The following is a 57671-nucleotide window of genomic DNA, read 5'->3' as shown; positions in this document are numbered from 1 at the left end:
AGCGACGCCACGCTCTGGTCGTATTGCACGCCAAATCCATGGGTAAACCGATTGAGGTGGCCGCTGTGGGCCATACGCTGCATCACCTGTTCGGCGTTGTGCCGCGCCAGGGCCTGGTTGCCGGCAAAATGTTGCGCCAGCACCCGCAGGCGCTGTGCGCTCAAGGCCAGCAGCGGTTGGGCGTTGGGGTCCAGGCGGTCGAAATGCAGGCTTTGGCGCAGGGCCTGGCGGTAGTTGCCGTTGCACAGGTTGACCGCCATATGGCCGGACACGGCCCTGAGTTGGCCGGCGACATTGTGGCTGCCTTCGGCCAGTTGCCGTGCCTGCACGAACGCGTTGATGGTCTGTGGGGTTGCGCCCTGGGTGTGATAGGAAAAACTGCCCAGGGCCAATTGCAGTTGCAGGTGCAAGTGCGCGCAGGGAGCAGCCGATTGCTGAAGCAGGGCCAGGGCTTTGCCTACGTACAAACCATGCTCGGTGAGCAGCGACAACTCCTGCCACAGCGGCATCGCGCTGACCGTCAAACGGATGGCCAGCAGCGGCGCGCCGTTCTGGCTCAACCCCCAGTCGAGGGCGGCACGCACATCTTCGCGACAGCCTGCATAACGGTCGAGCCACTGCCGGGTGGACACTTGTTCCCAGTCGGCTTGCGCCTGATTCATCAGTGTCAGGCACCGGGCGGCGTGTCGCTCACGGCTGGACTCCAGCTCGCAGGCAGCGCTGAGTTTCTCCAGGGCGTAGGTCCGGGTGATGTCCAGCAGCCGATAGGCCACCGCTTCATCGCCCACCTCAACGTTGAGCAAGGACTTGGCCACCAACTGCGTGATTGAACCCAGCACCTCGGTCGGCGCAATGTGCTCACCGCCTATCACCGCCGCCGCTGATTCCAGGGTGAAGCCACCCCGGAACACTGCGAGGCGCCGCAGGCATACCTGCTCGCAAGCGGTCAGCAGGTCGAAGCTCCACTCCAGGGTGGCGCGCAGGGTCTGGTGCCGGGGCAGGGCGCTGCGTCGGCCGCGGGTCAACAGGCGAAAGTTATCCTCCATCTGCACCCGCAAGCCCTGCAGGCCAAAGCGTTTTATTTGCGCCGCCACCAGCTCGATCGCCAAGGGAATGCCGTCCAGGCGTCGGCAGATATCGATGGCCAGGGGCAGCTCGCTGTCACTCAGTTCAAAGCCGTCCCAGCACGACAGCGCCCGTTCTACCAGCAATTGCAGCGCGGGATACGCCATGGCTGCGGCGCGGTCGCCAGTGGCCGGTGGGCATGCCAAAGGCTCCAGGCGTTGTACGAACTCGCCTTCTGCGCGCAGGGCTTCGCGGCTGGTGGTCAAAATGTGCAGATGGGGGCATTGCGCAGCAGGGTTTCACTGATCAGCGCAATATCGTCGAGCAGGTGCTCGCAGTTGTCGATCACCAACAGCATCTGGCGCTCGCGCAGCAGGCCGGCCAGACTGGCCAGCGGCTCGTGACTCGGTGGCGGGAGCTCCAGCAGGGCTGCCAGGTTGGGCACGATCATCGAAGGCTGGCTCAGGGGGCGAGGTCCAGCAGGCGAATGCCGTCGCGGTAACGCCCGATCAGCAATTCTGCCACTCGCAGGGCGACGGTGGTCTTGCCGATACCGCCTGCACCCGTGAGGGTGATGAAGCGGTGCCGAGGCAACTGGTGCACCAGGCTTTCGATCAGGGCCTGGCGTCCCAGCATCCGCGTGCGGCGCAGCGGCAAGTTATGCCCGGGATGGCCCCCGCGCTATCGCCTTCCAACGCGGTGGGTTCGATACTCAGGGGTGCCACAAAACTGTAGCCGCGCTGGGCCACGGTGACGATATAGCGCTGCCCGGCCTGGCCGTCGCCCAGGGCCTTGCGCAGGGCCGCCATGTGCACCCGCAGGTTGCCGTCCTCCACCACGGTCTTGGGCCAGACCCGGGCGATCAGCTCCTGTTTGCTCACCACCTGGCCGGCGTGCTCCAGCAAAACCAGCAGGATATCGACCGCCCGACGGCCCAGGCGCAATGGCTGGCCACCTTCCAGCACCACGCGCTGGCGCGGGTGAATCCGGTAGGGGCCGAAATGCATGGCCTGGTCGTTGAGGTTGCTCATGCGCGGTCTCTGGAGCGAGGTCTGTGGTGCATATTCCAGAGGTTTGCGCCGGGGTGCAATCACCACTAGGCGGCGATCACGCGAAGCTGGTGGTTACGCCAGGTTATCGGGTTCACGCCTTCGCTGCGGCTGAATATGTGGCAGAAGTGTGCCTGGTCGCAAAATCCGCATTCCTGGCTGATTTGGGTCAGGCTCAAGCCAGAGCTGATGATCAGTTCCTTGGCCCGCTGGATACGTTGTTGCCGAATCCATTCCTGGGGAGAGAGGCCCGTGGTGCATTTAAAGGCGCGAGAGAAGTGGCTGCGGGACAGGGCGCAGGCGCGGGCCAGCTCGGTGACCTCCAGGCTTTCCCCAAGGTTCGCCAGGATCAGCTGTTTGACCATGCGTTCGCGGCGGGTACACAGGCCGCCGGTAGCGGGGGAGTGCGCGTGCCGGTCAGGTGCGATTTGCTCAAGTCGGGCCATGACAGATTCCGTGGTCGATGGGAGCGTTCCCGGTGAGTGAAAGTCCAGTGTAGACGGCCGTATTCTTGGCGCCGGGCTGTCTGGCTGGCGAGTTAATCGTTGTTAATTTCGCCAGGTGACTGCGGAAAAAGACAGCACAGGCATGCAATTGCACATGCCTTGAACGTGGTTAGCTGATGGGGTCCTCACCTCCCGGGAAACCCTATGAATCGCAACGACTTGCGCCGTGTCGACATGAACCTGCTGGTGATTTTCGAGGCCCTGATGTTTGAAAAGAACCTGACCCGGGTGGCCGAAAAACTCTTCATGGGCCAGCCGGCGGTGAGTGCGGCCCTGGGCCGGTTGCGCGACCTGTTCGATGACCCGCTGCTGCTGCGCAATGGGCGCGGCATGGAGCCCACGCCACGGGCCGTGGCGATCCTCAAGGAGTTGCAACCGGCCATGGACATCATTTCCGGCGCGGTCAGTCGCGCCAAGGACTTCGACCCTTCCACCAGTTGCGCGGTGTTTCGCATAGGGCTGTCGGATGACGCCGAGTTCGGGTTGTTTCCCCTGTTGCTCAGCCAGCTGCGCGAAGAGGCACCGGGGATCATCGTGGTCGTGCGGCGTGCGAACTACTTGCTGATGTCGGCGTTGTTGGCCAGTGGCGAGATCTCCGTGGGGGTCAGCTACACCACCGAGCTGCCGGCCAACGCCAAGCGCAAGAAGCTGCGGGATATTCCGTGCAAGGTCCTGCGGGGCGACGATCGGCCTGAGCCGTTGACCCTGGATGACTACTGTTCACGGCCCCATGCCATGGTTTCGTTTTCCGGTGACCTGAGCGGCAATATCGACCTGGACCTGGCACGGATCGGCCGGGCCCGGCGAGTGGTGTTGGCGGTGCCGCAATTCAGTGGGTTGCGGGCCCTGCTGGCCGGCAGCGAGATGATTGCGACGGTGCCCGATTATGCCGCGTGCGCATTGACGCAAGGCAGTGCATTAAGGGCCGAGGACCCGCCATTCACCATCGATGCCGCAGAGCTGTCGATGGTGTGGAGTGGGGTGCACGACAACGATCCGGCGGAGCGCTGGTTGCGATCACGCATTGGCGAACACATGTCCCGGGCGCTTTAACAGAGCACGTACATCCAATTTTTACCCAGCGCCACACCCCACACTGCGCCCATCGCTCACGTATTCAGGGGAGGAGCACGATGGACTCAGCAACGCAGCAAGGCGGGCCGGACGAGGTGGTCACCCTGGTGGTCAAACACCGCATCAAACCCGGCCGCGAAGCCGATTATGAAGCCTGGCTACGGCGCATCGTGCGTATCGCCGGCGAGCGCCCGGGCCACCTCGGCGTCGACGTGGTGCGCAGCAAGCAGGGCGGCCTCGCCCTGTTCACCTGCGTGCTGCGTTACCGCTCCACCGATGACCTGGAGCGCTGGCTCGATTCGCCGCAGCGCCTGGCGTTGATCAACGAAGCCGCACCGATGTTGGCCGATGGCGACCAGACCGAAGTCGGCGCGGTGAACGAGTTCTGGTTCTCGCCCCAGGCCGATACCGCTGCCAAGCCGCCGCGCTGGAAACAGGCGGTGGTCACGCTGCTGGTGATCCTGCCGCTGACCTTGCTGGTGCCGATCATCTGGGGCCCGGTCCTGCGGCTGCATCCGTTCCTGTCCAACTACATCGTTGCCACCTTTCTGGTCACCGTGACCATCGTCGTACTGGTGGTGTACCTGCTGATGCCGGCGGCCACCCGCCTGTTCGCTCCCTGGCTTGAAGCCTCTGTAAAGGAAACCCTATGAACGCTGATCTGATTCTGTTCAATGGCCAGTTCCACACCGTGGACCGTGAAAACCCCGCGCCACCGCAGTCGCTATCCACCAGGGGCGCTTTGTCGCGGTGGGCACCGACGGCGAAGCCATGGCCCTGCGGGGCAGTGGCACCCAGGTCATCGACCTCAAGGGCCGCACCGTCATCCCCGGCCTCAACGACTCGCACCTGCACCTGATCCGTGGCGGCCTGAACTACAACCTTGAACTGCGCTGGGAAGGCGTGCCGTCCCTGGCCGATGCCCTGCGTATGCTCAAGGACCAGGCCGACCGCACGCCCACGCCGCAGTGGGTGAGGGTGGTGGGCGGCTGGAACGAATTCCAGTTCGCCGAAAAACGCATGCCCACCCTCGACGAGCTCAACCAGGCCGCCCCCGATACGCCGGTGTTCGTGTTGCACCTGTATGACCGGGCCTTGCTCAACCGCGCCGCCCTGCGCGTGGCCGGCTACACCAAGGACACACCGAACCCGCCCGGCGGCGAGATCGTACGCGACAGCAACGGCAACCCCACCGGCATGCTGGTGGCGCGGCCCAACGCGATGATTCTCTACGCGACCCTGGCCAAGGGCCCGAAACTGCCCCTGGAATACCAGGTGAACTCCACCCGCCAGTTCATGCGTGAACTCAACCGCCTGGGGCTGACCAGCGCCATCGACGCCGGCGGCGGTTTCCAGAATTACCCCGATGACTACGCGGTGATCGAGCAGTTGGCCAAGGACGAGCAACTGACCGTGCGCATCGCCTACAACCTGTTCACCCAGAAGCCCAAGGAAGAACTCAGCGACTTCAAGAACTGGACCGGCAGCGTGACCCTGCACCAGGGCGACGACTACCTGCGCCACAACGGCGCCGGCGAGATGCTGGTGTTCTCGGCGGCCGACTTCGAAGACTTCCTTGAACCGCGCCCGGACCTGCCGCTGACTATGGAGCAGGAACTGGAACCGGTGGTGCGCCACCTGGTGGAACAGCGCTGGCCGTTCCGCCTGCACGCCACCTACAACGAATCGATCTCGCGCATGCTCGACGTGTTCGAGAAGGTCAACCGCGACATCCCGTTCAACGGCCTGCCGTGGTTCTTCGATCACGCCGAAACCATCACCCCGCAGAACATCGAGCGGGTGCGGGCGCTGGGCGGCGGCATCGCGATCCAGGACCGCATGGCGTTCCAGGGTGAGTACTTTGTGGAGCGCTACGGCGCCAAGGCGGCCGAGGCCACGCCGCCGATCAAGCGCATGCTCGCCGAGGGCGTGCCGGTGGGCGCCGGTACCGACGCCACCCGGGTGTCGAGCTACAACCCCTGGACCTCGCTGTACTGGATGGTCAGCGGCCGCACCGTCGGCGGCCTGGAGCTGCACGCCGAAGGCTTGCCCCGCCTGACCGCCCTGGAACTGTTCACCCACGGCAGCGCCTGGTTCTCGTCCGAGCAGGGCAAGAAGGGCCAGATCAAGGTCGGCCAGCTGGCGGACGTGGCGGCCCTGTCGGCGGACTTCTTCAGCGTCGACGAAGAAGCCATCAAGTGGATCGAATCGGTATTGACCGTGGTCGGCGGCAAGGTGGTGTACGGCGCCGGCGACTTTGAACATTTTGCGCCCCCAGTGTGCCGGTGCTGCCGGACTGGTCGCCGGTGGTCAAGGTACCGGGCCACTGGCGCCCGACCTCAACGCTGCAGGCCCAGGTGCACCAGTGCAGCGGCCCGTGTGGCGTGCATTCCCATAGCCATGAACGGGCGCGTCTCTCGAGCGTACCGGTCAGCGACTTCCAGGGTTTCTGGGGCGCGTTTGGCTGCTCGTGTTTTGCCTTCTGAATCAACCCCCAAAGGAGTGTTCCCATGACTTACAAACGCCTGAACAAAGATGACGCCGTGGTGCTGCTGGTGGACCACCAGACCGGCCTGATTTCGCTGGTGCAGGATTTCTCGCCCAACGAGTTCAAGAACAACGTGCTGGCCCTGGCGGACCTGGCCAAGTTCTTCAAGCTGCCGACCATCCTCACCACCAGCTTCGAAAGCGGCCCCAACGGCCCGATGGTGCCGGAGCTGAAAGAGCTGTTCCCGGACGTGCCGTACATCCCTCGCCCTGGCCAGATCAACGCGTGGGACAACGAAGACTTCGTCAAGGCAGTGAAAGCCACCGGCCGCAAGCAACTGATCATCGCCGGGGTCGTGACCGACGTGTGCGTGACCTTCCCGACGTTGTCGGCCCTGGCTGAAGGGTTTGAAGTGTTTGTGGTCACCGACGCGTCGGGGACCTTCAACGAAACCGTGCAACAGGCGGCGTGGGCACGCATGACGGCGGCCGGTGCACAGCTGGTGAACTGGTTCTCGGTGGCCTGCGAGCTGCAGGTGGACTGGCGCAACGACATGGAAGGCCTGGCCAACCTGCTGTCGCCGCGCATTCCCAACTATCGCAACCTGATGAACAGCTACTCGGCACTGGCGGCCAAGTAACCTCAGGGCCGAAGCAACCTCCTTGTGGCGAGGGAGCTTGCTGTGGCGAGGGAGCTCCCTCGCCACAGGGGTATCGATATTTGATTGGTGGTGATGCGACAACCCGGTTATAAAGAGCTTCAGCGTCCACCGAGAAGCGACAATGAACCCCTTCGAAGACATGCGCCTGTTTTGCCAGGTCATGGAATCCGGCAGCTTTACCGCCGCCGCCGAACACCTTGGGCTGTCCAAGCAATTTGTCAGCCGTCGCCTGATCCAGCTGGAAGAGCGCCTGGGCGTACGCCTGCTCAACCGCTCCACCCGCCGCCTGGACGTCACGCCCCTGGGCCAGAGTTACTACGAATCCGCCTTGCGCCTGCTCAGTGAAGTCGAGCAAGTGGAGCAGGGTATCGCCGGGCAAAACACCGACCCCCGTGGCACCATTCGCCTGAGCGCGCCGCTGTCGTTCGCCATGGCACACCTGGGCAGCCTGTTGCCGCTGTTCCTGCAACGCCACCCTCACGTCACCGTGGAAGTGGACCTCAGCGACCGCCCGGTAGACCTGATCAGCGAAGGCTACGACCTGGTGCTGCGCATCGGCATCCTCGAAGACTCGACCCTGATCGCCCGGCGCATCGCCAGCGTGCAACGCGTGTACTGCGCCAGCCCGGATTACCTGGCGCACCACGGTATACCGCAACGCCCCGACGACCTGGCCGACCACGAATGCCTGCCTTACGGCCATGGCCGCCAGGTGCAATGGCACTTCAAGGTTGACGGCAAACCCCACACCCGCAACGTCAGCGGGCGTATGCGGGTCAACAACGGCGAGTTGCTGTGCGAAGCCGCGATAGCAGGATTGGGCATCACCTACCTGCCGAACTTTATCGTCGCCCAAGCCCTGCAGGACGGCCGGCTGGTGACACTGCTGGAAGACTTCGCGCCCGAGTCCCTGACCCTTTCCGCCGTGTACCCCCAGCACCGCCAGAGCTCGCGCCCGGTGCAGGCGTTGATCGAGTTTCTGCGTGAACGCCTGGCCGGCGGTTGCTAAATCAGAACGCGTACTGCACCCGGCTGTAGTAATACCCGCCGGTAAACCCGAACGGCGAATAACTGCCCCAGTTGTCGCCGAAAGAAGAGTTCTTCACGCCGATGTGATCCGGGTATTTGTCGAACAGGTTCTGCGCACCCACCGCTACGGTCAGTTGCCGGGTGATGGCGTAGGCCACGTCGAGGTCGGTGATCCACTTGGCCGAATAAGTGCGGTCCAGGCTCGGATCGCTGGAGCTGTTGACCTCGGTGTAGGTGCCGTAGCGGGTCAGGCGCAGGTTGACGTCGAAGTCGTGGATCGCCCAGTCGGCAGAGAAGATCATCTTGCTGCTGGGTGAGGTCTTGGTGATCAGCGCCCGCGACTGGCGGCCCATCAACTGAAAGTTGCCCAGGGCGGCGAGCTGCGCCGGAGTGTCGTTGACGCTGAGGATTTGCGTGTGGTTGTAGTTCAGCGCCGCCGTCCATTTCACCGAGCCGTAGCGGTCGAGGTTTTGCCGGTAGTTGCCCACCACGTCCACGCCGGAGGTGCGGGTGTTGGCGCCATTGGTAAAGTACTGTGCGCCCGCCGTGGCCGGTACGCCGATGCCGTCCAGCAGCGCCGCAATGCCCGGGCCCTGGAAGCGTTCGCTGAGCACCAGGCGGTCCCGCAGGTTGATCACGTAACCGTCCACCGTCAGGCTCAGGTCGTCGCTTGGAGTCACGGCGAAACCGAGGCTGAAGTTGGTCGAACGCTCCGGCTTCAGTGACTTGGCGCCGAGTGCCTGGGCGCCGGCGGAATCCACCGGCAGGATCACGTAGTTATACGACTGGTACACCCCGTTGATGGTGTCGAACCCGGTGGAGCGCGCGGTGAAGATCTCGTTGGCCAGTGACGGCGCGCGAAAGCCGTTGCTCACGGTGCCGCGCAGGGCGAACACCGGGTTGAACGCATACCGGGTGCTGAGCTTGCCACTGCGGGTGCCGCCGACGCCTTCGTTGTAATGCTCGTAGCGCCCGGCCACGCCGACGTACCACTGTTCGGTGGGGTAGAAACCCAGGTCCACATAGCTGGCGAGGCTGTTGCGGCTGATCTTTTGCGCGTCTTCCGGGCGGATACCGTTGGTGACCTGAGCCCCCGGATCGGGGCGCTGCCCGGCCCGCGGATGGCCCGCCGGGAACACGTAGCCGCCATCGATATACGAGGCCTCGGAGCCGGCGCGGGTCTCGTAGCTTTCGCGCCGGTGCTCCAGGCCGAACGCCACGTCCAACGGCTTGGCCAGGCCGATCTCGTAGTTGTTTTTCAGGTCCAGGTTGGTGGTGAGCTGATCGGCAATGTAGATGCCGGAGGTAAACGTGTTCGGCGTGCTTTCACCCAGGGACGGGTTCTGGTTGTCGTAGGTGCGCTGCTTGGCGTAGTTGCGCCCGTAGGTGCTGCTCAAGTCCCAGGCCCAGCCGCCGCCGAGGTCGTTGCCCTTGGCACCGAAGGCCGATTGAAAGTCGGTCTCGTTGACCAGCCAGTACGGGCTGTAGCCGTCGGGGTAACCATTGGGCCCGGTAGTGATGGTGTTGCGGCCATTGGGCAGGCGGAAGTTCTGGCCGTCGTTGTTCTCCCGGGTGGCCAGGGTGGAGAACGAGTACAGCGTCAGGTCATCGTTCAGCGGCAGGTCGAGGTTGTACGCCACATCGGCCAGTTGGCTGCGGGGCGAACCATAGCCTTTGTAGGTATGGTGACTGGAGGTGGCTTCGCGCGGGTCGGGGGAGCCATCGGCCAGCGGGTAGTAATGGCTGCTGTAGCCGTTGCTGCCGGCCTTGTTGTCGCGCTCCTGGTAGCGGGTGTCGAGGGACACGTTGAGCACCCCGGCTTCGCCCACCTGGAAGCCATAATTCAGCGCCTCCTGGCCGGTGCCGCGCTTGCCGTCGTAGTTCTGGCCCAGGGTGGTGTCGGAACTGCCGCCGGTGGTCTGCTTGAGGATGATATTGATCACCCCGGAAATCGCATCCGAACCGTACTGGGCGGCGGCGCCGTCGCGCAGCACTTCCACATGGTCGATGGCAGCCACCGGGATCAGGTCCAGGTCGCTGGGGGCGGCGCCGCTGTTGATGCCGTTGATGTTCAGGGTGGCGCTGGTGTGCCGGCGTTTGCCGTTGACCAGCACCAGCACGTGGGAGGCGGTGAGGCCGCGCAGCGTGGCTGAACGCACCACGCCACTGGCATCCCAGCCGGCGCGGTCCGGCAGGTTGAAGGACGGAATGAGCTTGCCCAATGCCTCCAGCAGACTCGGCTTGCCCACCGCCCGCAGCTGCTCGCCGCTGATCACATCAATCGGTGTAGGGCTGGTGGTGACCGTGCGTTGTTCGGCGCCACGGTTGCCGGTGACCACCACGGTGTCGAGGGTGGGGGAGCGGTCTTCGGCGGATTCGACGCCGAAGGACGCCAGGCCGCACGCCAGCGAGAGCGGCAGCAATAAGGGACGGCTATGCATGAGAGTGAAGCTCCTTGGTCTCAGATGTTGCTTGCCCTGTGGAAGGAGAGGGCTTGTCCTGTGGCGAGGGGGCTTGTCCCCGTTGGGCTGCGAAGCGGCCCCAATAAGCGCACCGAGTTCTACCAGGCAAACGTGGGCGCCTGGTTTGGGGCTGCTTCGCAGCCCAACGGGGACAAGCCCCCTCACCACAGAAAGCACCTCGCCACAGAGATACCCAAGCCGAACAGGTTATTTGCGATGCCCGGGGGATCAGCGTTTGCGCGCGGCAACCGCTTCGATTTCTACCAGCCCGCCGGGCAACGGCAACGCGACGACTTGCACGGCAGTGCGCGCCGGCTTTTTCGGTTGCTCGGCACTGCCGAAGAACGGCGTGTAGCCTTCCTGCAAACCGGCGAAGTCCAGCTTGCCGCCCTTGGCCGGATCACCTACCAGGAACACCCGCAACTGCACCACATCCCCCAGATCCAGACCCTGGCTTTGCAGTACGCCCTTGAGCTTGTTGAGGATCGACGTGGTCTGGATCGCCGTGTCGCCATAGGCCGCAAACGAGTCTTTCGGTGCCTTGGGGTCGTGCACATCAGCCAGCAATCCACTGACAAACAGCAGCTCGGTTTGCGGTGGCACCGACACCGCCAGCGAGATCGGGAAGTTCGAGTTGGGCAGCGGCACGCGCTTGATCTCATCGGCGTGGGCGGCGAGGGTGGTGGCGGTCATCAGCAGTCCTGCAAAAAGAGTTTTCATCAGTTCATTCCTTGAGTGAGAAGGTTCAGGCGGCAACGCCCGGTTGCTGGCGTTCGGCATGGCGGCCGATCAGCGAGACGATGCGCCGTGCGGAGTCGGCGGCGCTGTTCTGCCAGATGCCGACACCGCCGTGGGCGAGGGCGTCGCTGGCCAGGTAAGTACGGCCCTGGGGCTCGTTGAGCAGGCGATAGGCACTCTCGCCAACCTCGTCGTTGACGATCCACGGGCCCTTGCTGTAGCTGACTTTCGACCAGTTGATCGCCACCGGTTTTTGCAGTTTGGCGCTGTGGCCGGGGTGCAACAGCTCCACCGCCTGGCGTGAAGAAGCGAACTGTTCGGCCAGGGATTTTTTGCTGAAAGCCTGGGCCGACTCGCTGGTGTTGTAGGCCGCCACCAGAATCCCCTGGGCGCTGTTGAGACGGTCGCTGGGGTACCACAACCCTTTGACTTCATGGTCGAGGTACGACAGGCCGCCGTAGATGTTGAAGTCGGTTTCCCAGAAACGCGGTGCCTGCCACGCCACCTTGTTGGCCTGGTCGCTTTGCGCGGTCTGGATCGCCTGCTTGAACGGCGCGGTGAAGTTGCTCGGCAGCTTGGCCAGCAGTGGCAACGGCACGGTGACGATGGCGTAGTCGGCGCTCAGGGTCTGGGTCTTGCCGCTGAGGCGGTCGCGGTAGCTGATGCGGCTGCCTTGCTCTGAGGTCTGGATATCACTGACTTCAGCGTTGAAGCGCACCGCATCCTTGAGGTGCTCGTAGAAGGCATACGGAATGCGGTCCATGCCACCCACCGGCTGGAACATGGTGGAGGAAAACTCCGGTATTTCGTCGAACACCAGCGCGCCCCACAGATTGGGATTGAGCAGGGTTTGCAGCTCCAGCGGGGCGCGGGTCACGCCGGTTTGATCACCGGCACCGGGCACCCGGGTGTAGCCGGAACGCACCGAGCCCTTGTATTGCAGGTCGCCGTTGAGGTCGCCGTACACCTTGAGGAAACTCAGCAGGGCCTTGCGGTCGTCCACGCTCAGGTCCTGGTCCAGGGCCTTGCGGCTGACGGTACGGGCCAGCAGTTCCGAGAGCTGGCCACGGGTGTCGTTGACCGCCTGGCGCAGTTGAAACGCTGGTTGCTGGGTATCGGGGCGGGCCAGGGCGTTGCGGCTGCTGTTGACCAGCACTTGCAGCTCCACCCCCAGCTCGCGGCAGTAGCCGAGAATCGTCTGGTGGTGGCTGGGAATCCGCGCCGGGCCGGCATTGAAAAACTGCCCGGCGTCAAAGTCGACGGTCTGGCTGACACCGTCGTCGAAGTCGACTTTGGTGCCACGGCGCAGCGTCCAGTTGCGCCCGCCCACCCGGTCGCGGGCCTCCAGGATCGTCACGTTGAAACCGGCCTTGCGCAGCTCGTAGGCGCTGACCAGCCCGGAGATCCCGGCGCCGACCACCACCACGTTCTTGCCCTTGCCGGTGCTGCCCAATTGCAGCGGGGTAAAGCTCGATGCCACTGCCTGAGGCGTCAGCCCCAGTGCGCCCAGTGCGCTGACAGCGGCGGAATAACCGCCCACGGCGGCAATACGGGAAATCAGTTCCCTGCGGGTAAAAGCCATGATTCGCTCCTTGAGATAGCGGTGCTTTTGGAGGGGTAGCGTCAGAGGTCGTAGCGCACGGTCAGCAACAGGGTTCGCGGGTCGTTGACCGAGTAGTAGCGGGCGCCGCTTGAGGGCACGTAGCCCACCGACTGCGGGTAGGCGCGGTCCAGCAGGTTTTTCACCGCGAGGGTGGTGGTCCAGTGACCGTCGCCGCTGATGTAGCGGGTGTTGGCGTTCCAGAAGGTCTGTTGCGGGATTTCCTGGATGTCGTCGTTCAGCGCGTTGGCATAGGACTTGGTCTGGAACTGCGCATCGGTGCCCGCCAGCCAGGTGCCGGGCAACCCGGCAGGAATGGTGTAGTTCAGGCCCAGGCTGGCGTTCCAGCGCGGCGAGAACACCAGTTGCTTGCCGTTGGCATCCACCCCGGCACCGCTGGCGTTCTGGAAGTCGTCGTACTTGCTTTGCAGGTAGCCGACGTTGGCGGTCAATTGCAGGTCGCGGCTCAGGGCGGTGAGGGTTTCCAGCTCCACGCCGTAGGTGTGGGCGCGGCCAACGTTGGTGCGCAGGCTCACGCCCAGCGCCGGGTCATAGGCGTTGGTTTGCAGGTCCTTGTAGTCGTTGTAGAACACCGCGACGTTGGCCCGCAGGCGCTGGTCGAAGAAGTCGCCCTTGACCCCGGTTTCCCAGGTGGTCACGTCTTCCGGGGAGAACGCCTGTTCGGCGGCGGCCTGGGTCGGTGCGCGGTTGTCGTAACCGCCGGCCTTGAAGCCTTTGGCGACGTAGGCGTACTGGTTCAGGTGCGGGGTCCAGGCGTATTCGAAGCCGATTTTCGGGCTGGTGGATTGCCAGGATTTGCTCGACTCGGCGGTGAAGTTGGTGCCGGTGATTTCCCGGTTGGTGTTGATCGCGTAGTTGGTAAAGTCGAAATTCTTGTGCTCGCGGGTAAAGCGCAGGCCGGCGATCAGCGACAGTTGTGGCGTGAGCTTGTAGGTGCCCTGGCCATACAGTGCGTAGCTTTCGGTGTTGGTGGTGCTGTATTGGCCCTGGCCGATCACCCGGTTGCGGGCGATGGAGTAGGTGAGGTTGTCGCGGTCGGCGTCGAACTTCTCGCGGTACAGGTACACGCCGGTGCTGAAGCTGAAATCGTCGTAGTCGCCGTTGAGCTGGAACTCCTGGGTCGCATAGTTCTGCTTGTACAGGATCAGGTTGTTCTGGATCAGCGCGGCTTGCCCTGAGTTGTCGTAATCCACCGGTTGGTGGAACGCCGAATAGGCGGTCACCGACTTGAAATTCAGGTTGTCATTGATCGCATAGATCGCCCGCAACACCGAGCTGCCCTGGTCCAGGCGGTTTTTCGGGTCGAGGCTGCTGTAGCTCTTGAACTTGTCGAAATGCCCGTTGGCGTCGAAGGGCGTGTAGCTGGTGGTGTCGCCACGGTCGAAGGTGCCGGCCAGGGTCAGTTGCACATCCCAGGGCGAATCCACCGGCTTGTAGCGCAGCTTGCCGCGATAAGACTGGATGTCGACGTTGTTCACGTCCTTGCCACGGGTCGGGTCGGACACGGTGCCGTCGCGGCTCAGGCGAATCGCCGAGAAACTGCCGAACAATGCGTTGTCCACCAGCGGCCCACTGATCAGCAGGCGTGCGTTCTGCGCGTCGTAGTTGCCGGCGCCCAGCTCGACAAAGCCACGGGTTTCCTGGCTGGGGTCGCGGGTGATCACACGGATCGCGCCGGCGCTGCTGTTACGGCCATACAGCGTGCCCTGTGGGCCGCGCAACACTTCGACCCGCTCCACATCGTTGAAGTCGAGCATCGAGGAAATGGCGCGGGGGATGTACAGGTCATCGGCGTAGACGGCGACGGCGGCTTCCTGGATCGGGTCGGTTTCGCCGATGCCGCGGATGCCATAGGTCTGGGCGCTGTAGGAGATCGACTGGCGGCTGAGTGTCAGGTTGGGTACCTGGCCCGAGAGGTCGCGCACGCTGTTCATCTGCTTGTCTTCGAGGGCTTTTTCATCGAACGCGGAAATCGCCAGCGGGGTTTTTGCAGGTCTTCGCTGCGGTGCTCGGCGGTGACGTTGACCACCGGCAGGGCGGTGTCGTCGGCATGGGCAGTGAGGCCGAACAGGGCGAGGGAGACGGCCAGTGTCAGGCGATTGGGTACGGCGGTAGGACTCATGATGGACCCCTGAGGTGGTTGACGGTTTAGGCAAAGTCGGGCCTCCACCTGGTCAGGGGTCGGTATTGGATGTAACAGTATTTGTATAAATGCCGGGCGTAAAAGTCCGATTAGTTATAAGTTAATTATAAAAAATAGGTATGTAGTGGTTAGGTTGTGATGCGTAAGGCTGATGATGTTTTTCAGCCAACAGAAAACAAATGTGGGAGCTGGCTTGCTGTGGTGAGCGGGCTTGCCCGCGCTGGGCTGCGAAGCAGCCCCACCAATCTGTAGTGAACCCGACAGGGGACAAGCCCCCTCACCACAGCAAGCCAGCTCCCACATTTTTAATCGCGCCGGGCTTAGTAACCGCGTTGGGTATCGGCCAGGTTTTCCAGCGGCAGATCACCCAGGTACCTTTCCAGATTGCCCAGAAAGCTGTCCGCAATATCATGCCGGCTATGGGTCGAAATCGCCGACGTATGCGGCGACACCCTGACCCTCGGATGCCCGTACAGCGCATGCCCGTCGGGCAATGGCTCGGGCTCGGTCACATCCAGCGAAGCCAGCCCGATATGGCCGCTGTCCAGCGCTTCCAGCAGCGCCTCATGATCCACCAAACCACCCCGGGCAATGTTGATCAGGTGCAACCCCGGCCTGGCACTCGCCAGCACTTCACGATTCACGATATGCCGCGTGGCCTCGGTCAACGGCGCGGCGAGCACCAGGTGATCAGCGCGAGCGAACAGGTCGTGGATATCCCGCGCCGCTTCCACGCCGTCTACGTCAAACGGCGTCTGGCTTTGTCGCAACGCCACGACCTTGATCCCCAGCCCATGAGCCTTCTGCGCCAGGCTGCGGCCAATCGCGCCAAACCCGAGAATTCCCAGCGTCGTGCCCTTGAGCGGGCGCAACGCGGTGAATTGCCATTGCGAATCCTGCACCCAGATATCCGGTAAATGCTTGGCCGCGGCGAAGATCGCCGCCAGGGCAAACTCGGCGAGGTTCTCGGCGGCGCTGCCCCGTGAGGTGCTCACCGGCGGCCCGTTGAACAGCCACTTGGGGTAGAAATCGATGCCCGACGACACCACCTGAATCCACTGCACGCCATACGGCCAGCCCGGTGGCGGGGCGTCTGGCGCGGTGTAGCCACGCACATTGATCGGCCGCGCCAGCAGGATATTGGCCTGGGGCGGCAGGTCGCTGGGCACCCCGGCGGGTACACCGATGACCTCGGCACCGGGGTGCGTGAGGGCCAGGCGCTCGCGGATCACTGCGTTGAAATCTTCGTCCAGCTGGCTGGCGATAATCACCTGGCTCATGTGCGTTCCTTCTGTCGTTGAGCGAAGACAGCTTTGCCGACACCTTGCAGCACGGCGTCGTTCTGCGGGGTGTGCACGCGGCTGCAGAGTACGTCGCGGTAATGCCGTTGCAGCGGGCTGTGGCGGGACAAGCCAGGATTGCCGGAGGCCTCGATGGCCAGCTCCACGGCGCGGATTGCGTTGCCGGTCACCAGGCATTTGATTTGCGCGGCATTGGCTGCCGGGGTGTGCCCGTCGGCGGCGGCGTCCAGCAGGCTGCGGTTGGCAAACAGCAGGGTGTCGATATGCCCGACGGTCTCCTGAAAGCGCGGCAAGGTCGACAGCGCCGCACCGAGGTTGGACGGTTTGCGCTGTTCCAGCCAGTCCACCAGCCAGTCGCGCGCGGCCTGGGCCACGGCGTCGTACACCGATGAGAGCAACACCGACATCCACAGGAACCCGTCACCGTCGAGTTCCGCCTGCGGCGCGCTCCAGGGGCTGACGCTGACCGCATGGTCCAACGGCACCAGCACGTTATCGAACACCACTTCGTGGCTGCAGGTGGCGCGCATGCCCAGGTGGTCCCAGGTCTCGACAATGCTGATGCCGGGGCTGTCCTTGTGCACCAGCCAGGCGCCTACCAGCGGGTCTTCATCGCTGCTGCGCGCCCACACGCTGAGCCACGTCAGGCCATGGCTGCCGGTGGAGTAGATCTTGCGACCGCTGATGCGCCAACCGGCGGAGGTACGCCGTGCGATCGTCGCCGGCAGCCCGCCACGGGCCGGGGTGCCGAGGTCGGGTTCGACCCGCAGGGCGTTGATCAGCGCGCCATTGCGCACCGCGTCTTCGGCCACTTGGGTGCGCAAGGCCGGCGGCCAGGTTTTGCTGTCTTGCAGGCGGGTGTGTTGCAGGTACTGCATCACCAGGATCAACGCGGTGGAGGGTTCGCCCTTGGCGATGGCGCTGATGGTTTTGCGCGCCTGGGCCAGGTTGGCGCCACCACCGCCCAGCGCCTTGGGCACGGTCAGGGCGACCAGTCCGTGCTGGTGCAGCAGCGTGAAATTGTCATGGGGGAACGCGCCGCTTTCATCGTAAAGGTGGGCGGTGGCGGCGAGCTGGCTGCCGAGGCGTTCCAGCAAGGCTTCGAAATTGGCCACTTCCACGGAGCGCAGTGACGGTTGAGAAGAAAGGCTCATGATGGGTGTACTCGTTCAAAATGTGGGAGCGGGCTTGCTGTGGTGAGCGGGCCTGTTGTGGTGATCGGGCTTGTTGTGGTGAGCGGGCTTGCCCCGCGCTGGGCTGCGAAGCAGCCCCATCAATCGGGAGACAAGCCCCCTCACCACAGCAAACCCGCCCCCACATGGGTTATTCGGCGTTTTCGAAGGCGGGTTATATCGGCAGCAGCTTGAACTGCCGATCCCATAACGGGCTGACATCCAGCCGCTCGCTCAACACCCCGGCGTTAAAGAACAGATCCGCCACTTCCTGCTGCGAAGCGATGGCCTGGTCGTTCACCTCAATCACGCTGTAGGGCTGGCTGCGGTTGTTGTAAACGTCGAGGAACACCGCTTTATCCACCCCCAGCAACTTCGCTGATTTCTCGGCCCAGGGCTCGGGGTTGTTGTTCATCCATTCCAGGGTGCGCGCCTGGCGTTGCAGGTAATCCTGGATCGCCTGTTTGCGCAGCGGGTCTTCCAGGGCAGCGGGGCGGGCGCCGATCAGGTAGTTGCCGGAGAGGTAGCCGAGGGCGGTTTTCAACACCCGGGCACCGCTGCGGAATTTCGCCAGTTGGATAAACACCCCGTAGATCACCCAGGCGTCCAGCTGGCCGCTCTGGAACGCACTGAAACCATCCTGCGGCGTCAGTGCCACGGGGGTGATGTCGTTGAACGTCAGCCCTTGTTCCTTCAAGGCTTTGATCAAGAAGTAGTGGGACGTGGTGGAGCGCACGTAGCCCACACGTTTTCCTTTGAGCTGGGCGATGGATTCAATTTTCGAGTCCTTGGGAATCAGGATCACCTGGTTATTCACGTCGCCTTGCAGCACCGCGATCAGCTTCGGTTCGCGGTGGCTCTGGATCGAAAAGATCGGCGGGATCTCGCTCATGCCGCCAATGTCGAGGCTGCCCGAGGCCAGCGCTTCGACGATCAGGTTGCCGCCGGCAAACTCGGCGTAGTCGACCTTGTAGGGGGTGTCGGAGGTGCCGGCGTCGTCGGTGAAATATGAGTCCTGGCCACGGTAGGTGGCGACGGCGAGGGTCAGGTCCGAGAGCTTCGCCGGCCCCGCAAAAGCCCGTGGCACCAGCGAGGCGAGGCCCAGTGCGCCCAGGGCAATCGAACTGGCGCCCAGGAAGCCGCGACGATTGAACTGTCCCTGTTTGATCGTGTTCGTCATGGTCGTGCCCTGGTCAGATGGCGAGCTGTGTGGGTTGGGTTTCAAAGGCGGCGCTGTAGCGGTTGGCCGGTACGTCGAGGCCCAGGTTGTCGCGCAGGGTGACGCCGCTGTATTCACTGCGGAACAGGCCGCGCTGTTGCAGCACCGGCACCACCAGCTCGGTGAAGTACTGGAGGCCATCCGGCAGCAGTGAATTGATGATGAACCCGTCGGCAGCGCCGGCTTCGAACCAGGTCTGGATCGCGTCGGCGACTTGCTCCGGGGTGCCGACAAAATCCCGCTTGGGCCGGGAGAACCGCAGGGCCACTTCCCGCAGGGTCAGGCCCTCGTCGCGGGCCAGTTGCTTGATGCGGTCGGAGCCGCCTTTCTGGCTGTTGGAACCCAGGTCGCCGAGTTCCGGGAAGGGTTCGTCCAGCGGGTACTGGCTGAAGTCGTGGTCGTTGAACGGCCGGCCCAGGGCGACGATGGCATCCTCGACGGTTACCAGGTCCACCGCTTGCTGATAGCGGCTTTCCACCTCGGCCTCGTCGCGGCCCACAATCGGCCGGATGCCCGGCAGGATCGACAACTGATCAGGGGCACGGCCAAAACGCCGGGCGCGTTTTTTCAGGTCCTGGGCGTAGGCTTTTGCCTCGTCGAAGGTCTCGGCGTGGACGAAAATCGCGTCGCTGTTTTCGGCCGCAAAATTGCGCCCGTCCTCGGAGGTGCCGGCCTGGAAAATCACCGGTTGGCCCTGGCGCGAGCGGGCGATGTTCAGCGGGCCCTTGACCGAGAAAAACTCGCCTTTGTGCTTCAGCGCGTGCAGCTTGCCGGGCGTGAAGAACTCGCCGCTCTGCTTGTCGTAGGCGAAGGCATCGTCTTCCCAGGAATCCCACAGGCCCCTGACCACGTTTACGTGCTCCTTGGCGATGCGGTAGCGCACGGCATGGGGCGGGTGCTCGGCCTTGCCGAAATTGTCGGCGGTGCCGCTGAGCCACGAGGTGACCACGTTCCAGCCGGCGCGGCCGCCGCTGATGTGGTCCAGCGAGGCGAACTGGCGCGCCACCTGGAACGGTTCGGTGTAGCTGACGGTGACGGTCGCCACCAGGCCGATATTCGAGGTCAGGGCCGCCAGGGCTGAAAGAATGGTCAGTGGCTCAAAGCGGTTGAGGTAGTGCGGGCTGGATTTTTCATGGATATGCAGGCTGTCGGCGATGAACACGAAATCGAACTTCGCGCTTTCAGCCAGTTGCGTCTGGTGTTTGTAGAACCCGAAGTTGACGCTGGCATTGGGTTGCGCCTGCGGGTGGCGCCATTCGCCCCAGCCGTGACCGACGCCGTGCACCATGGCACCGAGTTTCAGTTGGCGTTTGCTCATGATCGATCTCCTGTTAGCGGGAAGCTTGGGTGAGGGGGCACGCTTGGCGTTGAAGCTCTTGTCGAAGCCTTGGGAGACGTCGATGTGTTTGGTCAGCAGGCCTTCTTCCTGGTAGATGTCGGCGGTGGTTTGCAGGCCGCTGATCACCGTGTCGTCAATCGCGACCGGCTGCATGTGGGTGGCGTTGGCGACGGCCACGTGCACCTCCAGCGGCAAGCCGGTGATTTTCGCCATGGCCGCGGCGAATTCCTGCGGATGCTCGTTGCTCCAGCGGTAGGCACGGTCGACCCGGGCGACAAAGTCATCCAGTTGCACGCGCTTGTCGGCGATCGCCTTGCTGGTGGCGGCGAGGTACAGGTGATTGCTCAGCAGGTTGTTGCCGCTGGCAAGGACCCTGGCCTGGCTTTGGGAGGTGACGACGGTGGTGTAGGGATCCCAGGTGGACCAGGCATCCGCTGTCCCGTTGTCCAGTACCAGGCGTGACTCGCTGGGCAGCAGGAAGATGAACTGCACGTCGTGGGTAGACAGGCCGGCGCTGCGCAACGCCTTGATCGCCAGGAAGTGCCCGATGGAGCCACGGGTGGTCACGATGCGCTTGCCCTTGAGGTCGGCGAGGTCGTGGATCGGGGAGTTCTTGGGCACGATGAGCGCGGTGGTGTTGCGGCCTTCGGCGTGGATGATGCTGACCACCTTCAACGGTGCACCGGCACCGAGGGCGAACACATAAGGCGCATCCCCCAGGGCGCCGATGTCCACGGCGCCGGCGTTGAGTGCTTCGCCCAACGGCGCGGCGGCGGGGAATTCGGACCACTGGATTTCGTAGGGCACATCCCGGGTTTCGCCAGCGACTTCCAGCAGGGCCTTGATGGTGGATTTCTGGTTGGCCACCCGCAGGGGTTGCAGGTCGGCGGCCTGGCAGGTCGCACCCAGGGTGAGGGCGGCCAGTAATAGGGCGAGGGTAAAGCGCATCGGGCGTGCTCCAGGCTAAGTCTTGCGTTCAGTCACCTCCGCCTGGAGAAGGGGTCGGCTGGTAATGGGAAGAGGAGCGAGCAGGCTCGCTCCAGGTGGGGTTCAGATCACATAGAACCCATGGGTACCGTCGCGGGCAAGTTGGTCCACCAGGCCGAACTCCCAGTCGAGGTAGGCCTGCATGGCTTCCCGCGGGTTGTCGGTGCCTTCATACGGGCGGCGGTAGCGGTCGATGCGGGGCGAGGCGAGGCGGGTTTCGCCTTCTTCCAGGGGCAGTTGTGCGGCGATCCAGCTGGCGGTGCCGTCCTGCAGCAGGAACACTTGCTTGCCGGTCAGTGCTTCCACTTCGGCTACCGCGAGGCGCGCCAGTTGGCTGCTGCCGCAGGTCAACACGTAGCGTTCGGCGGCGGGTACGTTGCGCAAGGCGTCGGGCAGTTGTGCGCGCAACGCCCACCACGCACCGGGAATGTGGCGCTTGACGTAATTGGCGCTGCTGGTGAAGTCCAGCACCGCGGTGTCGCCGTGTGCCTGCCACTCGGCCAGGGTCCGGGGGCTGATCAGTTCGGCCTGTTGCGGTGCCGGAACGGGCGCGACCCAGGCACCCTGTTCGCTGAAGTGCGCGGGTTGCAGGTCATCCAGCACATGCACTTCCCAGCCCAGTTGCGCGAGCCAGGAGGCGGACATATTGGCCCGCACACCGTCGTCATCCGCCAGCACCAGCCGGGCGCCACGCACGCTGGCGACGTGATCGGTTTCCTGTACCAGTTGGCCGCCGGGTGTAGAGCGCGCGCCGGGCAGGTGGCCGGCTTCGAATTCTTCCGGGGTGCGTACGTCGAACAGGTAAGTGGTGCGTGTCGCTTCCTGCTGCCAGCGGTGCAGATCGGCGAGGGTGGCGCGGCCTACGCGGGCCTTGTCGGCGACTTGGCGGGCGTCCCTGGCGGCAATCTGGCGATGTTCTTCTGAGGTCGGCGCAAAGCGTCGGGCCTGGCCGTGTTGCAGCGTCTGCCCGGCCAGGGTCCAGCCGATGGTGCCGTTGCGCAGGGCGGACACCGGGTTGGCGATGCCGGCGTTGATCAGTGACTGGGTGCCGATGATGCTGCGGGTGCGCCCGGCGCAATTGACGATGATGCGGGTGGCCGGGTCGGGTGCCAGTTCACGGGCGCGCAGCACCAGTTCAGCCCCCGGCACGCTGATGCCGGTGGGAATGCTCATGGTCTGGTATTCATCAAAGCGGCGGGCGTCGAGCACCACCACGTCGGCGTTGCTGTCGAGCAATGCCTGCACTTCTTCAGCCGCCAGGGACGGCGTGTGGCGCTGGCTTTCCACCAGCTCGCCGAAGGATTTGCTGGGTACGTTGACGTCGATAAACAATTCGCCGCCGGCGTTGCGCCAACCGTCCAGGCCGCCTTCCAGCAGGCTGACCCGGGTGTAGCCGAGGGCATCCAAACGCTGGGCGGCGATCTGCGCCAGGCCTTCACCGTTGTCGTACACGGTCACGTGGGTGTCCAGGCGCGGAATGCGCGAATACACCTCCAGCTCCAGTTTAGACAGCGGGATATTCGCGGCGAACAGCGGGTGGGATTCAGCGAAGGGCGCTTCCTCGCGCACATCCACGAGGGCGACTTCTTCATGGTCCAGCAGGGCCTGGCGAATCTGGGCGAAGGTGCGGTTCGATGCAGTACTCATAGGGCAGGGCTCTCTTTGGACAAATCCCAGATGTTCGGGAGAAAGGCGTTGGAATAACCGGAGATAAACAGTTTCTCGCTGCCGTCCGGCTGATACACGGCACGGCGCACGGCACCGATATTGGCGCCGTACACGTGAATGCTGATGGACACCTTGGTCGTCGAAGGCATTGCTGACTTGATGGATGTCACCGATCTTTGGCGACACGGCTTCCACCTGGCCGGGTTCCAGCTGGATGGGTTTTCCATCCGGGATCAACGCGCCCTCGGCGTTGCGCTCAAACCCCTGGGAATACTCGGCGCCGCGCAGCATGCCGATCAGCCCCCACACCCGATGGTCATGGATCGGCGTGGTTTGCCCCGGTCCCCACACAAAACTGACAATGCTGAAGCGCTGGCGCGAATCGGCGTGCAGCAGAAATTGTTGATAACGCTCAGGGTTGGGTTGGGCAAATTCGTCCGGCAGCCAGTCATCGTGGCTCACCAGTTGCGCCAGCAGCTTGCCGCCGCGGTGCAGCAGGTCACCTTCGCGAGGGTTACCGTCGATCAATTCCGCCAGGGCGCCAATGAATGCTCTGAGTCTCTCCGGGTGTCGGGCCTGGGTCATGACAATTCCATCGTGGGTGGTTCGTGGTGATGGGTTTATCTAAGCATAATGTTTATAGTTAATATGCTATTTTTTAATGATTAGGTTATAGCGGAAAGTAATTTAGAACCGGTTTGAATAGCGTTAGACGTTATCGATCGGCTGGCGGGCTATCCAGCCACCGTTTATGGAACTATGCTTTTCACACATCTTAATGACTGTTCTCTATGTGCGGCCCAAATGAAAATTGACGATATCGATGCCTTTGTCGAAGTGATTCGTTGCCAGTCCATCAGCCACGCCGCCGAGTCGTTGCAACTGACCCAGCCGGCGATCACCCGTCGCGTGCAGAACTTCGAGCAGGCGCTGGGGGTGGAGTTGTTCGACCGCAACACCAAGCCGCTCAAGCCTACTTTGATCGGTACGCGGGTGTATGAACAGTGCCGTTCGATCCTGCGGGAAATGGACGCCCTGCGCGAACTGGTCGCCACCGACGCACCGCCCACCGGCCTGCTGCGCCTGGGCGTGCCGCAAACCATCGGCGACGTGGTGCTGCTGGATGCCCTCAAGCACCTGCGCAGCGAATACCCCGAGCTGCGGGCCCAGGTGGCCACCGGTTGGGGTAGCCAACTGGTGGGCAAGATCGAGCGCGGTGAACTGGACGCAGCGGCGGCGCTGTTTCCGGCGGGCAAGATCTTCCCGGACAACATCGTCGGCGAGTCCATCGGCAAGATGGAACTGGTGGTGGTCTGCGCCAAGGCCCAGCTGCCGAAGAAGCCGTGCAAGCTGGCCGATGTGTATCAGAGCGGCTGGATCCTCAACCCGGATGGCTGTGGCTTCCGCGCCGGGTTGCAACGCACCCTGTCGGACCAGGGCCTGGCCTTGCGGGTCAACCTGGAGACCTTTGGCACCGAGCTGCAACTGGGCCTGGTGGCTGACGGCCTGGGCCTTGGCCTGGTGCCACGCCCGCTGCTGGAACGCAGTGCCCATCGCGATCAATTGGCGGCCATGCCGCTGAAGGATTTCAAGCCAGTGATGGACCTGTGGCTGATCTACCCGCACTTCCTCGGCAACCTGCAAGGGCCGGTGGATGCCTTTGGCAAGCTGGTGGCGACGTCGTTGCACAAGATCCGGAACGCGGCGTGATATGAAAAAAAATAATAATTAGCTTAGATTAAAATGTGCTTTTTATTATTTTTTGGCATCCCCTAGGCTTGCCTGGAAGTCCTTAAGGCCATCCAGGAAGTTTTGCCATGAGCAGCGTCACCTCGATCTCCAGTGTCTCGAACAACGTCCGCCAGCGGGTTACCCCGGAAGAGTGGGAGGTGCGCGTCAAGCTGGCGGCGGCCTATCGGCTGGCGGCCTTGTACAAGTGGACCGACCACATCTACACCCACTTCTCCGCCCGTGTGCCGGGGCCTGAGGAGCATTTTCTGATCAACGCCTATGGGCTGTTGTTCGATGAGATCAGCGCTTCCAATCTGGTCAAGGTGGACATCGACGGTACGATTGTTGATGACCCTACCGGCCTGGGTATCAACTACGCGGGCTACGTGATCCACAGCGCCATCCACGCGGCCCGTCATGACCTGCAAGCGGTGCTGCATACCCATACTCGCGACGGTATTGCGGTGTCGGCGCAGAAGGACGGGTTGTTGCCGATTTCCCAGCATTCCATCGGGTTCTCCGGGCGCGTGGCGTATCACGGGTATGAAGGCGTGGCCCTTGACCTGGACGAGCGTGAGCGGCTGGTGGCGGACCTGGGGGATAAGAGTGTGATGATCCTGCGTAACCATGGGCTGCTGACAGCGGGGGTGAGTGTCGAACATGCGTTCCAGCAACTGCAGGGGCTGGAGCGGGCGTGCAATATCCAGATCGCGGCGCAGGCGGGGGGAATGCCGAGTTGATCTTTCCGCCGGCCGAGGTGGTGGCCAAGGTGGAGAAGCAGGCTGAGGTGTTCAAGAGCGGGGATGGGCCCGGTGTGGCGCGGCACTGGAATGCGCTGATTCGGCAGTTGGAGCGCAGCGATACCGACTACAAGAACTGATCGGTGCGGTGAGAGAGACTGCTCTCTCACCGCAGGTCGGGTCAGAAGCTGTACTTGGCGGTCACCGAGAAATTGCGCGGATCGCCATACACATCATACGGACTCCAGGTGCTATTGCCGGCGATGCCCTGATAGTACTTTTTGTCGAACAGGTTGTTGACGTTCAGCCGGGTATCGAGGTGTTGATTGACCTTGTAGGCCACCATCAATCCCACCAGTGCATAGGCCTCCTGTTCGATATGGTAAGGGCCGAAACTGGAGTTGCTGCCCTTGTTGAACATGCTGCTCTGGCTATACAGGTTGGCGCCGACACGCCACTGATTCAGCTCCCCTGGCAGGGTGTACACGGTGTTCAACTTGAACATGTGGCGTGGCAGGTCGGTGTCGAACAGACGGCCTTCCTTGGTGCGGTCGGCGTCCTTGCGGTACTTGGCCTGGGCGAAGGTGTAGCCGGCGCCTACTTGCCAATCAGGGGTCAGGGCGCCGATCAGTTCCAGGTCGATACCCTGGCTGCGGACCTTGCCGGCGGCTTCGTAGCAGGACACACCGTCGTTGCTGCGCGCGCACTGGGACTGGTTGTCGAGCAAGGCCGCGCGGTTTTCCTGGTCGATCTGGAAGAGCGCGGCACTGGCATTGAGCGCGCCGCCGAAGTATTCACCCTTGATACCTATTTCGTAGTTCTTGCCTTCGATCGGCTTGATTACCGAGTTGTCGTTGGCGACCTCGCTTTGCGGCATGAAGATGTCGGTGTAGCTGGCGTAGACCGAGTGGTGCTCATCCACTTCATAGATCACACCCGCGTAGCGCGTCAGGTTGCGGGTGACCTTGTACTGGCTGTTGGTGTAGTAACCGTCATTGATCTGGTTGTAGATCGAGGTGGTGTCATACCAGTCCAGGCGTGCGCCGAGGATGACTTTCAGCGGGTCGGTGATGCTCCAGCGGGTGGTGATGTAGAGACCTTCCTGGTCGACTTTTTCATTCAGGTCGTAGCTGTCCGGCACAGTGGGCTTGGGTACGCTGCGGGGGTTGAAGTTGATGATGTCGGCCACTGGAATGAACATGTTGCCGCCCTTGCCGCTGGTCTTGAGTTGGCGCTTGCTGGCACCCACCACCAGTTCATGCTGGCGCCCCAGCAGGCTGAACGGCCCGCTGGCGTATGCGTCATAAGTGGACTGATCGTAGTTGCGGGTCTGGTTGAACACCCGTTGCTGATAAGCGCCGTAGTGTTCCAGTACGGCACCGGTCAGCGCGAAGTCAGACCAGTTCTTTGACGCGGCCAGGTGCAGGCGCCAGTCATTGTCGAAACGATGATCCAGCTCGGCAAATACGGTTTTGTTGTCGATGTCCTGGTGGCTCCAGCTGTATCCAAAGGTCTTGGAGCGGGAAAAACTGGCATGGCTGCCGTCGCTGTTGACCGGTAACCCACCCCAGTTGATGTTGTTGTTATCGTTCTGGTCCGACGCTCCCAGGGTCAGGGTGGTGCTGTCGCTCAGGTCGAACTCGCTGATGCCGTAGAACACCCCCGTTCGCGGCCGGCGTAATCCTGGAAGCTGTCCTTGTCCTGATACGCCCCGACAAACCGTCCACGCACGCTGGCGCTGTCGTTGAGAGGGCCGGACACGTCCAGCTCGGAGCGGTAATTGTCCCAACTGCCGGCGCTGCCCGTGACGCTGGCCTGGAACTCCCGCGTCGGTCGCTTGCGCACCATGTTGATGGCCGCGGACGGGTTGCCTGCACCTTGCATCAGCCCGGTGGCGCCGCGCACGATTTCCACGTGGTCGTAGGGCGCCATGTCGGCAGCGGCTACCCAGTCGGCGTTGTAAGTGGTGGGCAATCCGTCGAACATCAGGTTGTTGATGGGGAAACCGCGGGAGAAATACTCACTGTTGGCCGGCCGTGCTGCGGACATGCGCAGCCCTGGGGTGGCTTGCACCACATCGTCGAGGCTGCGCATGCCCTGGTCGTCCATGCGTTGACGGGTGATGACGGTCACCGACTGCGGCGTTTCACGCAGCGACAGCGGCAGCTTGGTGGCGGTCTGCATCGAGCCGGTGGCGTAGGAACCGGTATTTTCCGTGGTAGCACCCAGCCCCGTGGCATTGATATTGGTGGCACCGAGCTCCAGGGCACCCTTGCTTTCGGCCTGGGGCACCAGTACATAGCTGCCGTTGGTTTGCAGCGCGGCGGTGTAACCGCTGCCCGCCAGAATCCGCGCAAAGCCTTGGGCTACTGTGTAGGCACCCTCGAGGCCCGGGCTGTTTTTGCCGGCGGTCAGGCTCGCGTTGGCGGAAACCGCAATGGATGCTTGCAATCCGAACTGGCCCAGCACCTGGTCCAGCGGCCCTGCGCCGACCGCGAAGTGGATCTGCCTGTCCGCCGTTTGCGCCAGGGCGACCGGTGCTAGCACGCTTTGCGCAAGTACCGCACCGCTGAACAGGACCAGGCTGAGGGTTGATGCACAGCGATGATTGCTGCTGCGTGGGCGAGGGGCGGAGCGGTCGTTCATGGCAGGTTTCCGGAGTCAGGAGGAGGGCTTTCCCGCCACTGCAATGAGCGGGATTCGCCCATAAGCCAAACGAGAATGAAAAACCTGCCGCTTTTTTCAGTTTATTTTCACGACAGGCTCATCGCGTGGTGAGGGTGACCCAATAACGGGTGCGCTGTTGTACCTTCACCGGCAGGCTTTGTTCGAGCATTGCGAAGATCTGCCCAGGGTTGTTCAGCGGGTAAGAGCCGCTCAGTCGCAAGTCCGCGACTGCCGGTTCACAGCGCAAAATACCGGGCAGATAGCGGGTCAGCTCCTGCGCGAAATCCGCAAGTCGCATGCGTTCGGCCACGATGAATCCGTCGATCCATGCCGTTTCGTTCAGGCTGGCCGGTTGTGCCGGGTAGACGCGAGTGCTGCTGATCCAGGCCTGTGAGTGGGCGTCTACCACCAGCGCCTCGCCCCCTGCCTTGAGGCTCGCCGCGACCCGGCCGCTGCTGACGGCGACCCGGGTTCCGCGGCCATCGTCTTCGCGGCGCACAGTGAAGCGCGTGCCCAACGGTTGCAGGCGCGCTTCGGCCGTGTACACCAACAAGGGGCGCCGGGCGGGGTCGCTGGCGGTGAGGATGTCGACTTCGCCTTGACGCAGGGTCAGGCGGCGTTCCTGGGCATCGTATTGCGCATCCAGCAGCGTTCGGGTGTTAAGCCAGATTTGTGTGCCGTCGCTCAGGGTGTGGTGGCGGCGTTCGCCGGTGGCGGTGTGGTAGTCGGCCAAGGCGCTTTGAACCCAAAAGCTGTCGCTGGCCTGCCAGGCGGTACCGCCCAACAAGCCGGCACCCAACAGGATTTTCAGCACCTGGCGACGATCACGCTCCAGGGTTCGGGTCTGTTGCAAGGTCTGGCGTGTCAGCGGAGTGCTCAGTTGCTGGCTGCGCCGTTGCAACTGTTGGGTGAGGGTAGTGAAGCGTTGCCAGGCGCGTTCGTGTTGGGGATCGGCCTGGCGCCACTGTTGCAACTGTTCCTGCTGCTGCGGGCTGATTTCACCCGATTGCGCCAGGGTGAACCAGGCGACAGCCTGGTCACGCACGGATTCGGGGATGGGGTGTTCTTGAATATCCTGAACCGACACGGCGCTTACTCGAACTGGCTGGCGTAGCACAGCGTGAATGCCTTGCTCATGGACTTTTGCACCTTGTCGACACTCAGGCCCAACTGGCTGCCGATCTGCTTGTAGGTCAGCCCGTCGAGCTGCGACAGCAGGAAGATTTCGCGCATGCCGGCGGGCATTCCGTGCAGCAGTTCATCGACTTCCACCAGGGTTTCGATCAGCAGGTATTTGTCTTCCGGCGATATCTCCAGCGCTTGTGGTTGCTCGGCCAACACGTGTTGGTAAGCGCGTTCCACGGCCTGGCGGCGCCAGCGGTTGATCAGCAGGCTGTTGGCGATGGTGGCGAGGTAGGCCAGGGGCTGGCGCAACTCATTGACCGGACGCCGCGCACCGATGATTCGCACGAACGTGTCCTGGGCAAGATCATCGGCATCGGCGGTTTCGTGCAGACGTTTGCGCAACCAGTTTTTCAACCACCCACTGTGTTCAAGGTAGAGGTGTTCGACGTCCTGTTCGAAACTGCTGCGGTTGTTCATGGAGTGCAGGTGCCAGCTAGTGATTGATAATTATTCTCAACTTTAGCGTGGCGAGAGGGTTGGATGCAATCAGCGATTTTCTCTGCTGGAGCTGCGTGGGCAGCTCCCGCAGGTGGTGTCAGGCGACTTTTTCAGCCGCCTGCCGCTCCCGTTCAGCCACCAACTGGCGAGTCAGCGGAATCAGCCGCTTCCCATAGTCGATCGCATCATTCAGCGGATCAAACCCACGAATCAAAAAGGTCGTGATACCCAGGTCGTAGTAGTCGAGCAGGGCTTCAGCCACCTGATCAGCCGTGCCCACCAGCGACGTCGAATTCCCCTGGGCCCCCAGCAACCCGGCAATCCCGGTCCACAACCGCTTATCCAGACGCGACCCCTGGGCCGCCGCCGCCAACAACCGACGCGACCCTCATTCGGCGGCTCCCGCCTCACAAACCCATTCTTCTCAGCCAACGCCGTCGCCTGCTCCAGGATGCGATCCGCACGCTCCCACGCCAGCGCTTCCGTCTCCGCCAGGATCGGCCGCAACGACAAACTGAAGCGAACCGTACGCCCATGTTTGGCTGCCTCAGCGCGCACCTGAAAGACCACTTCCTTCACCTGCTCGTAGGTCTCACCCCACAGCGCATACACATCCGCATGCTTGCCCGCCACCGCAATGGCGGCTGCTGAAGACCCGCCAAAATACAGCGGAATATGCGGCTGCTGCGGTGACTTCACCGTGGAAAACGCGCCCTCGTACTGGTAGTAAGTGCCGTGATGGTCAAAGGGTTTTTCACTGGTCCATTCCTGGCGCACCACGCTCAAGTATTCGTCGGTGCGCGCATAGCGCTCGTCCTTGTCGATATGGCTGCCGTCGGCCCGCAGTTCACGGTCATCGCCGCCGGTGATGATGTGCACGGCGGTGCGCCCACCGTTGAACACATCCAGCGTGGCGAATTGCCGGGCGGCGAGGGTGGGTTGGGCAAACCCGGGTCGATGGGCAATCAGGAACTTCAATTTGCGGGTCACGCTGGCCGCGTGGGCGGCGATCAAGGTGCTGTCCGGGCTGTTGGAGTGGAAGGCCACCAGGGCGCGGTCGAAGCCGGCCTCTTCGTGGGCGCGGGCCACGGTTTCCACGTAGTCGGGTTGCAAGGTCGGGCCGCTGCGAGGGTGGATCTCCGAGGCGTGGTGGCCGCCGATATAGCCGATAAATTCGATGCTCATGGTCAGTCCTTGTTGAGGGCAGGAATAAAGCTGGTATCGAAAATAGGGGCAGTGCCCGGGCCTGTAAAATGCCGATTGGTTCTATCCTAATTATAAAAATACAGAATCATATTTTTATATAGATATCAGTAATGCGCATTTTAATCGCATTAGGTTATTCCCAAATAGAATTTCACTGAGGTTTTTTATGCGAATAGCATGAAACCGCAGCGGCGCTCCTGGCCGTGTTCTTGATGAGGAAGGAAGCCCGATGACTGAAAAGTCCCTTAACGCCAGTTCGTTTTCCGTCGACAAGGCCGAGGGTCACGCCGGGGTTGCATCCCGGTTGATTCCGCGCTGGCTGCGCAACTGGCGCACCCCCGACGTGCTGCTGCGCCTGGTCAGCCCGATTGTGTTGCTGCTGCTGTGGGAGCTGGCCTCCGAGCTGGGCTTTATCCCGGCGCGGGTCATCGCCGCGCCGTCGCAGATTGGCGGCACCTTGTGGGCAATGATCGTCTCCGGCGAGTTGGGCAAGCACTTGTTGGTGTCGCTGCAACGGGCACTGCTGGGCTTGAGCATCGGTGTGAGTATCGGGGTGGTGGCGGCGCTGATCACCGGGCTGTCCAGGCGTGGCGAGGTGATCCTCGACTCACCGATGCAGATGCTGCGTACCATCCCGTCCCTGGCGCTGGTGCCGTTGTTCATCCTCTGGTTCGGTATCGGCGAGTTCACCAAGATCGCGCTGATTGTCACCGGCACCACCTTTCCCGTTTACCTCAATCTGTTCGCCGGCATCCGCAACATCGACCCCAAATTGATCGAGGCCGCCAACACCCTTGGCCTCAATCGTCGCGAGCTGATCTGGCATGTGATCCTGCCGGGCTCGTTGCCGTCGTTTTTTGTCGGCCTGCGCTATTCCCTGGGCATCTCGTGGCTGGCCCTGGTGTTCGTCGAGCAAATCAACACCACCGCCGGCATCGGCTACCTGGCCAGTGATGCGCGCGACTTCATGCGCACCGACGTGATCGTGATCTGCCTGCTGATCTACAGCGTGCTGGGCCTGCTGATCGATGGCTTGATCCGCACCCTGGAACGTTTTGCCCTGGCCTGGCGCCCATCGTTTGTGAGGAACTGACATGTCGACTCTCGAAGCTTCAGCAGCACCGGTGCAGTTGCGTAATGTGGTGCGCCAGTTCGGCCAGCAGCGGGTCATCGATGGCCTGGACCTGGACATCGCCCCCGGGGAGTTTGTCGCGCTGCTGGGCGCCAGCGGTTCCGGCAAGACCACCTTGCTGCGCAGCCTCGCGGGCCTGGACAGTATCGACAGCGGCCAACTGCGCGTGCCCAAGGCTCGGGCAGCGGTGTTCCAGGAGCCGCGGCTGATGCCGTGGAAGCGCGCCTGGAAAAACGTGATCCTCGGCCTGCGGGTGCCCGACGCCAAGGCCCGTGCGGTGCAGGCCTTGACGGAAGTCGGGCTGGCCCATCGGCTGGAGGCATACCCGGCAACGCTGTCTGGCGGTGAGGCCCAGCGTGTGGCATTGGCCCGTGGCCTGGTGCGCGAGCCCAAGCTGCTGTTGCTGGACGAACCCTTCGCCGCCCTGGATGCGCTGACCCGCATCAAGATGCATCGCCTGATCATCGAACTCTGGCGCAAACACACGCCGGCCGTGTTGCTGGTGACCCACGACGTCGACGAAGCGATCCTGCTGGCCGACCGTGTGATCGTGCTGGCGGACGGCAAGATTGCCGAGCAACTGAGCATCGATCTGCCCCGCGCACGGGACACCGGGCAGGACGGTTTCCAGGCGATTCGTGCACGCTTGCTGAGCCTGCTGGGCGTGGAAGTAGACGCCCCGGCCGCACAGCCCGCCAGTGCCAGCGTGCGGCGGTTTGCCCATGGTTGAGTTCAGAACGGTTTTGCTGCTGGCAGCGGCGCTAGTGATGGGCGGCTGTGACAAAGCCGCCGAAGCCCCTGAGTCCGCTTCGGCGTTGTCCGGCGTGACCTTGATCCTCGGTGACCAGGCCAAGGGCTTGCGCACCGTGGTGGAGGCCTCTCACGCCCTGGACGGCATCGACTACAAGGTTCAGTGGGCCAACTTCCAGGGCGCCGCGCCGCTGTTCGAAGCGTTGCGCGCCGGCGCCGTAGACCTCGGCCCTGCGGGTGATACGCCGGTGCTGGCGGCCGCGACCGGGGGCACGCCATTGCGTATCGTCGCCGTGCGTCGCAGCCAGGCACGGAGTATTGCGATCCTGGTGCCGCCCGATTCCTCGATCCACAGCGTGGCAGACCTCAAAGGCCGCAATGTGGTGGTCTCGTCCGCCCGTGGCAGCATTTCCCAGTACCTGTTGATCCGCGCCCTGGAGAATGCCGGCGTGGATGAAAAGGACGTCAACGTCGGCTTCGTCCTGCCCACCGATGCGTTGCCTGCGTTCAATGCCGGCAAGATCGAAGCCTGGGCTACCTTCGGGGTGTATCAGGCGTTCGCCGAGCAAAAGGGCGCTCGGGTGCTGATCAGCGGGGAGGGCATCAACACCGGCCTGACCTTTATCACCGCCTCCGATGAGGTGCTGGCCGACCCGTTCAAGCGAAAGGCGTTGAGTGACGTCCTGCAGCGTTTCGCCAAGGCCTTCGAGTGGGCGCAGCAGAACCCCGAGGAATACGCGCGGGTGTTTGCCAAGGTCAACGATATTCCGCTGGAGGTTTCACAGTTGCTGCGCAAATGGGGTGATGAGTCGCTGTTGCCGGTCGAGGAACAGGACGTGCAGGCGTTGCAGCAGGTGGATGATTTGTTTGTGGAAAAGAAGATTTTCCCGCACCGGGTAGAGGTGCAGGCATTGACCGATACCGAGGTATTTTCGCCGCAATCGTTGGCTGCCGCGCCCTGAAGTCGTTGTGTTTTTCCCGGGTCTGAGGTCTCATGGGCCCGGGAAAACTTGCGGGTAGGGAACAGCACGTGATACGGGAAGAACTTGCGCAATACGGCGGTATCACCGTCATGATTCCGGCCGCCGTGGTGATCGCCGTCTGGCTCTGGTATTCCCGGCCCCAGGCGGTCAAGTGGTGGCTGATGACGATCGCGTGCACCTATTCCATCGTGGCGTTCAGCAAATTGCTGTTCAAGGGCTGGGGCGTGTCGCTCCAACACCTTGATATTGCCGTGCTCAGTGGTCACGCCATGAATACCTCGCTGATGGTGCCTGTGGCGATGAGCCTGGTGGCGCGCCGCATCAATCCCGATTGGCGCTGGCCCGCGGCTATCGCCGGAATGTTGGTCACCGGCTGGTTCAGTGCGTATTGCGTCGCACCCTATATTCATCCGCTCAACGAGGCGCTGGCCGGGGGCTTTTTGGGCGGGATGGCGGCGCTGGCGTTTCTATGGCGCCTTGAGGTGGTTGAGGTGCGGGTTTCCCCGTCGTTGATCGGTGGGGGAATGGTGATTCTGTTGTTAAGTGCGATGGTGCCCAAGTACAACGCCGAGAAGCTGCTCAACCATGTGGCGGTCGCCGTTTCCGGGGCCGACCAGGCCCATCAGGAACCTTCCTGGCGGGCCGCTCCCACGCCGCTGAACGCCGAGTAAGTGGCCAGGTCCATGGCCATGTTGCTTTCCACCAGCAGCCCCAGCAGCATTGTCTGGGAGTTGAAGCGCCGGGCATCGCCACGGCGCTGAGCACGCTTCATCTGCTTGAACAGCGTATCGGTAATGTCCAGCGGCGAGTTGCCGCGCAAATGATCCAGCCAGCGGGACATGACCTGGGTGTTGCGCGCATAGTGCTCGGTCGGCAGGTGTTCGTTGGGCGCCAGGCCCACAAAACCTTCAAAGGCGGTGGTTAGCCCCTTCAGTGCATAGGCACGTTTCAAATCCCCATAAATGCTCATGGTCGCTCCTCGGTGCAGGAGATATTGGCCAGTAATTCGGCGGTCTTGACCTGCATGAAATGGCTGTCGCCGCGGCTTTCCACACACAGGCAAACGGACAAGGGATTACTCACCTGTAACTTGAAGCGCCAGTCGGCGAATACCATTGAAAGCCCGGCACAGGATTCATCGCTGTCCAGTGAATGGCTGGCGTATAACACCTGCATGCGTTCTACAACGGTGGTTGAACTATTAACGTTGACGTGGATGTTTCCCGAAGAAGGAAACAGGCCGATACGCTCTACCAATAGCTTTGAAGTTTTCATGGCTGTTCCTCGCTGTTTATTCAGGTATTACTCTATTCTGAAGAGGCGAAAAAGTAAGGCGATGTTATTTTTAGTCTGTTAGTAAGTTGGTGGTTATTTTTGGTCTGTTTAGCGGGATATCAGCAAGTTTCCTGAACTCGGCTGACGTCGGTTAAAGGCAAACTGATGCGCTGTTCCCGTTGCAGGAAGTTCATCAGCAACACCACCCGTTGCTCACCGTCCATGGCCAGGAAGACCGCCTCCAGTTCGGCAAACGGGCCTTCATGGATACGCACGCTTTCGCCCGGCTTCAGCAGGGTGGCCACCACGGCCTGATGGTCGCGCTCCTGGAGCTCGTCCACCAGCGCATCGCTGATGGGCAGCGGGTGCGCGCCGAACCCGACGACCCGCGACACGCCACGGGTCGAACGCAGTGAGCTCCAGCTGTCCTGCAGGCTCATTTGAATAAACAGGTACCCGGGAAACAGTGATTCGCGGGTGGTCCTTCGCTGGCCCTTCAACAGCCGTTCGCGTTTATAGGTAGACCGAAAGCAGGTATAGCCCTGGCGCTGCAGATGCTCCTCGGCGCGCTCATCCTGCCGGGATTTGCACTGGACCAGATACCAGGCCTTATTGGCATTTGCGCTCATGGGGCGTCCCTCTGTCTATATAAAACGATATGGCATGGTTGTTTAATTTAAAGCCGATGAACGCTGCAAAGTCACGAATGTTATAAATTGTCTGGTTAGTCGTACATGGAACCGGGTGCTGTTATTTTTCGTCCAAAGATAATTTTGGGTGAGGTCAAAGTTCCGTGGTACTAAATACTGCCGTGAAGTTACTAGTTGTTTCATGGGTAATGGATGCCCCGGGGAATATCGCCTTGTTTAAAAGAGTGTTGATTGTCTGTATTGGCAATATTTGCCGTAGTCCCACCGCGGAAAGTCTTTTGCGTGGCGCACTCGCGCGCTCCGATATCAAGGTCAGTTCTGCAGGTATTGCCGCGTTGGTCGGCAAGCCGATTGAAACCACCGCGCGTGCGGTACTCGAAGCCCATGGCCATCCAGCCGACGAGCACCAGGCCACCCAACTGGCGCCACAGGCGATCAGCGACGCCGACCTGATCCTGGTGATGGAACGACAGCACATCAGTGCCGTACTCAGCATGGCTCCCGAGGCACGAGGCAAGGTCTTGCTGCTGGGGAAATGGCAAAACGAGCGAGAGATCAGCGACCCCTACCGTCAAGGGAAAGCTGCTTTTGTGCACGCGTATGCGTTGATCGAAGAAGCCGTAAACGCATGGGCGCAGCGTCTCGCACGCTGATCGCCACTACTTTTTGAATCGAAATAAGGCTAAGAATCCGACTTATGCAGCAAGCGCCAGCAGTCACCGCACGGGAAGACGAAAACGAGGAGATCGATCTCCTCGGTCTGTTTGGAACACTGATCGACCACAAGTGGTTGATCGCCGCGGTTACCGGCGCCTTTATGGTGACGGGCGCCGCGTATGCGGTGTTGGCGACCCCGGTCTACCAGGCGAGTGCCCTGTTGCAGGTCGAGGCGAAAAAGAACGACTTGCTGGGCTTCTCGGACATTGGCGGCATGCTGGGCAAGGAGTCTCCCTCGGCCACCGAGATCGAGCTGATCCAGTCCCGCTACGTGATTGGCAAGACCGTCGATAACCTGAAACTCGATATCGTCGTGCAGCCGATGTACTTCCCGGTGGTCGGTGAATTCCTCGCGCGCCGCTTCCAGAAGAGCAATCCCGGTGCACTCGCCGAGCCGTTGCCGGGCCTGGACAGTTTCGCCTGGGGCGGCGAGTCGCTGAAGATCTTCAAGCTGGATTTGCCGGACGGGCAACTGGGCAAGAAGTTGACCCTGACCGTGGGTGACAACGCGCATTACACCCTGGTGGATGAAGATGACCAGGTGCTGGCAGCCGGTGAGGTCGGGCAGCCGTTCGAGCAAAATGGCGTCGCGTTTCAGATTGAAGCGCTGCGGGCCAAACCCGGCACCCGTTTCCGGGTGATCCGTAATGCGCGCCTGACCAGCATCCTCGACTACCAGGAGAGCCTGGATGTGGTCGAGCGCGGCAAAGAGTCGGGCATGATCGGGCTGGCGCTGGAAAGCACCGACCCGGATCAGGCGATCAAGATCCTCAATCAGATCGCGGCCATTTATGTGCGGCAAAACGTCGAGCGCACCTCGGCTGAAGCGGCGCAAAGCCTGGCGTTTCTCAAGGAGCAACTGCCGGAGGTCAAGAAGGACCTGGAGAAAGCCGGCAAGGCCTTGAATGAATACCAGACCCGCAGCAAGTCGGTGGACATCACCCTCGAGACCAAGGCCATCCTCGACCAGATCGTGGGGCTCGATACCAGCATCTCCGAGCTGAAGCTGCAGCAGGCCGAGATGGACCGCAAGTTCACCCGCCAACATCCTGCGTATCGCGCGTTGCTGACCCAGATCGGCGAATTGACCAGCAAGCAGCAAAGCCTGGCGAGCCGGGTAGAGAGCCTGCCTTCCACCCAGCAGGAACTGCTGAGCCTGACCCGGGACGTCGAGGTGGGTACGGCGATTTATACCCAACTGCTCAACAAGTCCCAGGAGCTCGACGTGATGCGTGCGGGCACCGTGGGCAACGTGCGGCTGATCGACACCGCCGACGTCAATTACCTCAAGCCGATCAAGCCGAAAAAGATCCTGATCGTGCTGATCGCGACCCTGCTGGGCGGCTTCCTCGCGGTGGCGCTGGTGCTGCTGCGCAAGGCGCTGAACCGGGGTCTGGAAAGCCCGGAAGCCATCGAGCAACTGGGCTTGCCGGTGTATGCGTCGATTCCCTACAGCACGTTGCAAAAGGTCGAGGAAGACAAAATCACCCGGGGGCGTGGGCGTACCGATGCGGGGTCTTCATTGCTGGCCATCAGTCACCCTACGGACCTGGCGGTGGAGGCCTTGCGCAGTTTGCGCACCAGCCTGCACTTCGCAATGCTTGAGGCGCCGAATAACCGGATCATGATCTCGGGCCCGAGCCCCGAGGTGGGTAAAACCTTCGTCTCGGTCAACCTGGCGGCGGTCATCGCTCAAACCGGGCAGCGCGTACTGTTGATTGACGTGGATATGCGCCGAGGCTACCTGCACAAGGTGCTGGGTGTGTCCGCCAAGGATGGGCTGTCCGACATCCTCTCCAATCAATGCACGCTGGAAACCGCCATTCACAACACCGGCATTGAAAACCTCGACCTCATCAGCCGCGGGCAGATACCGCCCAATCCTTCTGAGTTGCTGATGCATCGCAACCTGACCGAGCTGTTGTCCCAGGTCAGCGAAAGGTACGACCTGGTGATCCTCGATACGCCACCTCTCCTGGCCGTGACCGACGCGGCAATTGTGGGACGGCAATCGGGGACCAACCTGATCGTCACGCGCTACGGCTTGAACCCGGCCAAGGAAATCGAACACACCATGCGCCGGTTTGCCCAGAACGGCATCGTGCTGAGGGGCGCCATTTTCAACGGGGTCGAGAAGAAAGCCTCCGCCAAATATGGCTATGGCAACTACGGGTATTACCAGTACGAGTACCAGGCTGATCGAAGCTGATTCCAGTCGTTACGCACCATCGTCCCAGGAAGTTTCAGCAGGATAGACGTCACGTTTTCAGGAAATGAACGAAAAATCCTGGGGCGGTAGCGTGCCAAATTCAAATCAGCATAAAGAATACCCAGCCATGTTTTACCTGTTATCCCTTATCGCGCTGTCAGCGGGTTTGCTTGCCGTCAAAAGCCCAAAGCACTCAATCGTGCTGTTTGGGGTGATGCTGTCGGTGATTCCTACCGGCAACTCCTACAGCGAAATAATCTCGCTCAAGGGCATCTTCTTCTTTGACTTCTACATCGTGGGCGGGCTGGGTGCGTTGCTGATCAGGCAGGTGCTGACGCAGAAGAGCCAACTGACGGCGCCGGGCGCGCTGCTTTTTGGCTGCGGGCTGTATGTGGTGTTACTCGCCTGCGGCCTGCTGGAGTCCTCGAACAAGTACCTGCTCAAGGATGTTCGGCCTTTCATCATGATCCTGTCGTTTATCGTGCTGGCGAATATCGCGACCCTCGCCGCGAAAACCCTGAAGCTGAAAACGGTGCTGATGCTGTTGATCGCGATGAGCGCATTCAATGTGCTGGACATCGCCTGGTTGCGGTTGGGGCTGTACAAGTTTCAGGACGTCTATTACGAAGAAAACGCCTATCGATACCTGGATGGGGGCACCTACGCAGCCGTTGCCTACCTGATCTATTACTTCATCGATCCACGCCTGTTTGACCAGCAAAAAAAGCTCGCACGCCTCTGCCTGGCGACCTCGCTTATCTGTTTGTTTATCGCCAACTCACGGTTCATTTTTGTGTCGGTGTTTGCGGCGATCATCATTCACCAATACCAAAAGCCTGCGCGCATGATCGGTGTCGCCCTGGCAGGGGCGGTGGTGCTGATGGCGTTTATCGGCATCAGCACTATGATCGGTGCCGATCGAATCAATGACGGTTTGTCGTCTGAAGGCATGGCCGCGCAACTGGCCACGCGCTTCAGCCCCGCGTTGGAGTTGATCCGGGGCATGAACCCCATGCACTACTTTGTGGGGTTGGGAGCAGGGACGCCGTTCGAGATTCCCTGGTTTGAATACCGTGGCCTGGATGACAAGAACTCGAATATCGACAGTGCCTACCTGACCTACTTTGTTAAGTACGGGCTGATCGGGCTGTACCTGTTGTATGTCTTCATCACCTCGATTACCCAGCACATGAACAGCCGGGTAGCGGTCTCGATCGGCATCTTCCTGGGCGTGATGTTCATCGTGTCGGCCACGCCTTATCAGCCGTACGCCATCGGCATCGCGTATGGCGCCATTGTCCTGCGGGTGTGTGCCGAACACACCGCCAGGCAACGCAAAAAAAGCCTCAACCCTCGCCAGCCGCTGATAACCACGCCCTTGCAGGTGAATGCCGGATGAACAGCACACTGTTGAAAAAATTCGTGTCCAGTACGGCATGGAGCTTCATCTCCGCCGTCGCCACCAAAGTGTCGGTGGTGATCACCGGCATCCTGGTTGCGCGTGTATTGGGCGCGCAATCGTTTGGCGAGTACGGCCTGATCCAGAGCGCGATCGTGATGCTGGCCAACGTCGCCGCCCAGGCCACCACCACGGCGACGGCCAAGCACATTGGGCAGTTCAAGGACACCAGCCCCGAGAAGACCGGCAGGGGCATCGCGCTGACGCTGATTTTCTCGGTTTTTTTCAGCGCGATGATCATCGGGACAGCGCTGTTTTTCCCGGATTTCTTCTCCAGCGTCATCCTGGGGACAGACAGCCTGAACGCGGCGTCGCTGATCGTGTTGTGCACCATCACGCTGATTATTTTGTCGGGCTGGACCCAGGGCTGCCTGACCGGCTGGGGGCAATACCGCTCGATTGCGACGATCAACGGAATCATCGCCATCGTTGCGATCCCGGCCACGTACGGCCTGACCATCCAGTTCAGGCTTAACGGCGCGCTGCTGGGGTTGGCCGGGTCTCAATTGATGATCGTGTTTTTCAGCGCGCTGGCGTGCTGGAAAATACTGAAGGCGCAGAACACCACGCTGAGTTTCAAGGGCGCGATTGCAGAAAAGCACGCGGTGCTTTCGGTTGGCCTGCCGGTGTTGTTAACCGGGTTGATGGTCGCGCCGATGAACTGGTTCGCGAACAAGTTATTGGCGCAAACCACTAACGGACTTGCTGCCCTCGGCATGTACGCCGCCGCCATGCAGTGGAACGCGATCTTTTCCCATGTTTCCGTGGTACTGGGCTCGGTACTGGTGCCGATGCTGGCCGCCGCGCTGGGCGGCAAGTATCGCAAGTTGGACGCCTTGAACTTTCTGTCGGGCTGGTTAGTGGTGTTGGTGATTATCCAGCCGGTGATCATGTTTCCCGAGTTATTGGCGAAGCTTTACGGGAGCAGTTTCCTGGGCCGTGATTTTGAAGTGACGTTGGTGCTGGTGATTCTTGGCTCGCTGCTCAGTGCCTTCAAGTCCGGCATTTCTAGAAAGATGATCGTGATGAACCTCGCCTGGTTCAGCGTCATGAGCAACGTGTTGTGGGGCCTGTTATTCATCGCCGGGGCGTTCTGGTTGCGGGAAGAGGGCGCCGTCGGGATTGCCAAGGCATTCATTGGCTCCCAGTTCATCCACTTCCTGCTCGGCCTGCCGTACTTCGTCTACAAGAAAATACTCCCTTTGGAGTTGCTGGTTTCTCCCAGGATATTGATCTTGTGGACATTGCCTTTTGTCAGTTTTATCTCAAGTGCGTACGTTGAAAGTATGGTCTATCGATTGATGATACTGGCGTTGATATTTATCTACATTCTCGCAACAACATTCGCTTTGAATACCGTGTTTAACGACCCCGTGGAAAATGGAAGCCCAGCATGAATGTCAGCAAAGTATATATCCGGGGGCATACGGTCCTGGTAATTTGGGTGATGACGTATTAATGCTCTGCGTTATCAATATTCTGAAAAAACGCTTTAAAGAATCGGATATTGCCGTGGGTGTCGATCATCCGGAGATCGCCCGGAACTTCAACCCGCGTATCAAGTGGCTGCACATCAAGGAGCCGATCAAGGCCGACCTGGTGGTGTTGGGGGGCGGGGGCCAGTTCTTCTCGTTCATCCCGCCGGCCAAAGCCGCCACCGCCCGTCAGGGCATCGTGGCGAAGCTGCACAAGAGCCTCAAGGCGCAAACCGACCTGAAGTCCACGCTTCTGCGCTTGTATGTAGGCATGCGCGGCGGCGTCGACAGGATCTATTTCCACCGTCGTCTGGCGGCGTTCTGTATCGGCCTGGGCCCGTTTGATGGCGGTGGCAAGTTGCTCGACCGCGCGGTCAGCGTGATCAATCGCTGCGACTACATCTCCGTGCGGGACGGCACCAGCCAGCAGCATTGCAACACTTTCGGCAAGACCGACGTCGAGGTGTACACCGACCCGAGCCTGCTTTCCGAGCTGTGGATCTCCAGCAAAGACCTGGAGATCGGCAGCCTGAAGAAGGGCAAGTACCTGTCCTTTATCCTGCGCGACTGGCCCCACGACGCGAACGGGCAGCAGTTCATCAAGGCGATGGTGCAAGCCGCTGAAGAGCTGGCCAAGCGCGGCGAGCAGGTGCGTCTGGTCTCGCTCTACAAAGAGCGGGACCAGCACCTGATCGACAAGTACCACCGGTTCGAATGGTTGTGCTGGGACGCGGCTGGCGACACCCCGGAAACGTTCATGGCGAAATTGATTGTCGAGTCCGACGTGATCATCAGCGCCCGTGCACACGGCGTGCTGCTGCCGGCTTCCCTCGGGTTTCCCACCATCGCCGTTGCCATCGAGAACAAGCTGAAGAAAGTTCATGAAATGTTGCCTCAAGGCACCCGGTTGGTCAGCACCCCGGACGCTGAGGTGATCATGTCGACCATCAGCGAGTTCAGACAATCCAAAACGCAGATGGCCGAGCACCTCAAGCAGGAGATCGCGCAGCGGTCGTCCCTGGCACAAAAAGCGGTCGACGACTTTTTGAAGTGGGTCGATGAAAAATAGAGTTGAGGGGCAACCGACGTGAAAAAGACAGCCTCGACGCTACTCACTTTGGCGTTCGCTTTGCAGATGGCTGCGAGCGGCGCATCAGAGACTAACGACCGTTGTGAGCAACCCATCAAAAACATCTATCCGTCACTGCCGGATGTGTCACAGATGCTCAAAGGTCCGCAGGCGCAGAACAGCATTAAAGGCAGCGCCAATCTGACGAACAAGGCCTATAGCCAGAAGATCAAGGACATCGCCGTGCACTTTCCGGCCGGCTCGTACGACCCGGGTTCGATGGTGCGCCTGGGTTTGCCCTATGGCGGCATTGAGTTCAAGTCGCCGCTCCCGCAACCCGGCCGCGAATGCCTGGTGCTGACCTATGAGTTGAAGTTCGACAAGAATTTCAACTTTGTAAAAGGCGGGAAACTGCCGGGCCTCTACGGCGGTACAGCCAATACCGGCGGGAAAATACCTAACGGCCATGATGGTTTTTCCACGCGCTACATATGGAAAGAAAAGGGCGCCGGCGCCATTTATGCCTATCTGCCCACCAGTAAAACCTGGGGAACGGCTGTAGGCCTGGGTTCCTGGATCTTTACGGTCGGGCAATGGCATACGTTGGAGCAACTGGTGAAGTTGAATACGCCGGGGGAGGCCGACGGTGTGATCTCCATTTGGTACGACAAAAAACTGGTGCACACCGAAACCGGGCTGACGTTTAGAGACACCCGGGATATCACCATCGATGGTTTGCTGTTTTCGACGTTCTTCGGCGGGAATAACCCGTCGTTCGCCACGCCGGTCAGTACCAATATCCGCTTCCGGAATTTTGTGATGAGTTCGCAGCGCGTGACGGATACAGCAGGGCAGGGTGAGTAGATGAAGAACCTGAAACTGAATATCAAGAAGGCCGCCCTTGCCTTGTTCAACACGCTGCTCAGCCTCGCCCTGTTTTTCAACCTGCGACGTTCACTCCTGCGGGCCACCGGGTGCCAGGTGGGCGCAAACACCACGGTTCACCGCAAGGTGGTTTTCTTCTCGTTCGGCAACTGCTCGATCGGCAAGAACTGCACGATCAATTACGGCTGCTACCTGGATAACCGCGCGGGTATCCGCATTGGCGACAACGTCAATATTTCCCACAACACCCGGGTTTATACCCTGGGCCACGACATCGATGACCCGATGAGTTGCCTGGTGGGAAAACCCGTGGTGATCGAAGACGACGCCTGGATCTTTCCCAATGTGATGGTGATGCCCGGCGTCACCATCGGGAAAGGCGCGGTGGTGTATCCCGGCAGTGTGGTGACGCGCAGCGTTGAAGCCTATTCGATCGTGGGCGGCAACCCGGCCAAACCGATTCGCTTTCGAAATAAAAACATTCTGTACCGCGCCGACTTTCCTGTCTGGTTTGCCTTGTAAAGCACCCCGCGTGCCCACCCTTATTTATGCAGGATTCTTAAGTGAAATCATTAATGATTGCATGGATTGGCTATCAACGACGCGCCGATACCATGAAGCAATATTGGGCGTATGACATTCTGCATCTGCCCAACCGGTTCAAGAAAAAGTCTGCACGGCCCCTGGACTATTTGATCAAGTCGTTCAAAACCCTCAAGACGCTGTTGGTCGGTTCGCCCGAAGTGCTTTGGGTGCAACTGCCGCCGAGCCCGGTCCTGCATATAGCGCTGGCCTACAAGTGTGTATTTAACCGGCGCCTGAAGATTATTGCCGACGCCCACAACAGTCTGTTGCGCAAACAATGGATCGGCTTCCCGGGAACCGTGGCCCTGCTGAATCGCATTGATGCGGTGGTCGTGCACAACTTCAAAGTCAAAGAAGAATTGGCAAGCCTGGGCGTCAAGGAAGCCAGGCTTTTTATTCTGGAAGACTTGCCGTGCGACTTTCCGGTGCCGCCTGCCAGTGAGCGCGAAACACCCTATGTGCTGTTTCCCTGTTCGTTTGATATCGATGAGCCGATCGAGGTTGTGATCAACGCTGCCAGGGAAATGCCCGGTGTCGACTTCCTGATCACCGGCAAGCACCAGGGCAAGCTCTCCGAGGAACTCGTGGCGTCACTGCCCGGGAACATCAAGCTGACCGGCTTCCTCAGCAAGGCGACCTTCGAGCAGTTGCTGTGCCACGCGAATGTGGTGCTCGGCCTGACCACCCGCGACAACGTGCAGTTGAGCGTGGCCAACGAAGCGGTCAGTGCCGGCAGGCCGATGGCGCTTTCAAACACCACGGTGCTGCGCTCGTTGTTTTCCGAGGCGGCGGTGTTCGTGGACACGATGGACCCACTGTCCATAAAGGCCGGTGTTTCACAACTCATCGCCCATCAAGAAACCTATAAAGAAAAGTCAGCCTTGCTGAAAGCCAAGCGGATAAGCCGTTGGGAAGGGCAGGCGCAATTGTTGAAAACTGCCGCAGCTATTTAATGATGTTTATTAGTTCTGACAGGAAGGGAACCGTCATGAGTCAATCAAGTGATGTTTTGTTGATTTGTTCTGGAGGTGGGCACTGGGTGCAAATGAGTAAGTTGCTCCCGGCCTTCGACGGTCAAAAAGTTACCATTGCCACCGTCGATATCAGCATTGGCTCGCAGTATCCATTGCATAAATTTGCGCAAGTCCCGGACTTTAACCGCAGTGAGCCCATGAAGATCATCAAGGGGTTTTGCCAGATCTTCGCGATCGTCTACCGCAGTAAAGCCAAATACATTATCTCCACCGGTGCCGCTCCCGGTCTGCTGGGGTTGATCGCCGGAAAACTCATGGGCAAAAAGACCCTGTGGATCGACAGCATCGCCAACCCCAAGAAACTCTCTTTGTCTGGCCGTATCGCTGTTTATTTTGTCGATGAGTTGCTGACCCAGTGGCCCACGCTTTCGCAAAACAGCCGGGCCCAATATAAAGGGAGGATTGTATAAATGATTTTTTGCAGCGTTGGCACTCAAGCACCGTTTGAAAGAATGCTCGGCTACTTGAATGAATGGAGCCATGCAAACCCCCAGGTCCCGATTGTGGCGCAGGTGGGCAACAACGAAAACGACCTGGGCCGCATTACGGCGTACAAGACCATTGCCGAGCCGCTCTTTTCCAAGAACTTCAACGCCTCGAAAGTGATTGTTTCCCATGCGGGCATGGGCAATATCATTCGTTCCCTTGAACTGGGCAAACCCATCGTTATCGTCCCGCGCGATAGCCGACGCGGTGAACATATCAATAATCACCAGTTCGACACCGCCGAGAATTTTTCAGACCTGCCGTCTGTGTTTATCGCCCACGATAAAGACGCTTTCTTTTCGGCGATTGATTCGGCCCTTAACTACAGCAGTGCAGAAAGTTCATTGGACTTTACCGAAAGAGATCGTTTGATCAGTTATGTGAAGTCGTTCACCTCTTAAGTTTCGACTGTTTGTCAATACGCTCTTATTGCCTTTAATCATCGAGTAATCGCTATGATCCCAGTTATATTGTCTGGCGGCTCAGGCACGCGCCTGTGGCCGCTTTCAAGAGCACTTAAGCCAAAGCAGTTTATTGCCCTGCACGGTGACTTGAGTTTGTTTCAGGCCACGTTGGAGCGAATCAAGAACCTGTGCATAGAGGGCGAGAACGTCCGCCCTCCGATCATTGTGTGTAACGAAGAACACCGGTTCATCGTGGCCGAACAAAGCCGATCGCTGGACGTGATTCCGCAGAAAATCCTCCTGGAACCCACCGCCCGAAATACCGCCCCGGCGATTGCGGCCGCGACGCTTTCGGCGCTGGCGGACGGGGACGATCCGATCCTGCTGGTGCTGGCGGCAGACCATGTCATCGGCGATACCGACGCCTTCAACGCAGCGTTGACGTCGGCCACGGCGGAAGTCAACAAGGGCAAGATCGTCACCTTCGGCGTGGTGCCCACCAAGCCGGAGACCGGCTACGGCTATATCCGTACTCAAGCGGCTGCGGTCGACGGCGCGGCGCATGTCGAGGCCTTTGTCGAAAAGCCTGACCTTGCGACCGCACAAGGCTACCTGGCCCAGGGTAACTACTTCTGGAACAGCGGCATGTTCATGTTCCGCGCCTCTGTCATGAAGGCTGAGCTGGAGCGCCTGAGCCCGGACATCATGGTGGCCGCCGAACTGTCCCTCTCCAACGCGGCGCATGACCAGGATTTCACCCGGCTCAACCAGGTGGATTTCGTGAACGCGCCCAACGTGTCGATTGATTACGCGGTGATGGAGAAAACCGACATCGCCTCGGTGGTCATCCTCGACTCCCCGTGGAGTGACCTGGGCGCCTGGGATTCGGTGTGGGAAGCGGGCGCCAAGGATGCCCATCAGAACTGCACCCAGGGTGACGTGTTGCTGCAAGACGTCACCCACAGTTATGTGCACGCCAGCCACCGGCTGGTCACGGTGGCAGGGATCAGCGATGTGGTGGTGGTCGAGACCGCCGACGCGGTTCTCGTGACCACCAAGGACCATGCCCAGGACGTCAAGAAGATCGTCACCGAGCTGACTGAAAAGCACCGGATCGAAAGCGCGAGCCACCGCGAAGTCTATCGGCCGTGGGGCAAATATGACTCGGTGGACCAGGGCTACCGCTACCAGGTGAAGCGCATCACGGTGAAGCCGGGGCACAAGCTGTCTGTGCAGCTTCACCACCATCGGGCCGAGCACTGGATCGTGGTCTCCGGCACCGCCAATGTGCAGATCGCCGACAAGCAGGTGCTGCTCACCGAGAACCAGTCCACCTACATCCCCATTGGCGTTGTGCACTCCCTCGAAAACCCGGGACGCATCCCGCTGGAGCTGATTGAAGTGCAATCAGGTTCCTACCTCGGCGAAGACGACATCATCCGCTTTGAAGACCGCTATGGCCGCCTCGAGCTTGTTTAAAGGAGTATTGAAATGAATGTAACTGTATTTGGAATCGGCTATGTGGGTCTGGTGCAGGCGGCGGTATTGGCTGACGCGGGGCATGAAGTCTGTTGTGTCGACATCGACGCCACGAAAGTCGAGAACCTCAAGAGCGGCATTATCCCGATCTACGAGCCTGGGTTAAGCGCGCTCGTCCAGAAGAACCATGATGCCGGCCGCCTGCATTTCACCACCGACGCCGCCCAGGGCGTGCGTCATGGCGAGGTGCAGTTCATCGCCGTGGGCACGCCGCCGGATGACGACGGCAGCGCCGACATCAAGTACGTGCTCTCCGTGGCGGCGACCATCGCCCACAACATGACCGAGCCGAAGATCATCGTGAACAAGTCCACAGTGCCGGTGGGCACGGCGGACAAAGTCCGGGCGAAGGTGTCCGAGGTGCTGAAGTCCCGTTCCCTTGAGGTGGAGTTTCACGTCATCTCGAACCCCGAGTTCCTCAAGGAAGGTTCGGCGGTCGCGGACTGTACACGTCCCGACCGAATCATCATCGGCAGTGACAGCAGCTACGCCGTGGACCGCATGCGGGAGCTGTATGAGCCCTTCAACCGCAACCACGAAAAAATCATCACGATGGACATCCGCAGTGCGGAGCTGACCAAGTACGCAGCCAACTGCCTGTTGGCCACCAAGATTTCGTTCATGAACGAAATGGCCAACTTTGCCGAACGCCTGGGCGCCGACATTGAAGCCGTGCGTAAAGGCATTGGTTCCGACCCGCGAATCGGCTACGACTTTATCTACCCCGGCTGCGGCTATGGCGGCTCGTGCTTCCCGAAAGACGTGCAAGCCCTGGAGCGCACCGCGTCGTCGATCGGCTACCAGGCAACCCTGTTATCGGCTGTCGAAGAAGTCAACAAGCGCCAGAAGCAGCACCTGTTCGGGCATATCCACCATCACTTCGGCGGGCAACTGGAAGGCAAGACCTTTGCGATCTGGGGCCTGGCCTTCAAACCCAATACCGATGACATGCGCGAAGCCTCCAGCCGCGTATTGATCGAACAGTTGCGCAGCGTGGGGGCCAGGATTCAGGCGTTCGACCCGGAAGCCATGGCGGAAACCCAGCGCATCTACGGCATGAACGAAGACTTGCTGCTGATGGGCACCAAGGAAGCCGCGTTGCAGGGTGCCGATGCGTTGGTGATCGTGACCGAGTGGCGCGAGTTCAAAGCCCCGGACCTGGACTTTATAAAAGAAAAACTGAGTACGCCGGTGATCTTTGATGGCCGGAATATATTTGATCCGCACCGCATGAAAGCCAATGGTTTCGAGTATTACGGTATCGGTCGCGGATTATCAGTGCGGCCAATCATTTGATCCTGACGATTATTAACATTGGTGGTTTGCCGTATCCACAAGTGAGATGATTCCTGAGAGGCTAATTGCATGATCCGGCAGGATCTATATGCAGTTTTCATGGCCTGTTTTATCTCCGTTCCATCACTACTCCCTTATTGCAAAGTTGTATAAGGGGTAAATATCGAGAAGGAGTCTGATATGAAGCAATTACTGTTGGCCGGCTTGCTGGCTTTCACAAGTACTGCGGCACTGGCGGCGGGTGAAGTCGCCGGCGCAGCGGTGAGCGAGACGGCCAGCGCAGGCGAGTCCCTGTCGTTGAGCACCCCGGTCGTGGGTGGCGTGACGCTCGGTGAAACCGTGGGGGTCGGCACGGCTGTTGTCGGCGCTGCGGCGGCTGCTTCCAACTCGGGCGGCAGTTCCAATGGCGGTACTTCCGGCACCGGCGGCACAACCGGCACAGGTGGTACCACCGGTACCAACTAATTAACCCGCAATGTGTGTTGTTCAAGATCACTCAGAACTTTCTGGGTGATCTTTTTTAGACTCGCCCTCGACTAGCGTAGTGCCATTATGATTCGTAGGTTACCTGTTCTTTTGCTGGCAAGTATCAGCTTGCACGGCTGCATGTTTTCGCCTGGTCAACACATGGACACCGGTCAAATGTCCAGTGAGGGTTCTCTCGAAAGTACCCGGGTGGAGTTGATTCCCATCACCCCCAAATTGATCGCCATGGATGCCGCCACGCAAGTGCGCGAATCGGTGCCCTCGGAATTATTGTCTTATGTTCCGGGTGGTTATCGCGTAGGCGCCAATGACCTGTTGTTTATTACGGTCTGGGATCATCCCGAGTTGACGGCACCGTCGGGGCCGCAACAGCAGATTGATGCCAACGGGCGCCTGGTTCGTCCGGACGGCACGCTGTTTTATCCGTATATCGGTAACGTCCCGGTGGCCGGTAAAACCATCGAAGAGCTGCGCGCCTATATCTCCGGACGCCTGGCGCAATTTATTGAAAGCCCTCAGGTTGACGTCAGCGTGCTGCGGTTTGCCAGCCAGACGGTGGTGGTGACCGGTGCGGTGGTGAAAGCCGGCCAGCAGCCGATCACCACCACACCATTGAGCGCCGTGGAGGCCATTGGCGCCGCCGGTGTCGACCCGACGAATGCCGACCTGTCGGGCCTGACCCTGACCCGCGACGGCCGCGAGTACAGGCTCGACCTGGACAGCCTCAATCGTCAGGGCTCGCAACTGCAGGGCATCTACCTCAAGGGCGGCGACCGGTTGTACTTGCCCTATAACGACCAGAAACGCGTGTACCTCATGGGTGAAGTCAATCAGCCCCGGGCACTGAGTTTCAAGGGCAAGTCGATCAACCTGACCGATGCCCTGGGCACGGCTGGGGGCTTGAACCAGACCACTTCCAATGGCAATGCGGTGTACGTGATTCGCGGCGTGGACAACCTGGAAGCCGAACCGGCCAAGGTGTTCCAGCTCGATGCCCAGTCACCTTCGGCGCTGGTGCTCGCCACGCGCTTTGACTTGCAGCCCCAAGACATCGTGTACGTCGGGCCGGCCGGCGTGACGCGCTGGAACCGCTTGATCAGCCAGCTGCTGCCTACCGCCACTGCCATTGGGCTGGGTGCCAGATCGGCCAATGACCTCAGTGAAGTCAACAGCAGATAAGGCGCTATCCCGTCGTGAAAATTTTGCCTAGCTGCGCCTGTCTGTCGATGGCGCTCTTGTTGTGCGGGTGTAACCCGTTGATGAGAGCGTCGTGGTACACCCTCGAAACGTCCGTCACCGGCCCGGCCTCCATCAACGTGACCCGCGCCCAGGTCGACGCGGTGCCGTATCCGCAGATCCTGGTCACCACCGCCGTCAGCGAAGGGGTGATGGCCATGCCCCGTCGTCGGGGCGACCTGGAGTTCTGGGTCGCCTCCGGCAAGCAAGTGCTGATGATGCGCAACGGCCTGGTGGTGCGCACCGTCGGGCTGGGAGTTTCCCTGGACGGCACCCGCTTCAGTGGCGAGTCGCCGTTCAAGCGCGGCCTCCAGCATCTGCCCGATGGCTATGCCAGCACCCGCTGGATCGACCTCTATGACGGCAACCGAATCGGTCTTGCGGTCAACAGCCGTTTCAGCCCTCACGGTATCGAGACCCTCCGCATTCTGGACAAGGATTACGCCTTGCTGCGCATCGACGAACAGGTGGAGGTGCCCACCTTGAATTTCCGCGCCACCAACCGTTACTGGGTCGATCCGCAGGATGGTTTCATCTGGCGCAGCGAGCAGCACCTGACGCCCCGGCTGGTGTTGAAAATCGTGCAGTTGCGCCCTGATCGGGGGGCCGTCCGGTGAAGTGTTCGAACCTTTTATGCCTTGGGCTGCTGTTGATCGGCCCAGGCGTTGGCCAAGCGGCCGTCACCGTCAGCGGTGATGTGCGCAGCCCCGGCCCATTCGACATCAAGCCCGGTGCGCGCTTGCTGGATGTGATTCGCGAGGCCCAGCCCAATGCCGAAAGCTACTGGTTGGGCGCCGCGTGGCTGCACCGGTCGCAGGCAGGCAAGCAGGCGCGTTTGAAGGCGGGCGTGTTGTTCGACCTGAAACTGCTGCAACGAGGGGCCTTGCTGGATAACAAGCACACGCGGGCGGACTTGAGTGCGCGCCTGTACCGGCAGGTCGAGCAGTTGCCCGTCACCGGCCGCCAGGTGGCCGTGCTGGACCCGATCGCCGTGGAGGCGGGGTTCGCCCGCAACGCGTTGCTCGATGAGGGCGACCAGCTTTTTTACCCCGCAAGACCCTCCACCGTTGAGGTACTGGGGGCGGTCGCGCAGCCCTGCAATGTGCCGTACCGGGCGATGAAGGAAATCCGGGATTACGTCCGCGACTGCACTGTCCTCGACGACGCCGAGCGCGATGACCTGTGGCTGATCCAGCCCGATGGCCAGGTACGGCGTGTGGGCGTGGCGGCCTGGAATCGTGAGGAGGGTGTCGTGGCCGCTCCCGGCAGCCGGATCCTGGTGCCGCTGCGCAGTGATGATCTTGAGACGCCGACCCCTGATCTCAACCAACAACTGGCCGAGTTTTTCGCCACTCAACCGTTGGCTGAGGTGAACCCTTGAATTTACGTTTTGCAGCTGTATTGCTCTTGCCCTGTGGGCTGGTTCACGGTGAGCCCCGTTACACCCAAAATGATTTTGGCGGAGTGGGCCTGCTACAGACCCCTACCGCACGCATGGCCCCGGCGGGCGAGCTGAGCGCCAACGCCAACCGGACCGATCCTTACTCGCGCTACAGCTTTTCCTTGCAGCCGTTCGACTGGCTGGAGGGCTCGTTTCGCTACACCGCCATCAGCAACCGCAAGTACGGTGCCGAGGCGTTGAGCGGAAGCCAGAGCTTCAAAGACAAAGCCATCGACTTCAAGGCACGGCTCTGGGAAGAAAGCCACTGGGCGCCGCAAGTGGCCTTCGGCGCGCGGGACATCGGCGGTACCGGGTTGTTTTCCAGCGAATACTTCGTCGCCAACAAGCGCTATGCCAACCTGGATTTCAGCCTCGGCATTGCCTGGGGCTACCTGGGCAATCGCGGGGACTTCAGCAACCCGCTGTCGGTGTTCGGCAGCAAGTTCAACGACCGGCCCAAGAGCACCGCAGTCGTCGCCAGGGCAGGGGACGTGAACTCCAACGCCTACTTCAGGGGCCGTCCTTCGTTGTTTGGCGGGATCGCCTATCAAACGCCGTGGGAGCCCCTGAGCCTGAAGCTCGAATACGAGGGCAACGACTACAAGCACGAACCGTTGGACAACCCGATCAAGCAGGACTCGCCGGTCAATATCGGTGTGGTCTACAAGCTGGCCGACAGCGTTGACCTGAGTGCGGCCTGGGAGCGCGGAAACACCGCGATGTTCGGCATCACCCTGCACACCAACTTTGTCAGCCGCAAGGCGCCGGTCAAGACCTATGACCCGCCCGCCGAACCGTTGCCCGCACGCATGCCGACTACGCCGCCCGACCAGGTCAACTGGGCCAGTGTCGCCGACCGGCTGCAGCAGAATGCCGGCTACAAGGTGGAGCGCATTGCCCAGCGCGGCTCGGAATTGATGGTGTATGGCGAGCAGCAGCGCTACTTCTACTCAGCCAAGGCCGTCGGGCGCGCCAGCCGTATTCTCGACAACAGCGCCAATCAGGACATCGATTGGTTCACCCTGGTGAACAAGCGTTATGACATGCCCATCGAAGAAACCAGCGTGCCCCGCGACACCTTCCGCGCGGTGGTGAACAACGAGCAGCCGTTGACGGATCTGCACCGTGCCACCGAGGTCAATCCGGCGATTGCTCATCGGGAAACCACGCTTTACACCGGCAAGCAGGAGCCGTTCAGCTACGGCCTGGGCCTGGGTTACAAACAGAACATCGGCGGCCCCAACGGCTTGCTGTATCAGTTCACCGCCGATGCCGACGCGGAGTACCGGTTTACCCGCAACACCTGGTGGAGCGGTTTGCTCAGCGCCAACCTGCTGAACAACTACGACAAGTTCACCTACGACGCGCCCAGCGGGTTGCCGCGGGTGCGCACCGACCTGCGCCAGTACATGACGACGTCGGATGTGACGATGCCAAACTTCCAGTTCAACCATGCGGCGCGGCTGGACCGGGACCTGTATGGCATGGTCTACGGTGGTTACCTGGAGTCCATGTACGCCGGGGTGGGCGGTGAAGTGTTGTTTCGGCCTGCGGGCAAGCACTGGTCGGTGGGTGCAGACCTGAACGTCGTGCGCCAGCGCGATTTCAATCAGGGCTTCGGCCTGCGTGATTACCAGACCATCACTGGCCATGTCACCAGCTACACAGAGCTGCCCTATGACACCCTGGCGGCAGTCAGTGTGGGGCGTTATCTGGCGCGGGACTGGGGCACCACCGTCGACATCTCCCGGCAGTTCAAGAACGGCGTGAAATTTGGTGGCTGGGTGACACTCACCACCGCCTCGAAGGAAGAGTACGGCGAGGGCAGCTTCGACAAGGGGATCTACATTTCCGTCCCGTTCGACGAGTTGATGAGCACCTCGACGATGCGTCGGGCCAACGTCGTCTGGGCACCCCTGACCCGCGACGGCGGTGCGCGCCTGAACCGTGCCTACTCGCTGCAGACGATGACCGATGGGCGTGACAGCGAGCTGTTCTACAACAACTTCGAGAAGATCACTGAGTGACGGTGCGGCATTTGCCGACAAGGTTGCTCACTGCCTGGTGCTGAATGCGCCAGGCAGTGAGAAGGCCTTGGCAACACAACGCCAGGTGCAATGCCGGCGAGCGACACTTCCCTGACTTCCCCTCTGTGAACCCTCTACGAATGGCGTGGGCCTGGACGCCCAGGCGTTGCTATGGGCGTTATCTTTGCGGCTGATGGGGGAGGATGGAGGGGAGCGAAGACGACGCCCCTGAAGGCGTCTGGTGCCCCGCGTCGCCGTTGCAGCGACACGGGGAAGAGAGGGTCAATAGATGTCTTTGGACAGCAGGGTAAACGGGGTCTTGAAGAGGATCTTGATGTCGAGCCACAGCGACCAGTTGTTGATATAGCTCAGGTCGATATCGACGCGTTTTTGCATCTTCTCCAGGGTCTCGGTTTCGCCACGGCAGCCGTTGACTTGCGCCAGGCCGGTGATGCCGGGCTTGATGCGATGCCGCGCCATGTAGGCGCGAATCTTGCCCGAGTAGTAGTCATTGTGGGCAACGGCATGGGGGCGCGGGCCCACCAGTGCCATATGCCCCTGCAGCACGTTGAACAGCTGTGGCAGCTCGTCGATGGAGGTGCGCCGGATAAAGCGCCCCACGCCGGTAATGCGCGAGTCGTTGCGGCTTGCCTGGCGCACTTCGTGGTCGTCATGCACGCGCATCGAGCGGAACTTCCAGACCTTGATCACCTCGCCATTCCAGCCGTGACGGTCCTGCTTGAAAATCACCGGGCCGGGGGAGGTGAGTTTGATCAGCAGGGCGAACAGCAGCAGCAACGGGCTGAGCAGCACAATCGCCAACAGCGCCAGGCTCTTGTCCAGCAGCGACTTGCTCAGTGCCGCGGTCGGGCGACTGGTCAGCGGGCTCTCATTGAGGAAGATTGCCGGCAAGCCATCCACCTCGGCCACGCTGTGGTTGAGCAGCAGCATGTTGTTGAGGTCGGGCACCCAGATCACGTCCACGCTGATCTCCAGCAGGTTGAGGTACAGCGCCTCGATATGCGTGGCTTCCTGGAGCGAATGAGTGATGTACAGCCGGCGAATTCCGTGTTGCCTGATCAGTGCGGGAAGGTCCGGCAAATCGCCGAGAATCTGCGGTTGAGTACTGGTCTGAGGCAAGACGGTGTCTGGACCTACGAGCCCGACTAAGGGCGAGCGTTTTTGCCGGGCAAGAGTGTTGGCCAAATCGGTGGCAAGTTTTCCCGTACCAATAATCAGGGATTTCTGGCGCTCGTGAAGTTGCCGATGGTAGTACCTGGATAGACTGTGAATCGGAATGTAGCAAAGTGCTAGTATTGGATAGCTGACGGCGGCCCAGAGTAGCAGTATCTCGAAAGGAAATAGCGAGCTGGCATTACATGCGACGCCCACCGCCAACAATATGCCCAGGGTCAATAACCAACCGGTGAATAAACGTCCCAGTCCAACAAAAAAGTCGTCCTTTTTGCTATAGACATCACATAACATGTAGGCCGGGATAGAGGCCAGTATTGTAATGGCTGCCAATATCCGGTAGTGGGACTCCAGTTGTCCGGTCTTGAACAGTACCAGTGAAAACAAAAGTACAACGACCACACTCAAGGCAATAGCCCACTGCCCCCAGAAGGTGAGACCTTTGGGTGTAAGGTTACGATGCATTCTTCTGTTGTTAAGCATACTTCTGCTCCCTGTGGTATCCACTCACGTGCTGGCAGGTTAAAGCGAGGCGTGGTTTTAATGACTATCAAATGGCAGGCGCACGCGTAGGCGTGCGTATTGATAGTAATAAATGGCAGGGAGCAATGGCTGACGACTTATAACGCGGGCATGTTGTTATAAAATGGCAGATAGAAAAGGATTTTAATAGGCAGGGTGAATTGTAATTTTTATGAAATAATTATTGTTCGGCGACGCTGCTGCGACTGCTCAAAGGGCTTTTTATTTTTTGTGTGAGGCAGTAGCCGCGGTTGCGTACCGCTCGGAACAGGCGCTCGCCATCATTGACGCGCTTGAACTTGTCCTGCAGTCGGCTGAGGCACATTTCAAGCCCGCGATAGAGGTCGGGTTCACGCCCGATGTTCCGGATAAGTTCTTCTTTGCTCACCACGCGTTCTTCATGGTGCAACATCTTCTTGATCAGTGCCGATTCAATAGTCGTCAAGGAAATACGCAGTCCGCCTTTGACCAGTGCCCGGTCTTGTTGGGTCAATAACCACACATCCGGGGTGCGCAAGGCGGGGGTTGAATTAACAACTTCCGCGGGGGTGTTATTAAGATCGGGGCCGCCGGGTTCTGATTTGAGTACGGAAATTTTCGGGTTTTTTGAAGCATCGTAAAGTTGTCGGGTTAGTCGGTTATTGGCCTCATAGAGTCTTTTGGCGGCCACATAATTGCTGAGCCATAGATTGAAATTCTGCTCACTGGTAACGGCGTAGGAACTGGCCGAGGACTCCGCTGTTTTCTCAGCGGTTTCGACCAGCGGGCCGCTGTCGACGTCGTAATGTAAAAATGCCACATTGGGCGTGAAATCATGCAGCGCAATTGACGGGTACGTGGATGTAAATGTGTGTTTCTTGAGAGAACTCATGGCATTCACCGATTCCAGGAAAGTACGGGGGTTCATAAACTATCAGCAGGGGAGAAGTAGGGGCCCTGAAAATAGTCAAAAGGCAAGCGTCTGGCGAGAAGTGCGCTGTCGGCATACTCGACGTTGTCGGCGATGAACGAGACCCGGGTGGTGCTCATCAGCCCCAGCATCTGGTCGTAAAGCCGGTCGAACAGGCCTGAGCGCGTGTTCAGACTGAGCCTGAGGGCCGAGTCTGGAAAGGGCATTTTTATATAGTCATAAAGACTCAAGTCGATCAGCAGGTCGGTGTTTTTTGTATGTAATGTGTAATTGTTATAGGCAAGCTTTATAGTGCTGCGGTCTTTCAGGCTATACAGTTGGCGGATCATGTTTCTACGCTCCACCGGGCCGGGGAGAGTATCCAGTGTATTTTCAACGCTGACAATAAGTTGTTGTTTGTGTTTTTCCAGTATGGCCGACGTGTTGATGATTTCCTTGAGCAGGTCTTCATTCATCAATAAGGATTGCTCTACCCGGAAAAACTTGTGGAGCCCCGGGCTTTTGTCCACGCGCAAACGTTTTCCTTCTCGGGCAAATGAGTTGGGCTTTGTGTGTTGCAGGGCTTCACTGTAGGCGTACTTAAGTTGCTCGGAATAAAAGGGGCGCACATCATCGGGCAACGTGTCGAGAGCGTGCTCGGCATGAACCCGAATTTCACTGCCCCATAAGGTGCAACTTCGTTCAAGTATCGCCTGGCGCGAAAACTTGAAGTCGGCGGACGCTGCAAGCAATAGATTTCCGCTATTCACGGTTTGGCCGCTCCTTGACGGGTTGGACATGATTCACCGAAGCAAGACCTCTGCTTAGTTTGTAGCCGTAACCCCGAATGCTTTGAATTATATTGCTTCCATAGTGCGATTTTATTTTGCCGCGTAAACGGCTGATCGATTTTTCGAGCGCCCGCGAATCATAAAATCGGGCGTTAAGTCCCATGACAACTGCAATTTCATCGTGGCTGAGCAATCGATTATGAATGAGGGCTTCCAGTACTTTCATTTCGACGAAGGAGACTTCCAGCTTTTTGCCGCCGCCGTAGATGCACATGCGGTCCTGGTCGAGTAGCAAATCAGTATTACTTAGCCAGTATGTCTCGCTGAGGAACGCGGCGAAGAGCGCAAGTTTTTTTTCGGGCGAGCTCTCGACGACCTTTATGCAGTAGTCGGCGCCTGCGAGATAATATTTGGTTTTGCTTAGTGTGGTGGCGAAGGTGACAACCAGAAAAATGGTGCTGCCGGGGTTCTCGGATCTGGTTTTCTTTATGATGTCCAGCGTTTGGGTGCTGGCAGAGGGGGTGTCAATCTCTATGATGATGGCACGGTAATGTCCATGGCTTTCATAGGGACCAATTAGTTGGCCGTAGGAGCGTGTATCGACTTTTAGATTTTTCGGTACAGTACGAACTATAAGCTCGCTGAAGT

At 60.5% G+C, this 57671-nt stretch carries 44 protein-coding genes and 8 pseudogenes (2 of these 52 cut by a window edge); 28 read left to right on the top strand and 24 right to left on the bottom strand.

Annotation, left to right across the window (positions count from 1 at the left end; translation table 11 throughout):
• Together JFV30_RS15775 and JFV30_RS15770 are read right to left on the bottom strand one after the other, a co-directional pair.
• A pseudogene (locus JFV30_RS15775) lies at positions 1-2096 on the bottom strand (ATP-binding protein); it reaches 694 nt to the left of the window's first position.
• 65 nt (positions 2097-2161) lie between these two features.
• Positions 2162-2560 carry a helix-turn-helix domain-containing protein gene (locus JFV30_RS15770; protein WP_201124547.1) on the bottom strand — a complete coding sequence of 133 codons (399 nt, stop codon included), beginning with the start codon at positions 2558-2560 and terminating at the stop codon, positions 2162-2164.
• Positions 2561-2764: 204 nt separating this feature from the next.
• On the opposite strand from JFV30_RS15770, the gene JFV30_RS15765 reads away from it, so the two are divergent.
• The 5 genes and pseudogenes from JFV30_RS15765 (at position 2765) to JFV30_RS15745 (ending at position 7852) form a co-directional block, all read left to right on the top strand.
• On the top strand, positions 2765-3673 hold the full coding sequence (locus JFV30_RS15765) for a LysR family transcriptional regulator (RefSeq protein WP_201124546.1): 909 nt from the start codon (positions 2765-2767) through the stop codon (positions 3671-3673).
• 80 nt (positions 3674-3753) lie between these two features.
• Positions 3754-4347, top strand: coding sequence for an antibiotic biosynthesis monooxygenase (locus JFV30_RS15760; protein WP_201124545.1), 594 nt, complete (start codon positions 3754-3756; stop codon positions 4345-4347).
• Positions 4344-6180 (top strand): annotated as a pseudogene (locus JFV30_RS15755) (amidohydrolase). The gene JFV30_RS15760 and the pseudogene JFV30_RS15755 overlap by 4 nt, the downstream one beginning before the upstream one ends.
• A gap of 24 nt (positions 6181-6204) precedes the next feature.
• Positions 6205-6822, top strand: a complete 618-nt coding sequence (ycaC, locus tag JFV30_RS15750) for an isochorismate family cysteine hydrolase YcaC (RefSeq protein WP_201124544.1) — start codon at positions 6205-6207, stop codon at positions 6820-6822.
• A gap of 142 nt (positions 6823-6964) precedes the next feature.
• Positions 6965-7852, top strand: a complete 888-nt coding sequence (locus tag JFV30_RS15745) for a LysR family transcriptional regulator (RefSeq protein WP_201124543.1) — start codon at positions 6965-6967, stop codon at positions 7850-7852.
• Position 7853: 1 nt separating this feature from the next.
• Here the strand turns inward: JFV30_RS15745 and JFV30_RS15740 are convergent, their stop codons facing one another.
• From JFV30_RS15740 to JFV30_RS15690, 11 genes and pseudogenes are all read right to left on the bottom strand, one after another.
• Positions 7854-10313 carry a TonB-dependent receptor plug domain-containing protein gene (locus JFV30_RS15740; protein ID WP_010171974.1) on the bottom strand — a complete coding sequence of 820 codons (2460 nt, stop codon included), beginning with the start codon at positions 10311-10313 and terminating at the stop codon, positions 7854-7856.
• A 249-nt stretch (positions 10314-10562) separates the two neighbouring features.
• Positions 10563-11054: a RidA family protein gene (locus JFV30_RS15735; protein WP_201124542.1), complete on the bottom strand. Its 492-nt coding sequence runs from the start codon at positions 11052-11054 to the stop codon at positions 10563-10565.
• Between the two features lie 25 nt (positions 11055-11079).
• Positions 11080-12654 carry a flavin monoamine oxidase family protein gene (locus JFV30_RS15730; protein ID WP_201124541.1) on the bottom strand — a complete coding sequence of 525 codons (1575 nt, stop codon included), beginning with the start codon at positions 12652-12654 and terminating at the stop codon, positions 11080-11082.
• Positions 12655-12695: 41 nt separating this feature from the next.
• Positions 12696-14815: pseudogene (locus JFV30_RS15725) on the bottom strand (TonB-dependent receptor).
• A 341-nt stretch (positions 14816-15156) separates the two neighbouring features.
• Complete coding sequence (locus JFV30_RS15720; protein WP_201124540.1) at positions 15157-16116, bottom strand: D-isomer specific 2-hydroxyacid dehydrogenase family protein; 960 nt, start codon at positions 16114-16116, stop codon at positions 15157-15159.
• Positions 16113-17291, bottom strand: a complete 1179-nt coding sequence (locus JFV30_RS15715) for an acyl-CoA dehydrogenase family protein (RefSeq protein ID WP_201124539.1) — start codon at positions 17289-17291, stop codon at positions 16113-16115. Before JFV30_RS15715 ends, JFV30_RS15720 begins: the two co-directional genes overlap by 4 nt.
• 193 nt (positions 17292-17484) lie before the next feature.
• The gene (locus JFV30_RS15710; protein WP_010171963.1) at positions 17485-18489 is read right to left on the bottom strand and encodes an ABC transporter substrate-binding protein; all 1005 of its coding nucleotides are present in this window, start codon (positions 18487-18489) and stop codon (positions 17485-17487) included.
• Positions 18490-18502: 13 nt separating this feature from the next.
• Positions 18503-19846, bottom strand: a complete 1344-nt coding sequence (locus JFV30_RS15705) for an LLM class flavin-dependent oxidoreductase (protein ID WP_201126206.1) — start codon at positions 19844-19846, stop codon at positions 18503-18505.
• Between the two features lie 13 nt (positions 19847-19859).
• Positions 19860-20815: pseudogene (locus tag JFV30_RS15700) on the bottom strand (ABC transporter substrate-binding protein).
• Between the two features lie 102 nt (positions 20816-20917).
• The gene (locus JFV30_RS15695) at positions 20918-22501 is read right to left on the bottom strand and encodes a rhodanese homology domain-containing protein (RefSeq protein WP_201124538.1); all 1584 of its coding nucleotides are present in this window, start codon (positions 22499-22501) and stop codon (positions 20918-20920) included.
• Positions 22498-23107 (bottom strand): annotated as a pseudogene (locus JFV30_RS15690) (cysteine dioxygenase). The gene JFV30_RS15695 and the pseudogene JFV30_RS15690 overlap by 4 nt, the downstream one beginning before the upstream one ends.
• Before the next feature lie 219 nt (positions 23108-23326).
• On the opposite strand from JFV30_RS15690, the gene JFV30_RS15685 reads away from it, so the two are divergent.
• Together JFV30_RS15685 and JFV30_RS15680 are read left to right on the top strand one after the other, a co-directional pair.
• Positions 23327-24232 (top strand): LysR family transcriptional regulator, encoded by a 906-nt coding sequence (locus tag JFV30_RS15685; protein ID WP_010171952.1) that lies wholly within the window; start codon positions 23327-23329, stop codon positions 24230-24232.
• A gap of 107 nt (positions 24233-24339) precedes the next feature.
• Positions 24340-25133, top strand: a pseudogene (locus JFV30_RS15680) (class II aldolase/adducin family protein).
• 41 nt (positions 25134-25174) lie between these two features.
• Here the strand turns inward: JFV30_RS15680 and JFV30_RS33675 are convergent.
• The 4 genes and pseudogenes from JFV30_RS33675 to JFV30_RS15660 form a co-directional block, all read right to left on the bottom strand.
• A pseudogene (locus JFV30_RS33675) lies at positions 25175-27639 on the bottom strand (TonB-dependent siderophore receptor).
• A 118-nt stretch (positions 27640-27757) separates the two neighbouring features.
• Positions 27758-28747: a FecR domain-containing protein gene (locus JFV30_RS33520; protein WP_342215121.1), complete on the bottom strand. Its 990-nt coding sequence runs from the start codon at positions 28745-28747 to the stop codon at positions 27758-27760.
• Positions 28748-28752: 5 nt separating this feature from the next.
• On the bottom strand, positions 28753-29262 hold the full coding sequence (locus JFV30_RS15665) for a sigma-70 family RNA polymerase sigma factor (RefSeq protein WP_010171944.1): 510 nt from the start codon (positions 29260-29262) through the stop codon (positions 28753-28755).
• 118 nt (positions 29263-29380) lie between these two features.
• Positions 29381-30468 (bottom strand): annotated as a pseudogene (locus JFV30_RS15660) (LLM class flavin-dependent oxidoreductase).
• 250 nt (positions 30469-30718) lie between these two features.
• Here JFV30_RS15660 and JFV30_RS15655 point away from each other — a divergent pair.
• The 4 genes from JFV30_RS15655 (at position 30719) to JFV30_RS15640 (ending at position 34025) form a co-directional block, all read left to right on the top strand.
• Entirely contained in the window at positions 30719-31582 is an 864-nt protein-coding gene (locus tag JFV30_RS15655) for an ABC transporter permease (protein ID WP_201124537.1), read from the top strand.
• A 1-nt stretch (position 31583) separates the two neighbouring features.
• Positions 31584-32351, top strand: coding sequence for an ABC transporter ATP-binding protein (locus JFV30_RS15650; protein WP_010171938.1), 768 nt, complete (start codon positions 31584-31586; stop codon positions 32349-32351).
• Complete coding sequence (locus JFV30_RS15645) at positions 32344-33333, top strand: ABC transporter substrate-binding protein (RefSeq protein ID WP_201124536.1); 990 nt, start codon at positions 32344-32346, stop codon at positions 33331-33333. Before JFV30_RS15650 ends, JFV30_RS15645 begins: the two co-directional genes overlap by 8 nt.
• A 68-nt stretch (positions 33334-33401) precedes the next feature.
• Entirely contained in the window at positions 33402-34025 is a 624-nt protein-coding gene (locus JFV30_RS15640) for a hypothetical protein (RefSeq protein ID WP_010171934.1), read from the top strand.
• Here the strand turns inward: JFV30_RS15640 and JFV30_RS15635 are convergent.
• The 3 genes from JFV30_RS15635 to rfaH all read right to left on the bottom strand — a co-directional run bounded on the left by JFV30_RS15635 (position 33977) and on the right by rfaH (position 35258).
• Entirely contained in the window at positions 33977-34324 is a 348-nt protein-coding gene (locus tag JFV30_RS15635; RefSeq protein WP_201124535.1) for a hypothetical protein, read from the bottom strand. The genes JFV30_RS15640 and JFV30_RS15635 overlap by 49 nt on opposite strands.
• Positions 34321-34629, bottom strand: coding sequence for a phosphomannomutase (locus tag JFV30_RS15630; protein ID WP_242487092.1), 309 nt, complete (start codon positions 34627-34629; stop codon positions 34321-34323). The genes JFV30_RS15635 and JFV30_RS15630 overlap by 4 nt, the downstream gene beginning before the upstream one ends.
• Before the next feature lie 119 nt (positions 34630-34748).
• Positions 34749-35258, bottom strand: a complete 510-nt coding sequence (rfaH, locus tag JFV30_RS15625; protein ID WP_201124534.1) for a transcription/translation regulatory transformer protein RfaH — start codon at positions 35256-35258, stop codon at positions 34749-34751.
• A gap of 233 nt (positions 35259-35491) precedes the next feature.
• Here rfaH and JFV30_RS15620 point away from each other — a divergent pair, with 233 nt between their 5' ends.
• The 17 genes from JFV30_RS15620 (at position 35492) to JFV30_RS15540 (ending at position 53627) form a co-directional block, all read left to right on the top strand.
• A complete protein-coding gene (locus tag JFV30_RS15620; RefSeq protein ID WP_169389399.1) occupies positions 35492-35932 on the top strand; it encodes a low molecular weight protein-tyrosine-phosphatase in 441 nt (146 codons plus the stop codon).
• Positions 35933-35976: 44 nt separating this feature from the next.
• Entirely contained in the window at positions 35977-38205 is a 2229-nt protein-coding gene (locus JFV30_RS15615) for a polysaccharide biosynthesis tyrosine autokinase (protein WP_201124533.1), read from the top strand.
• 127 nt (positions 38206-38332) lie between these two features.
• Positions 38333-39604, top strand: coding sequence for a DUF6369 family protein (locus tag JFV30_RS15610; RefSeq protein WP_201124532.1), 1272 nt, complete (start codon positions 38333-38335; stop codon positions 39602-39604).
• A complete protein-coding gene (locus JFV30_RS15605; RefSeq protein ID WP_201124531.1) occupies positions 39601-41061 on the top strand; it encodes an oligosaccharide flippase family protein in 1461 nt (486 codons plus the stop codon). The genes JFV30_RS15610 and JFV30_RS15605 overlap by 4 nt, the downstream gene beginning before the upstream one ends.
• 61 nt (positions 41062-41122) lie before the next feature.
• Complete coding sequence (locus JFV30_RS15600; protein ID WP_201124530.1) at positions 41123-42208, top strand: polysaccharide pyruvyl transferase family protein; 1086 nt, start codon at positions 41123-41125, stop codon at positions 42206-42208.
• Between the two features lie 18 nt (positions 42209-42226).
• Positions 42227-43072, top strand: a complete 846-nt coding sequence (locus tag JFV30_RS15595; protein WP_238535543.1) for a polysaccharide lyase — start codon at positions 42227-42229, stop codon at positions 43070-43072.
• The gene (locus JFV30_RS15590) at positions 43073-43615 is read left to right on the top strand and encodes an acyltransferase (RefSeq protein ID WP_201124529.1); all 543 of its coding nucleotides are present in this window, start codon (positions 43073-43075) and stop codon (positions 43613-43615) included.
• 53 nt (positions 43616-43668) lie between these two features.
• Complete coding sequence (locus JFV30_RS15585; protein ID WP_010171920.1) at positions 43669-44631, top strand: glycosyltransferase family 1 protein; 963 nt, start codon at positions 43669-43671, stop codon at positions 44629-44631.
• Between the two features lie 35 nt (positions 44632-44666).
• Positions 44667-45122: a UDP-N-acetylglucosamine transferase subunit ALG14 gene (locus JFV30_RS15580; RefSeq protein WP_242487091.1), complete on the top strand. Its 456-nt coding sequence runs from the start codon at positions 44667-44669 to the stop codon at positions 45120-45122.
• Positions 45123-45599 (top strand): glycosyltransferase, encoded by a 477-nt coding sequence (locus tag JFV30_RS15575; protein WP_201124528.1) that lies wholly within the window; start codon positions 45123-45125, stop codon positions 45597-45599.
• 54 nt (positions 45600-45653) lie between these two features.
• A complete protein-coding gene (locus JFV30_RS15570; protein WP_201124527.1) occupies positions 45654-47081 on the top strand; it encodes a mannose-1-phosphate guanylyltransferase/mannose-6-phosphate isomerase in 1428 nt (475 codons plus the stop codon).
• A 12-nt stretch (positions 47082-47093) separates the two neighbouring features.
• Positions 47094-48437 carry a UDP-glucose dehydrogenase family protein gene (locus JFV30_RS15565; RefSeq protein ID WP_201124526.1) on the top strand — a complete coding sequence of 448 codons (1344 nt, stop codon included), beginning with the start codon at positions 47094-47096 and terminating at the stop codon, positions 48435-48437.
• A 180-nt stretch (positions 48438-48617) separates the two neighbouring features.
• Complete coding sequence (locus JFV30_RS15560) at positions 48618-48902, top strand: hypothetical protein (RefSeq protein ID WP_169388848.1); 285 nt, start codon at positions 48618-48620, stop codon at positions 48900-48902.
• Between the two features lie 87 nt (positions 48903-48989).
• The gene (locus JFV30_RS15555; RefSeq protein ID WP_201124525.1) at positions 48990-50102 is read left to right on the top strand and encodes a polysaccharide export protein; all 1113 of its coding nucleotides are present in this window, start codon (positions 48990-48992) and stop codon (positions 50100-50102) included.
• A 14-nt stretch (positions 50103-50116) separates the two neighbouring features.
• Positions 50117-50776: a YjbF family lipoprotein gene (locus JFV30_RS15550; protein WP_032881964.1), complete on the top strand. Its 660-nt coding sequence runs from the start codon at positions 50117-50119 to the stop codon at positions 50774-50776.
• The gene (locus JFV30_RS15545; RefSeq protein WP_201124524.1) at positions 50773-51540 is read left to right on the top strand and encodes a capsule biosynthesis GfcC family protein; all 768 of its coding nucleotides are present in this window, start codon (positions 50773-50775) and stop codon (positions 51538-51540) included. Before JFV30_RS15550 ends, JFV30_RS15545 begins: the two co-directional genes overlap by 4 nt.
• Positions 51537-53627, top strand: a complete 2091-nt coding sequence (locus JFV30_RS15540; RefSeq protein WP_201124523.1) for a YjbH domain-containing protein — start codon at positions 51537-51539, stop codon at positions 53625-53627. Before JFV30_RS15545 ends, JFV30_RS15540 begins: the two co-directional genes overlap by 4 nt.
• A 282-nt stretch (positions 53628-53909) precedes the next feature.
• On the opposite strand, the gene JFV30_RS15535 is transcribed toward JFV30_RS15540, so the two are convergent.
• From JFV30_RS15535 to JFV30_RS15520, 4 genes are all read right to left on the bottom strand, one after another.
• Positions 53910-55304, bottom strand: coding sequence for an undecaprenyl-phosphate glucose phosphotransferase (locus JFV30_RS15535; protein ID WP_242487090.1), 1395 nt, complete (start codon positions 55302-55304; stop codon positions 53910-53912).
• A 220-nt stretch (positions 55305-55524) separates the two neighbouring features.
• Positions 55525-56214 (bottom strand): winged helix-turn-helix domain-containing protein, encoded by a 690-nt coding sequence (locus JFV30_RS15530; protein WP_201124522.1) that lies wholly within the window; start codon positions 56212-56214, stop codon positions 55525-55527.
• 32 nt (positions 56215-56246) lie between these two features.
• Positions 56247-57002 (bottom strand): hypothetical protein, encoded by a 756-nt coding sequence (locus JFV30_RS15525; protein WP_010171903.1) that lies wholly within the window; start codon positions 57000-57002, stop codon positions 56247-56249.
• A protein-coding gene (locus JFV30_RS15520; protein ID WP_010171902.1) for a winged helix-turn-helix domain-containing protein crosses the window boundary here: on the bottom strand, positions 56995-57671 show its 3' portion. The gene runs 52 nt beyond the window's last position; the window shows 677 of its 729 coding nt (coding positions 53-729); its start codon lies off the right edge, out of view — the gene reads right to left on this strand; its stop codon occupies positions 56995-56997. The genes JFV30_RS15525 and JFV30_RS15520 overlap by 8 nt, the downstream gene beginning before the upstream one ends.

The sequence above is a fragment of the Pseudomonas sp. TH32 genome (genome assembly GCF_016650855.1).
Taxonomy (GTDB): domain Bacteria; phylum Pseudomonadota; class Gammaproteobacteria; order Pseudomonadales; family Pseudomonadaceae; genus Aquipseudomonas.
Note: the sequence above shows the minus strand (reverse complement) of the source record. Positions and strands in the feature narration are given on the sequence as shown.

Excerpts from the sequence above, each read along its gene's own strand:
- JFV30_RS15770 (WP_201124547.1), bottom strand. The coding sequence starts at position 2,560 with ATGGCCCGACTTGAGCAAATCGCACCTGACCGGCACGCGCACTCCCCC.
- JFV30_RS15765 (WP_201124546.1), top strand. The coding sequence starts at position 2,765 with ATGAATCGCAACGACTTGCGCCGTGTCGACATGAACCTGCTGGTGATT.
- JFV30_RS15760 (WP_201124545.1), top strand. The coding sequence starts at position 3,754 with ATGGACTCAGCAACGCAGCAAGGCGGGCCGGACGAGGTGGTCACCCTG.
- ycaC (WP_201124544.1), top strand. The coding sequence starts at position 6,205 with ATGACTTACAAACGCCTGAACAAAGATGACGCCGTGGTGCTGCTGGTG.
- JFV30_RS15745 (WP_201124543.1), top strand. The coding sequence starts at position 6,965 with ATGAACCCCTTCGAAGACATGCGCCTGTTTTGCCAGGTCATGGAATCC.
- JFV30_RS15740 (WP_010171974.1), bottom strand. The coding sequence starts at position 10,313 with ATGCATAGCCGTCCCTTATTGCTGCCGCTCTCGCTGGCGTGCGGCCTG.
- JFV30_RS15735 (WP_201124542.1), bottom strand. The coding sequence starts at position 11,054 with ATGAAAACTCTTTTTGCAGGACTGCTGATGACCGCCACCACCCTCGCC.
- JFV30_RS15730 (WP_201124541.1), bottom strand. The coding sequence starts at position 12,654 with ATGGCTTTTACCCGCAGGGAACTGATTTCCCGTATTGCCGCCGTGGGC.
- JFV30_RS15720 (WP_201124540.1), bottom strand. The coding sequence starts at position 16,116 with ATGAGCCAGGTGATTATCGCCAGCCAGCTGGACGAAGATTTCAACGCA.
- JFV30_RS15715 (WP_201124539.1), bottom strand. The coding sequence starts at position 17,291 with ATGAGCCTTTCTTCTCAACCGTCACTGCGCTCCGTGGAAGTGGCCAAT.
- JFV30_RS15710 (WP_010171963.1), bottom strand. The coding sequence starts at position 18,489 with ATGACGAACACGATCAAACAGGGACAGTTCAATCGTCGCGGCTTCCTG.
- JFV30_RS15705 (WP_201126206.1), bottom strand. The coding sequence starts at position 19,846 with ATGAGCAAACGCCAACTGAAACTCGGTGCCATGGTGCACGGCGTCGGT.
- JFV30_RS15695 (WP_201124538.1), bottom strand. The coding sequence starts at position 22,501 with ATGAGTACTGCATCGAACCGCACCTTCGCCCAGATTCGCCAGGCCCTG.
- JFV30_RS15685 (WP_010171952.1), top strand. The coding sequence starts at position 23,327 with ATGAAAATTGACGATATCGATGCCTTTGTCGAAGTGATTCGTTGCCAG.
- JFV30_RS15665 (WP_010171944.1), bottom strand. The coding sequence starts at position 29,262 with ATGAACAACCGCAGCAGTTTCGAACAGGACGTCGAACACCTCTACCTT.
- JFV30_RS15655 (WP_201124537.1), top strand. The coding sequence starts at position 30,719 with ATGACTGAAAAGTCCCTTAACGCCAGTTCGTTTTCCGTCGACAAGGCC.
- JFV30_RS15650 (WP_010171938.1), top strand. The coding sequence starts at position 31,584 with ATGTCGACTCTCGAAGCTTCAGCAGCACCGGTGCAGTTGCGTAATGTG.
- JFV30_RS15645 (WP_201124536.1), top strand. The coding sequence starts at position 32,344 with ATGGTTGAGTTCAGAACGGTTTTGCTGCTGGCAGCGGCGCTAGTGATG.
- JFV30_RS15635 (WP_201124535.1), bottom strand. The coding sequence starts at position 34,324 with ATGAGCATTTATGGGGATTTGAAACGTGCCTATGCACTGAAGGGGCTA.
- JFV30_RS15630 (WP_242487092.1), bottom strand. The coding sequence starts at position 34,629 with ATGAAAACTTCAAAGCTATTGGTAGAGCGTATCGGCCTGTTTCCTTCT.
- rfaH (WP_201124534.1), bottom strand. The coding sequence starts at position 35,258 with ATGAGCGCAAATGCCAATAAGGCCTGGTATCTGGTCCAGTGCAAATCC.
- JFV30_RS15615 (WP_201124533.1), top strand. The coding sequence starts at position 35,977 with ATGCAGCAAGCGCCAGCAGTCACCGCACGGGAAGACGAAAACGAGGAG.
- JFV30_RS15610 (WP_201124532.1), top strand. The coding sequence starts at position 38,333 with ATGTTTTACCTGTTATCCCTTATCGCGCTGTCAGCGGGTTTGCTTGCC.
- JFV30_RS15605 (WP_201124531.1), top strand. The coding sequence starts at position 39,601 with ATGAACAGCACACTGTTGAAAAAATTCGTGTCCAGTACGGCATGGAGC.
- JFV30_RS15600 (WP_201124530.1), top strand. The coding sequence starts at position 41,123 with ATGCTCTGCGTTATCAATATTCTGAAAAAACGCTTTAAAGAATCGGAT.
- JFV30_RS15590 (WP_201124529.1), top strand. The coding sequence starts at position 43,073 with ATGAAGAACCTGAAACTGAATATCAAGAAGGCCGCCCTTGCCTTGTTC.
- JFV30_RS15585 (WP_010171920.1), top strand. The coding sequence starts at position 43,669 with ATGATTGCATGGATTGGCTATCAACGACGCGCCGATACCATGAAGCAA.
- JFV30_RS15580 (WP_242487091.1), top strand. The coding sequence starts at position 44,667 with ATGAGTCAATCAAGTGATGTTTTGTTGATTTGTTCTGGAGGTGGGCAC.
- JFV30_RS15575 (WP_201124528.1), top strand. The coding sequence starts at position 45,123 with ATGATTTTTTGCAGCGTTGGCACTCAAGCACCGTTTGAAAGAATGCTC.
- JFV30_RS15570 (WP_201124527.1), top strand. The coding sequence starts at position 45,654 with ATGATCCCAGTTATATTGTCTGGCGGCTCAGGCACGCGCCTGTGGCCG.
- JFV30_RS15565 (WP_201124526.1), top strand. The coding sequence starts at position 47,094 with ATGAATGTAACTGTATTTGGAATCGGCTATGTGGGTCTGGTGCAGGCG.
- JFV30_RS15560 (WP_169388848.1), top strand. The coding sequence starts at position 48,618 with ATGAAGCAATTACTGTTGGCCGGCTTGCTGGCTTTCACAAGTACTGCG.
- JFV30_RS15555 (WP_201124525.1), top strand. The coding sequence starts at position 48,990 with ATGATTCGTAGGTTACCTGTTCTTTTGCTGGCAAGTATCAGCTTGCAC.
- JFV30_RS15535 (WP_242487090.1), bottom strand. The coding sequence starts at position 55,304 with ATGCTTAACAACAGAAGAATGCATCGTAACCTTACACCCAAAGGTCTC.
- JFV30_RS15530 (WP_201124522.1), bottom strand. The coding sequence starts at position 56,214 with ATGAGTTCTCTCAAGAAACACACATTTACATCCACGTACCCGTCAATT.